Source organism: Vibrio ordalii ATCC 33509 (genome assembly GCA_000257205.1).
Taxonomy (GTDB): Bacteria; Pseudomonadota; Gammaproteobacteria; order Enterobacterales; family Vibrionaceae; genus Vibrio; species Vibrio ordalii.
On sequence record AEZC01000213.1, the window covers coordinates 1 to 42,788 of the forward strand.

A 42,788-nucleotide genomic window follows, 5' to 3' on the forward strand; every position below is an offset into this window, starting at 1 on the left:
GGTCGCTTAAGTGACCTGAAATATCAGGCATCCAAGCATAAGTACGCTATAAATAAGGGCTTACAGCGTCAAAAACAAGCGGATATTCTTTGTCAATCAGTAACAAATTGTGAGTTATTGCTCATATTGTGGTTAAAAGTGCGGCATAGAGACAAAAGATCAGCGACAAACCTTTGCCAGACGGGGGCTTTATGTTTTAGAGTGAGGTCAATTCGATAACACATGAGAAGGGAAACCTAATGAACAAGACCCAATTAATCGACTTTATCGCTGAAAAAGCAGACTTATCTAAAGCACAAGCAAAAGCTGCTCTTGAGGCGACTTTAGGCGCAGTTGAAGGAGCTCTCAAAGAGGGTGACCAAGTTCAACTAATTGGTTTTGGTACATTTAAAGTAAATCACCGTGCAGCGCGCACTGGCCGTAACCCTAAAACGGGTGCTGAGATTCAAATCGCAGCAGCAAACGTTCCAGCATTCGTCGCCGGTAAAGCGCTGAAAGATTCAGTGAAATAATTTATACTACGCCGAGATACTCTCTCGGCGTAGATTTTTCCCATGAAAAAAATTCTGTTATCCATTCTATTTTCTACATTCCTGATGGGATGCTCCTCTAGCCATACACCTAGCCTTGAACAATATTCCAATTATACCAGCGGACAAACCATGGGCGATGCCACTAGTTTTTATTGGTATACTGAGCGTTCAGCCTCTCCAAACAGCGCCGCCGATTATGTCGCATCCGGTGATTATGGTTGGTATAAAAGCAATTATCGTTGGGATGAGGGGACATTAAGAGAGCTCAAGCGCGAAGGTGAGCAGCTACAAAAAAAATCGCTCGTACCTTATTCGGTTCACTTACGTTTTAATGACGCTGGTGAGGCCATTTATCAACAATACCGTGTCGATGGAAAAATACTGCCACTCGATGAAGAGCAGCTTTCCCATTATCTGCAACAAGCACAATACCTGATCTCAGAAACCAAAAATAAAGACAACCAAGGGTTAGAGCTGATTCAAGGAGTGTGGGATGGCGAAGTGTTTGAAACCTGCACGGGTCATGAATACACGCAGATGGAATTTAACCAAACGCTGCCCAGTTTTGTGGTCAGTCGTTTAGCATCATTGGATAACTACATTGCCTTTTTAGGTAAAATCCGCAATAACCGTGTCTATATCGAAGAGCTATTAATGCTTGCTGATGAGAATCATGGCTGTGTCGAAAAACCGCAATTGTTGAAGTGATAATTCAATCCATCTCTTGGTGGGTTTAGCACGAAGCCAATACAGAAGTATGGACATGAAGTATAAAATAAGGCGCTCAAGAAGCGCCTTATTGGATCATGACCTAGCTTTGTCGTTGTTATTTTGTCTGTTGTTCACGAGCAATGGCGCGATAGCCAATGTCATTGCGGTAGAACATACCATTCCAACTGACTTGTTTGGCTAATTGGTAAGCGCGCTGCTGCGCTTGTGAAACTGTGTTACCAAGTGCGGTTGCGCATAACACGCGACCACCGTTGGTGACGACTTCTCCAGCTTGGTTGCTTGTGCCTGCGTGGAAGATTTTCTCATCCGCGACTTCTTGCGTTGGTAAGCCAGAAATGACATCCCCTTTCGCGTAGTCGGCAGGGTAACCGCCAGCGGCCAAAACAATACCGATAGAAGCGCGTGGGTCCCATTTTGACTCCACTTGATCAAGTTTGCCTTCTAGAGCGGCAAAGCAGAGTTCGACCAAATCCGATTGCATCCGCATCATGATCGGCTGAGTTTCAGGGTCACCAAAGCGGCAGTTGTACTCAATCACTTTTGGTGTGCCTTGCGCGTCAATCATTAGCCCAGCGTACAGAAAACCTGTGTAAGGGTTGCCTTCTGCTGCCATACCGCGAACGGTTGGATAAATGACCTCTTGCATCACGCGTTCATGGATCTCAGGCGTGACCACCGGAGCTGGCGAGTAAGCACCCATGCCGCCAGTATTGGGGCCGGTGTCTTTATCGCCGACGCGTTTATGATCTTGGCTGGTGGCCATAGGGAGAACATTTACGCCATCGACCATGACAATGAAGCTCGCTTCTTCTCCATCTAAGAACTCTTCAATCACCACGCGGCTGCCTGCATGACCAAAGGCATTGCCTGCGAGCATATCTTGAATCGCGTCTTCGGCCTCTTGCAGCGTCATCGCCACAATGACTCCTTTGCCAGCGGCAAGGCCATCAGCTTTGACCACAATCGGCGCACCCTGCTGGCGGACGTATGCCAAAGCAGGTTCAATTTCTGTGAAATTAGCGTAAGCCGCCGTTGGAATATGATGACGAGCTAAGAAATCTTTGGTGAAGGCTTTTGAGCCTTCGAGCTGTGCTGCCGCTTGCGTCGGGCCAAAAATGGGTAATCCCGCGTCACGGAAAGCATCCACCACGCCAAGCACTAAGGGTGTTTCTGGGCCAACAATGGTCAGTTCAATACGTTTTTCTTGAGCAAAAGCGACCAAACCAGCAATGTCTTCCACTGCAATGTTGACGTTCTCAAGTTTAGGCTCAAGCGCTGTGCCCGCATTACCCGGAGCAACAAAGACCGTCTCCACACTTGGGTTTTGCGCTGCCTTCCAACCTAGTGCGTGTTCACGACCGCCTGAACCGATAATCAGAATGTTCATCTATGAGTATCCTTTAACGTATAGAGTTTGTTTGTTGCCATTTACCCCCTCCTAACCTCCCCCTAAAAGGGGGAGGAACTTAGATGACAATATCTCCCCTTGAAGGGAAGGAACTTGGAGAGCAATACCTCTTCCTAAAAGTTAGGTGAGGTCATTTCGTTCTATTCTCCCTCCCCTAAAAGGGAAGTAAGGTCACTTCGTTCTGTTCCCTCCCCTTTTAGGGGAGGGCTAGGGTGGGGTAAGGTTTTAGTGACGGAAGTGACGCATACCAGTAAAGATCATCGCCATACCGTGTTCATCGGCGGCGGAAATCACTTCGTCATCACGCATCGAACCGCCTGGCTGAATCACACACTTGATGCCCGCTTGCGCTGCGGCATCAATGCCGTCACGGAACGGGAAGAATGCATCAGAAGCCATTACACATCCTTCTACTTGTAAGCCTTCATCGGCCGCTTTAATGCCCGCAATTTTGGCTGAATAAACACGGCTCATTTGGCCTGCACCCACGCCAACAGTCATGTCACCTTTTGAGTAAACAATCGCGTTTGATTTGACGTATTTAGCCACTTTCCAGCAGAAAAGAGCATCTTTGATCTCTTCTTCACTCGGCTGGCGCTTGGTTACGATTTTGAGATCATCAAGGCTAACCATGCCTTGATCGCGATCTTGCACCAGCAAGCCACCATTGACGCGTTTCACATCAAAGCCCGTGGTTTTAGCTGACCACTCACCGCACTCAAGCAGGCGCACGTTTTTCTTCGCCGCAACCACTTCAATCGCTTCCGTCGAAACGCTTGGTGCGATGATCACTTCAACAAATTGGCGCTCAACAATCGCCGTTGCGGTTTGTGCGTCTAGCTCGCGGTTAAAAGCGATGATGCCACCAAAGGCAGAAGTAGGGTCGGTTTGGTAAGCACGGTTGTAGGCTTGAAGAATATCGCTGCCCAAGGCAACGCCGCATGGGTTGGCGTGTTTGACAATCACACACGCTGGCTCAGCGAACTCTTTCACACACTCAAGAGCGGCGTCGGTATCGGCGATGTTGTTGTAAGAGAGCGCTTTACCTTGGAGTTGGCGTGCCGTAGAGACTGACGCTTCCTCTGGGTTGGCTTCAACGTAGAAAGCGGCCGCTTGGTGACTGTTCTCACCGTAACGCATGTCTTGTTTTTTCAGGAATTGTTGGTTGAAGGTGCGCGGGAATTTGCTCTCTTCATCAGCCTTTTTTCCTTCTTCATCAAGTAAAGAGGCTCCGTAAGACGGAACCATAGTGCCGAAGTAGTTGGCGATCATGCCATCGTAAGCGGCGGTATGTTCAAAAGCGGCAATCGCAAGGTCAAAACGTGTTTCGATTGTTAGCGAATGGTCGTTCGCATCCATCTCGGCAATGACACGGTCGTAGTCATGTGCATTCACCACTATGGTCACATCTTTGTGGTTTTTCGCCGCAGAACGCACCATAGTTGGTCCACCAATGTCGATATTTTCTACCGCATCAGCGAGGGTACAACCTGCTTTAGCAACGGTTTCGGCAAACGGGTAAAGGTTGACGACCACCATATCAATCGGCTTAATACCGTGTTGTTGCATGATGTCGTCATCTTGACCGCGGCGGCCCAGCACGCCACCGTGTACTTTCGGGTGCAATGTTTTTACGCGACCGTCCATCATCTCAGGAAAACCTGTGTAGTCAGAAACTTCTGTAACCGCAATACCTTGGTCTGCTAATAAGCGAGCGGTGCCACCAGTAGAAAGAATATCGACACCGCGCTTCGCGAGAGCTTGAGCGAACTCAACAATGCCGGTTTTGTCTGATACGCTGATCAATGCGCGGTGAATAGGACGAGCGTTATTCATGCTTCGGTCTTCCTCAAATCATGGAGTTAATGGGAAATTTGATGGCGCACATTCTAACCAAACAATCATCAAAAAGCTCGCGCAATCGTTTGGCATCGCAAAATTTTTTATAAAAACGGCGATATTGGGTATTAAACGTAATAAAAAAGTTAAAGGAGAATGAGATGTTTCAAATTGGAGAGCTCGCCAAACGCTGTAAAGTTTCAACCGATACGCTGCGTTTTTATGAAAAAAATTCGTTGATAAAACCGGCGGGGCGCAGTGAATCGGGTTATCGTTTATATAATCAAAAAAATCAGCAGCAGGTGAGTTTTATTCTCAAAGCCAAAGAGCTAGGGCTCAGTTTGGATGAGATCAAAGAGTTACTGGAAATAAAGCTCGAAGCGACGGAACACAGCTGTGCGGAAGTGAAATCGATCACCAGCGCGAAGCTGGTGGTGATTGACCAAAAAATTGCTGAGCTAATTGAGATTCGTCAAGCGCTAAAAAAAATCAACGATGCGTGCTGCGGTCATACAGACGACAACGCCAGCCACTGCTCAATTTTAGCGGCATTGGAGTGATAACCTTAGTTTGCGTTTTTGATAAGTTTGATCATTAGGTTGTGGGTATAAAGCTTTATATAATCACACCTCATTTGCTTTGTATTAAATTATCATTTTATCAATGATCACTGATACTTCATGGTACACACATGATTGGAATACATTTTCAAATCAACGACTGGATGTTGAGTGTTGATGAAAATAAATTGTATCGCCAAGATAGGGAAGTTTCGGTCGAGCCAAGATTAATTAACCTTTTGTATTTTCTTGCAAAAAATGCAGGAGAAGTCTTTTGTCGTGAAGAGTTGATTGAACACGTTTGGGGTGGTGCGATTGTCACCGACCAAGTGGTGACTCAATCTATTTTTGAGCTGAGAAAACTGCTACGCGACGGCCGTGAAGAAAATACCCATTATTTAACGACTGTGCCTAAGCGTGGATATAAGCTGGTGGCAAACGTTACAAAAGTGTTTCCTGAACAAGTCGTTGAGCAGAATTGGCTGGTAATTAATGATGAACCCATCAGTAAATCAGCACAAAGGTCGGAAATTGAAGAGACGGCTGAACCCGAGTTATCTGGCGATATTGCCTTTCCTGCCGGGCCGTTGACGCGCGCTTTTAGTAGCCGTAACACTTCTACACCACGCGATAGCATGCAAATTCGCCGTTGGAAATAGATGGCTTTTGATGTGCTATGGATAGGAGCGTTGATCATCGCTTTTGGTTTGTTTACCTACCATCAATCTGAAACCAATATTACTCAAGCGATTGATACCCATTTGATTGAGTTTAAATTCCAAGAACATTTCGCGCAGGATCAAAGCAATATTGAGTTGTCCGATGGCTTAGTGCAAAAGCTGGCCGCTGACATCGCACAAGTCAGTCAATATCGGGTTCGTTTGAGTAAAACCCGTTTTGCTGCGGGGATTTTAGCGGGAAAAACGGTGACGGTGCAGGTCAAAGATGAGGGCGGTAAAGCTTATTTGGATGTGGAGTATCGCAATAATGGATCGGGGACTATTCTGTTTAGCCGCCAATACTCGCTTGCTTTGCCTCAAATTAAAGCCGTCATGAAGCAAGCCTCGCTGGATTTAATGCAAGTATTAGCCGTACCGGATGCGGCCAGTAAGGCTGAGCGATTAATGGCGAATATGCCCGCCAACCAGCAAGCGTTAGTCAAGTTGATTCAAGCCCATCATTATCTCAATGTATCTCAGCCATCTTCTTTTAAAGAGGGGATCAGGCTGTTAGAGGAGGTATTGAAAATTGAACCTGATAACACTTACGTGCAAGCTGAGTTATTAGTGGCTTACTATGTGCAAACGGCGCTCGATCCAAGCCAGGTGCTGAGCATTGACCGTGTGAATCAATTGACGCAGTCATTACTGCATGCCATCGAGCAAGGCCAACCATTGCAACAGCCGCGTATTTTCGAAGCATTAGCGCTGCATGAGACCATGCGTGATAATGCGCCGCAAGCCAATCATTATTTGCAAAAAGTCCTTGCTGAGCGTGAATCAGTACTGGCGTATGTACTTTTGGGTAAACTGGCCGAATTACAGGGCGATAGAGAAAGGGCCAGTGAAGCGTACAGCGAAGCTTTTTATATTGATACGTCGATGGAAACTTATATGTTGTGTGAAAACTTAGCTTTTTATAGCAACCTTAAGTCGATTGATTACGCGCTCTATCGCGCCGTTCATCCATCGGTTACGACTGTGTTATAGAAACTGCGTTGGGTTTCATCTCAACTATACTGCGTGGTTTATGGCGTGCCATAGCATGAGAGTTGAGTGTTTATTACTCATCGTTATTTATCTGGGGGCTTTAACTGTCCCCTTTAGAGGCCACTATGCAAGGTATTCTTTCTATCCAATCTCACGTGGTGTATGGCTGCGCTGGCAATAGCTCGGCTGTATTCCCTTTGCAGCGTTTAGGGCATGTGGTTTGGCCGATTCACACCGTTCAATTTTCCAACCACACCCAATATGCGCAGGGCTGGACGGGCAAAGTGCTGCAACCGGGTGATATCAGTGATCTCGCGCAGGGCTTAGTTAACATTGAGGTCGTTAGCGGGATCAAAGCAGTGATTTCAGGCTATATCGGGAGCGATGCGCAGGCTGATGAAATTTTAGATACGGTTGAGCGAGTGAAAGCTGCGAATCCTAACTCCCTATATATTTGCGATCCTGTGATGGGGGATCCGGTTAAAGGTTGTGTGGTGAGTCCGGAAGTAACCAAAGCTTTGTGTGAACGGATCATGCAGAAAGCCGATATTATTGTGCCTAATCAGTTCGAGTTAGCCCGATTTACGGGGATCGAGATTGATGATTTGGAGTCGGCGATTAAGGCGTGTCAACGCGCATTAACCATGGGGCCAAAAATTGTCTTAGTGAAGCATCTGCACAGTGCTTCTGAGCATCAATTTACTATGTTGCTGGGTAGCGCTCAGGGCTTGTTTCTTGTCACTCGGCCTTTGCTGGATTTTGTTCGCCAACCTGTAGGGGTAGGGGATCTCATTACGTCACTCTTTACTGGCTATTACTTGAATAATCACGATGCACTGAAATCATTCGAGCTGTGTAATCATGCGGTTTATCGAGTCTTAAAGCAAACGGCAGAGCAGGGCGAGTGGGAATTGCAAATTATTGCCGCTCAAGAGGAATTGGTCAGCACCATCGCTGATTTTACCGCCGTGCTGATAGCAACTGCAGGCTAAAACATCATCCAACGATACCAAACCCTAGACCGAACGATCGCTCCTATCCTAAACCTTCAACCTCAGGCTTTTCTTTGTCGAGCGACTCTGTTCGCTCTATCGCGTGTTCTCTCAACGGATTAGAGCGATCAAGTCTATTGGCATTGGGCGAACATTGCTTTGCCAGCGCCCAATTGTGTAGTGAAACCCTTCCTGATAACTGCGTTTGTGGCTTTATCACATCAAACGGTTTGTTTATCTCACCTATCTGCTCCGATTGTTCTCTCCTGATATTTTTAGCTTTTGTGATGTTTTGTTGTTTTATTTTTTATCTATCAGAAAAGTAAGGATATTTATTTTTTTCGTTATCAGGTTTTTCTCAATAAATAGGGATTCACTCATTATTTTATTGATAAGCGCATCTTTATTTTTTTCGTCAATTTTGAGCGTAATCTGCAGCCAAATTCAGTGAGATGTCGTGGCGACTTATTAGCTAAAGCCTCTCACTTATTATGGTTTGAGCCTATGGCTCGTAGAAAATATCGGGAGACGTTATGTCATCGAATACCAAAAAAATTGGCGTCATTGCCTGTACTGGGGTGGTCGCGGGCAACATGATGGGTAGCGGCATTGCCTTGTTACCCTCAAGCCTTGCAACGGTTGGCTCTATTTCTCTATTTAGTTGGATTATCTGCATCATCGGCGCGCTGAGCTTGGCGTTTGTGTTTGCACGCTTAGCCACTAAAAACCCACAAGAAGGTGGCCCAATTGCTTATGCAGGTGAAGTTTCACCAGTATTTGGTTTCCAAGCAGGTGTGCTTTATTACCACGCAAACTGGATTGGGAACTTAGCTATTGCCATTACGGGTGTCTCCTACCTTTCGGTGTTCTTCCCTATTTTGAACAACCCTGTTCCTGCTGGGATAGCCACTATTGCTGCGGTATGGGTGTTTACTTTGGTCAACTTGCTAGGGGGCAGTTGGGTTAGCCGTTTGTGTACGTTTGGTTTGGTATTAATTTTGGTTCCAGTGCTGGGCACTGCTCTTTTGGGCTGGACTCATTTTGATATGGCAACCTATCAACAAAACTGGAACGTTTCTGCTGGCAGTGATAATCACGCCATTATCAGTGCCGTATTGATCTGCTTGTGGTCATTTGTTGGTGTTGAGTCAGCCGCGGTATCGTCGGGTATGGTACACAACCCCAAACGCACCGTGCCGCTAGCGACAATGCTTGGCACGGCGATCGCGGGGATTATTTATATCCTTTCGACACAAATGATCAGTGGGATGTTCCCTGCCGCAGAAGTTGCCGCTTCCGGTGCTCCTTTTGCGCTCGCGACAACGGAACTCTTTGGTAGTTGGTCTGCACCGTTTGTTTCAGCCTTCACAGCCTTGGCTTGTTTTACGTCGTTAGGCTCTTGGATGATGTTGGTCGGTGAAGCGGGTAAACGTGCTGCGAGCGATGGCAACTTTCCTAAAATCTACGGCGATACGGACAAAAACGGTGTGCCTAAAAAAGGATTGATCTTAGCGTCAATCAAGATGACAGCGCTGATGTGTGTCTTGATGGCTTTTAGCTCTCAAACCGCGCACGCGTCAGATATCTTTAACCAACTTACAACAGATGCAGTGTTGTTAACCATGCTGCCTTACTTTTACTCCAGCATTAACTTGATCCGTTTCGAAGGGATGACGACGCGTAATGGTTTTGTGATGTTGTTCTCTGGTGTCGCGTGTGCGTTTTGTATGGTGGCACTGGCTGGCGCGGAAGGGACGACCTTGACCGCCACCTTCATCATGTCACTGGTCATTTTGATGTTCTACAGCAAAAAAACGGGCCTTGCTCAATACATAGAGTCACACAAAAACGATTTACCTGCGTCAGCGGCTTAATTTCCTAGGCTAGCGCGCCAGCTACGCAGTGCGTTAGTCCTTCATTTTCCTTGGTGCTTCTTCTCCTCACTATCACAACGGATAGGGAGCGCCTTTTCTCGTCTTGGAGATGTTCAAATGAATATTTTTGCTATCTTGAACCACATGGGTGTGTTCTTTAAAGAAGAGCCTGTTCGCCAGCTTCACGCGGCATTAGAAAAAGCAGGTTATGACGTGGTTTATCCCGTTGATGATAAAGATTTGATCAAATTAATTGAGATGAATCCGCGTGTTTGTGGGGTGTTATTTGACTGGGATAAATACTCTCTTGAGCTTTGTGAGCGCATCAGTAATGTCAACGAAAAACTGCCAGTACACGCATTTGCCAATGAGCAGTCAACGTTAGATATTTCATTGACAGATTTGCGTTTGAACGTGAGCTTTTTTGAGTATTCGTTAGGCATGGCCGATGATATTGCAGTGAAGATCAATCAAGCAACGCAAGAGTATAAAGATGCGATCATGCCTCCGTTTACCAAAGCGCTGTTTAAATATGTGGAAGAGGGCAAGTACACTTTCTGTACTCCTGGTCATATGGGAGGTACGGCATTCCAAAAAAGCCCCGCAGGAAGTATCTTTTATGATTTCTACGGCCCGAATACATTCAAAGCAGACGTCTCAATTTCGATGCCAGAAGTGGGTTCACTGCTTGATCACTCTGGCCCACATAAAGAAGCGGAAGAGTATATTGCACGAACATTTAATGCCGACAGTTCTTACATCGTAACCAACGGTACTTCGACATCAAATAAAATTGTCGGCATGTATTCTGCGCCGGCGGGTAGCACTGTGCTGGTGGATCGTAACTGCCATAAATCATTAACTCATTTAATGATGATGACAGACGTAACGCCTATTTACTTCCGTCCAACTCGTAATGCTTACGGTATTTTAGGCGGAATTCCACAAAGCGAATTTAGCCGTGATGTGATTGCTGAAAAAGTGGCCAATACCCCGGGTGCCAGCGCGCCAAGCTATGCTGTGATCACCAACTCGACTTACGATGGTTTGTTGTACAACACCCAATTCATCAAAGAGTCTTTAGATTGTAAACACATTAACTTTGACAGTGCTTGGGTGCCTTACACTAACTTCAACCCAATTTACCAAGGTAAATGTGGTATGAGCGGTGAAGCGATGCCAGGTAAAGTGTTTTATGAAACACAATCTACTCATAAGCTGCTCGCCGCTTTCTCGCAAGCTTCGATGATTCATATAAAAGGTGAGTTTGATAAAGAGTCGTTTAACGAAGCCTTCATGATGCATACCTCGACCTCGCCTCAATACGGTATTGTGGCTTCAACTGAAACAGCAGCAGCGATGATGCGTGGCAATACGGGTCGCAAGTTGATGCAAGATTCTATTGATCGCGCCGTACGTTTCCGTAAAGAGATCAAACGATTAAAAGGTGAGAGTGATAGCTGGTTCTTTGATGTATGGCAGCCGGAGAATATTGATACAACGGAATGTTGGAAGCTAGACCCTAATGATAACTGGCATGGTTTTAAAGGTATTGATGATAACCACATGTACCTTGACCCAATTAAAATTACTTTATTAACTCCGGGAATGAATCAACAAGGTGAGCTTGAAGCGTCGGGGATCCCTGCCTCATTAGTGGCTAAATTCTTAGACGAGCGCGGCATTGTGGTTGAAAAAACAGGCCCATACAACCTGCTGTTCTTGTTCTCAATTGGTATTGATAAATCGAAAGCGATGCAACTGCTGCGCGGTTTGACTGAGTTCAAACTGGGTTACGATTTGAACTTGATCATTCGTTCGATTCTTCCTTCTTTATACAAAGAAGACCCAAGCTTCTACGAAGGCATGCGTATCCAAGAGCTAGCGCAAGGTATTCACGACTTAACTAAGAAATATGCATTGCCAGAATTGATGTACAAAGCATTTGATGTGTTGCCTGAGATGAAAGTGACGCCACACGCGGCGTGGCAGAAAGAACTACGCGGTAAAACTGAAGAGGTTCTGTTGAATGAAATGGTTAACCGCGTGAGCGCGAATATGATCTTACCTTATCCTCCTGGTGTACCTTTGGTGTTGCCAGGTGAAATGGTGACAGAGAGCTCACGTCCTGTCCTTGAATTCTTGGAAATGTTGTGTGAAATCGGCGCGCATTATCCGGGGTTTGATACTGATATTCACGGCTTGTATCGTCAAGCTAACGGGAGCTACACAGTGAAAGTGTTGAAAGACTAAAGGTCGATTTTGTTGGCGGTTTATCGGGAACCTTTATTGCGCGCGCAGCGATAAAGATAAACCCGCCAACACCCTAAATTCGATTGCGATACCTCAAACCAACGTAAATCGATTCAAGAGAGCCATTCGGCTCTCTTTTTTATCGAAGTATTTAGCGGCTCTCTAGCGGCTTATAGTGCTTATAGTGCTTAGAAAGCGTAAGAGGCGTTAATATAGAACTGACGAGGTGCGCCTGGCATAATTTGTGTCGCACCAGTGGCACTGACGTAATAGTCCTTATCTAACACGTTTTCTACGCTCAATTGAGTGCTCCAATCTTGCCATTGGTAACCCAGACGAGCATCAAAACGCGCGTAACCGGGCAGTTTGGTCGTATTTTGTGAGTCAGCATAGCGATCGCCTACCGCTGTCATACCCGTTTCAGCGAACCAGCCTTGTTCCGCTTGGTAGTGAATAAATAGTTGACCATTCAGTTTTGATACTGCACTTGGGCGATTGCCTTGGGTATTATTCTCGGCTTTGATGATTTCAGCATCTTGCCAGCCGATAGCCCCACGCAGTGACCATGTTTCGCTGAGGTATGCTTTCACATCCAATTCCACACCATCGGTTCTTTGTAAACCAGTGAGTAATATGATTTTTGGGTCGAGAGGATCTTTCATCCGGCGGTTATACATCTCTAAACGATACAGAGATAAAGTGCTGGCAATGCGTCCATCGAACCAATCGCTTTTTGCACCAATTTCATATAAACGGCTGTGCTCAGGATCAAGCTGATTGGCTTTGTTACCTGGTGAAAGACCAATCACCCCGCCTCCGACAGGAGAAAAGGTTTTGCTGTAAGAAGCGTATAAGGCGTGATCCGCCACTGGGTTCCAAACCAAGCCTAAGCGAGGACTTAGGTTATAAGAGGTTTGAGTTTCTTCTTTATTAAGATCCAAGCGGTGAGTGGTAACTTTAAATTCGTCGTAGCGTAGGCCAAGTAACAGATGCCAGTTGTTTAGACTGATTTGATCTTGTAAGTAAAGACCAGAGCTGCGTACTTTATGATTAGCATCGCTAGACAGCGACATTTCACCATTGTGGCTTGGGAGTTGGTCCGGTTGGTAAAGGTTGCCCGCAGGGATCGCCTCCTTATTTTTATACAGTTTTGGATTACGTTCCTGCCAACTCAGTTCTAGGCCAGCCAATAAACGGTGGTTAATTGAGCCGGTATTGAATTGGCCTTCCACTTCGCTTTGGCTGGTTAAGTTGCTGGCATTGAGCTGTTGCTGCCAGCGCTTACGAACCACGTTATCCCCTTTCACTTGAGTGACGTAAGTATTATCAAATTCGCTGTCGAGCTTAATGTAGCTGAGCTGTTGGCGCAGTTGCCAAAGATCGTTCAATTGCCAAGTGAGTCGTGAGCGAGTTGTTTCGCTCACATCATCAATAAAATCACGTTTAGTATCGCTGTAGACAGCGCTGTTAGGCACATCAGCCGGGTAGCCATTGACCGCAGGAATGCCGCGGTCCGGTGTGCGGTGGTGCTCATTACGTTCATACTGGATAAGAAAATCGAGGTTGTCCTTAATTGCCCAACGCAGTGAAGGTGCCAGCAGTGTGCGTTTGCCTTCCACACCATCGCGGAAACTGTTGCTGTCTTCTTGTGCCATATTCAAGCGCACCTGCACATCGTCATGTAATTCACCGCTAAGATCGGCAGCGAGACGTTGGTAATCATGGCTACCAATTCGTGCATTGATACTTGAGGTTTGGCCTTTTTGTGGCGTTTTACTGACTCGGTTGATGATTCCACCAGTACTACCACGTCCATACAGTACCGCCGCAGGTCCTTTCAGGATCTCGACACTTTCGATGTTGCCGAGATCGCGCGTGTACTGCATGTCATCACGGAAACCATCGAGGTAGAAATCGTTACTGGCCGCAAAACCACGAATCTTCACGCTATCAAAGCGGGTATCATTGACCGCATCAATACCGGGCGTACCGACTAGCGCTGCGCTTAAGGAGGATGGATTAAAGGCGCTGAGCTGCTCTGCAGGTAGGCTATTAATGGTTTGCGGCACTAATTTCGCAGGCGTTGCAGTCCGTGTTGCGGTGGCAACAACCGGGTGCTGAGTTTGTTGGCTTGTTACAACCAACGTCTCTTCTTGGGCTAGTGCTGAGTGATGAGCGGCGAGAATAGCTAAGCAAAGTAATGTGGGGCGACTTTTAAAATAGGACATAATAAACTCTTACAATAATTCGTTACGCGAATTGTAATTGATATCATTAATATTTAAAAGAATAATTCACCTTTATTTATTGCCGCTAAGCCTATTTGTTTAATGAATGAGCAATGTGAGATCAATAGCAATAGCAATGTTGTCAGCAGAGATAGCTTTTACTGGTGTTTTGAGTAATAAAAATGGAAAAACCGAGCGCAGAGGCTCGGTTTTAAAAGCGATGGTATCTAGTTGCTCGATTCGTGCAGTAGCTAGATTAGTTCATGCCGTATTTTTTTAGCTTCTTACGAAGAGTACCGCGGTTGATACCCATCATGGTTGCTGCGCGAGTTTGGTTACCGCGAGTGTACTGCATGATGGTGTCGAGTAGTGGCTGTTCAACTTCAGCAAGAACTAACTCGTATAGTTCTGTCACTTCTTGGCCGTTTAACTGCGCAAGGTAGTTTTTAAGAGATGCTTTAACTGAATCACGTAGTGGTTTTTGCGTGATTTGATCTTGTGAAGTTACGGTTGTTACTGTGAAAGCTTCTGAAGTCAGGTTTTGTTCGAACATATGCGGTCTAGCTCTTCTCTTAATTATGATGCAACGTTATCAAAATAACCTTCGAGCGCGTCAATTTGCAGCGGTGCTGCGTCAATAGCGTTGAAGGTACGGCGAAACTCACTCGCTTGCTCATGTTCTTTCAGATACCAACCCACATGCTTACGAGCGATGCGAGGGCCTAAATACTCACCATAGAAACTGTGGAGAGCTTGTACATGACCAAGCATAATATCTTTCACTTCCGCAGCCGGAAGTTCAGACATCGTGGTGCCGTTTTCCAAATAGTGTTGGATTTCTTGGAAAATCCACGGGCGACCTTGGGCAGGGCGTCCAATCATTAAAGCGTCAGCACCGGTATAATCCAGCACGTATTTCGCCTTCTCTGGGCTATCGATATCACCGTTAGCAATAACCGGAATAGAGATGGCGTTTTTCACCGCTTTAATGCTGTCGTATTCGGCCTCGCCTTTGTACATACACGCTTTGGTTCTGCCATGCAGGGCTAAAGCTTGTATGCCGCAGTCTTCGGCTAATTTAGCGATGTAGACACAGTTTTTGTTGTCCGTGTCCCAGCCAGTACGGGTCTTTAATGTCACGGGGACATCAACGGCGTTCACCACCGCTTTCAAGATCTGTTCAATCGTCTCCGGAAATTGGAGTAAGGCTGAACCCGCCAGCTTTTTATTCACCTTTTTTGCTGGGCAACCCATGTTGATGTCGATGATCTGAGCACCGTTCTCAACACTAAATTGGGCTGCATCGGCCATAAGCTGTGGGTCGGCTCCCGCAATTTGTACCGAGCGAATGCCCGATTCGCCCTCATGTACCATACGTTGCATCGACTTTGACGTATTCCATAGAGCAGGATTAGAGGACATCATTTCACTGACGGCCATGCCTGCTCCATAGCGAAGACACAACTCTCGAAATGGTCTGTCAGTTACTCCTGCCATAGGGGCAACGATAAGATTGTTCTTAAGTTGATAGTTTCCGATTTTCAAAACGTCATCACAGTTCTGTACCAGCAAGGGCGGGCATTTTACGCATTTTTTTACTGCGTGAAAAGACTAATATTTGAGCATTTACAATTTGTTTTAGTAAATCGTATAAAATACAGTCTATTAGCGCACAAAGTCTTATCTAGCCTTGCTTGCGACCCGAGATGCGGCACCACTCATTGAGCTCAATGATCGGGTCAATGTGAAGCTCGTCACGATAATGATTGGCAACCTCTTCGGCTTGAGTGTCCAAAACGCCGGACATCGCAAGTTGGCCATTGGGTTTAAGTAGCCCTTTGATCACGCCATTCAGGTCGCGCAGTGGGCCGGCCAAAATGTTGGCCACAACTACGTCAGCGACTAAGCCTTCAGGTTGGTCTTGTGGCAAATACACTTCAAGTTGGTCAGCTACGCCATTGCGTCCTGCGTTGTCGTTAGAAGCAAGCAGTGCTTGTGGGTCGATATCAATACCGACGACTTTGGCTGCGCCCAATTTGATCGCCGCAATGGCTAAGATGCCTGAACCACAACCAAAATCGATGACGGTTTTGCCTGTTAGGTCGAGCCCTTCGAGCCACTCTAAACATAATGCAGTCGTTGGGTGAGTGCCTGTGCCGAATGCAAGGCCCGGGTCGAGCATCACGTTGACAGCGTCAGGTTCTGGGATTTCACGCCAGCTTGGGCAAATCCACAAACGTTGACCAAATTTCATTGGGTGGAAGTTGTCCATCCATTCACGTTCCCAGTCTTTATCTTCGAGCTGTTCAACTTTGTAGGCAAAGTCATCACTCAGCAGTTTGCTTGAGCGAATTTGGTCAATGATCCATGCGCTATCCGCTTCGGCATCATACAGCGCCAGCACGTCGGTATCGCCCCAAAGGCGAGTTTCGCCCGGAAGCGGTTCAAAAACAGGGGTGTCGTGAGCATCAAGAAAAGTGACGGATACTGCGCCCGTCTCTTCCATCAGCATGTCGCCAATTGGCTCGGCATTGGCGTTAGTTGCGTTCAGTTTAATTTGAATCCAAGGCATGTCAGTTGCTCTGTTATGTCGTCAGTTGGCGCAGAGTTTAGCAGAAACTGACTCGGCTGCCGAAAACAAAAATGCTCACCGAAGTGAGCATTTGGTCTCTCGCGACGCGAAAATTAGTGCTGTAAACCCAATTTCTTCTCAAGGTAGTGGATGTTCGCTCCACCGTGTTGGAAGTTCTCATCTTGCATGATCGATTGCTGCAAGGTGATGTTGGTTTTAATGCCATCGACGATCATTTCGTTTAACGCATTTTTCATGCGCGCAATTGCCACGTCACGGTTTTCACCGTAAGTGATGAGCTTGCCGATCATTGAATCGTAATGCGGTGGCACTGTGTAGCCTGCATAAATGTGTGATTCCCAACGAACGCCCATACCGCCCGGCGCGTGGAAGTGTTCGATTTTGCCCGGAGAAGGGAGGAAACGAACCGGATCTTCCGCGTTGATACGGCATTCAATCGCATGGCCACGGATCTTAATGTCATCTTGGGTAAACGACAGTGGTTGACCTGCGGCGACGCGAAGCTGTTCTTTGATGAGATCAACGCCAGTGACCATTTCGGTGACTGGGTGCTCAACTTGAATACGCGTGTTCATCTCAATGAAGTAGAACTCGCCGTTTTCGTATAGGAACTCAAACGTACCGGCACCACGATAGCCAATTTCGAGACAAGCGCGTGTACAACGTTCGCCGATGTATTTACGCATCTCTTCGGTAATGCCTGGTGCAGGCGCTTCTTCAACCACTTTTTGGTGACGACGCTGCATTGAGCAGTCACGTTCACCAAGGTGAATTGCGCCACCTTGGCCATCCGCAATAATTTGTACTTCAACGTGACGTGGGTTTTCTAGGAATTTTTCCATGTAAACCATGTCATTGTTGAACGCCGCTTTGGCTTCGGCACGTGTCATTGCGATCGCTTGGGTCAGTTCACTTTCGCTACGAACCACACGCATACCACGGCCGCCGCCGCCGCCAGAAGCTTTGATGATCACAGGGAAACCAATACGTTTCGCGTGGGCTTTATTTTTGGCTTCATCGCCATCCAGTGGGCCGTCAGAACCTGGCACACAAGGAACGCCCGCTTTTTTCATTGCGCTGATGGCTGACACTTTGTCACCCATCATGCGAATGGTATCGGCTTTCGGGCCAACAAAAATGAAGCCTGAACGCTCGACTTGTTCAGCAAAGTCGGCGTTTTCAGAAAGAAAACCGTAACCGGGGTGAATGGCTACTGCGCCAGTCACTTCCGCTGCAGAAATAATGCGTGGAATGTTTAAGTAGCTGTCAATACCACGTGCTGGGCCAATACAGATGGTTTCGTCGGCCAGCAGTACGTGTTTTAAATCACGATCGGCAGTGGAGTGCACGGCAACAGTTTTGATGCCAAGCTCTTTACATGCGCGCAGAATACGAAGTGCAATTTCACCTCGATTCGCGATGACTAATTTATCTAACATAAAGCAAACCTCGATTATTCGATAACAACAAGCGGTTGGTCGAATTCAACGGTCTGGCCGTCTTCAAGTAGGATTGCCGTAACGGTACCTGCTTTATCGGCTTCGATTTGGTTCATCATTTTCATCGCTTCAACGATGCATAGTGTGTCACCGACTGAAACACTTTGACCGACTTCGATGAAGGATTTTGAATCTGGACTTGGTGAGCGGTAGAAAGTACCGACCATTGGTGAAAGCACTTGGTGACCTTTTGGCGCTACAGGCGCGGCGGCTTCAGCCGTTGGCGCAGGGGCAGCGACTGGCGCGGCTTGTTGTGCTGGCGCTGGTGCAGCGTAATGCATCTGAGCCATCTGTACTGGCGCAGTGTTACGACTGATGCGTACCGATTCTTCACCTTCAGAGATTTCTAGTTCAGAAATGCCAGATTCTTCTACCAGTTCGATAAGCTTTTTGATTTTACGAATATCCATCTTTTCTTTCTCTTTATCTTGTGAATACGTCAGCCCTTAAGGTTGGGCCGTAGAGTGTTTGTTTATCGTTGATCGTATGTGGGTTATTTTGTCTGTAGCGCTTTTATGGCGGCTGCAAGAGCAAATTCATAACCTTGTGCACCTAAGCCGCAAATCACCCCTTGCGCCTTATCCGACAGATAGGAGTGGTGGCGAAAAGGTTCACGTGCGTGAACGTTGGATAGATGCACTTCAATAAATGGGATGGCGACACCCAATAACGCATCGCGCAGTGCCACACTGGTGTGCGTCAATGCAGCGGGATTAATGATGATGAAGTCGACCTTGCCGTAAGCGGCATGGATGGCTTCGATCAGCTCATATTCGCGGTTCGATTGAAGATGTTCTAACTCAATATCTGCTTTTTGCGCTTGTTCGCGTAATGTCTCGACAATGTGCGCTAAGGTGTCAGAACCATAATGTGCAGGTTCACGTAGCCCTAACAGGTTAAGATTTGGTCCATTTAAGACCAGAATGCGAGATTTAGCAGTCATTGTGTCGACATCTCCCTATATCGTGAAACGAATATTAATATTCCCATATTATTCTTAGGTCAGAGTGAATTTTTCGTCAAAAATTCCCTGAATTTAAGAAATTGCCCAAGATTATAGCTAATTCAGCGCAAATGGCAGCAATTTACTGGTCTTATCAGATAGTTTACTCATTTAATTTTGCAACCGAGTTAACAGAATGAGAAGAAGTGAGAGGGAAAGAAAAAGCCGCCACAAGTGTGACGGCTTAATCATCTCAATGCCTCGCGGCAGGTAGGATCGTTAGCGTTAAGACAATTCTGCTTTTTCGGCGATCAATTTATCCACTACGCTAGGATCGGCCAGTGTCGAGGTATCGCCCAAATTACTGGTGTCGCCGGTGGCGATTTTACGCAAAATACGGCGCATGATTTTGCCAGAACGGGTTTTGGGCAGTGAATCGGTCCAGTGCAGCACATCGGGCGTTGCAATCGGCCCAATCTCTTTTCGTACCCAATCTTTGACCTCTTTGTGCAGCTCGACACTGGGGTAGACGCCATCATTTAAGGTGATGTAAGCATAAATGGCTTGGCCTTTAATATCGTGTGGCACGCCGACAATTGCCGCTTCTGCAATTTTATCAAAAGCAACCAAAGCCGATTCAATTTCCGCAGTGCCCATACGGTGGCCAGAAACGTTTAACACGTCATCCACGCGGCCTGTTATCCAGTAGTAGCCATCCTCATCACGGCGTGCGCCATCGCTGGTGAAATACATGCCTTTGAAAGTTGAGAAATAGGTTTGTTCAAAACGGTCATGATCGCCATAAACGGTGCGCATTTGGCCCGGCCATGAATCTAAAATAACTAAGTTACCTTCGGCAGCCCCTTCAATGATGTTGCCCATGTTATCGACCAAGGCTGGTTGCACGCCAAAAAATGGCCGTGTGGCCGAACCCGGTTTAAGTGCCGTCGCGCCCGGCAGTGGCGTAATTAAAATGCCACCCGTTTCGGTTTGCCACCATGTATCGACAATCGGTGATTTCTCGTTGCCTATGGTTTTGTAGTACCACTCCCACGCTTCTGGGTTAATTGGTTCTCCCACCGAACCCATAATGCGCAAACTGGTGCGTGACGTCTCTTTGACGGCTTCATTGCCTTTCGCCATCAAGGCGCGAATAGCGGTCGGCGCAGTGTAAAGAATGTTGACTTGGTGTTTATCCACCACTTGACTCATGCGGTTGGTGTCTGGGTAGTTGGGAACCCCTTCAAACAGAACGGTTTTTGCACCATTGGCCAAAGGACCGTAAACCAAGTAGGTGTGGCCAGTGATCCAGCCCACATCGGCGGTACACCAAAACACTTCGCCCGGCTGATAGTCAAACACATATTTGAAGGTCATCGCCGCGTAAACAAGGTAGCCACCGGTTGTGTGCAGCACTCCTTTGGGTTTACCGGTTGAGCCTGAGGTGTAGAGGATGAAGAGGGGATCTTCCGCTTTCATGGCTTCGGCTGGGCAATGGTCGGAAGCTTTTGCGGTCGCTTCATGCCACCACACATCACGATGTTCGTGCCAGTCAATTTGGCCACCAGTGCGTTTAAACACGATCACTTTGCTGATGTTTTTCACTTCAGGATGAGTCAAGGCTTCATCGACGTTTTTCTTCAAGGGCACAGCGCGACCGCCACGTACACCTTCGTCGGCAGTGATGACTATTTTGGAATCGGAATCGATAATGCGACCGGAAAGGGCTTCCGGTGAAAAGCCTCCAAACACCACAGTGTGCACTGCGCCAATTCGAGTACAAGCGAGCATCGCAACGGCTGCTTCTGGCACCATAGGCATGTAAAGACAGACCACATCTCCTTTGCGCACTCCTTGCTCTTTCAACACATTAGAAAAGCGACACACTTGTTGATGGAGTTCTTTAAAGGTGAGGGTTTTATCATCAGCCGGATCGTCACCTTCCCAAATAATCGCCACTTCATCACCACGTGTGGCAAGGTGGCGATCAATGCAGTTAGCGGAGACATTTAATGTGCCGTCTTCAAACCAGCGAATGTCTACATGGCCAGTATCAAACGAGGTTTGTTTCACTTGAGTGAAAGGCTTAATCCAATCCACAATCTTGCCGTGTTCACTCCAGAAACTTTCTGGGTCGGTCACTGATTGTCGGTACATCGCTAGGTAAGTGTCATTATCCGCATGTGTTTTGGCTTTGATATTCTCTTTTACCGAATAAACGTGGGCTTCACTCATTACTCTTCTCCTTGTGAATTCAAACAATTTCCCTGTTGATTGGCGATTAGGTTGCGCTGAAAGGAAAATCTGTATGTGGGTAACTGTCAGTCAGAGTACGATTTTCTACAATTAGACTTTAGGATGAGTGTGGGGTAAGTGCTAGCGCGAGTAAGGCGCAACAAAGGGAGGTAGATCACCTTTGGTCAAGCGCACAAACACTAATGCCGCGGCGATGGCATCTTGCAGCGCGTCGTGTTTATCCTGTATCGGTAAGTCGAGATGGCGACAAATCGCCTCTAAGCTGAGGTCGATGTACGCGTTCGGCAACATTCTCTCTAACTGATCATGATAGATCTGACTTACTTCGATGAGAGCATTGGGCAGTGGAAAGCCTAAATGTCGCCGACAAGCGAGGTCGAGGATTTTCTTGTCATAACGAATGTGATAGCCCACTAAAGGTCGGTTGCCGATAAAGTCTAATAGGCGAGTGATGGCCTCTTGCTCGTCGATGCCATCGACCAGATCTTGATGGCGAATTTTGTGGATTTTGACTGAACCTGAGTCGAGCGATTGTGGCGCGCTCAAACGCACTTCAAATGGCTGGCTGGTTAAAATGCGGTTGTCGATAATTTTGGTGGCGGCAATCGTCACTAACTCGGCGCGATTCGGGTCAAGGCTGGTGGTTTAGCAATCGAGCGATACATATTCCCCTTGCATCGGCGTTGCAAACAGTGGCTGATAAGGCGAGTCTTTTAGTTTGTGAAACCAATAATGGCGTGTAAACCAATTCAATTTTCAGACTCCACTATTCGCGAATTTGATAGTGATAGCCAAGCCACTGCTTGAATTTTTTCACCACGTGTAAACTGTGCCTGAGCAGGTCACGCTCGGTTCGGTCGAGCTGTTTTAAATCGAGTTTATTGGTGTTGTGTTGATTGCTCAGTTGCTGAGCTAAGCGCAATTTAAAGAACTGTTTGAGCGCTTCACTGAGGTTATCGGCGGTTTCTCTTTCCAAGACCTTTTGCTGCACTAAGGCCTCGATACGTTCAAAGGTGTTGTTTTGTTGAACTTGATGTTCAAGGCTTAAGGCGCGAATGCCATGCACAATCGGGAAAATGCCCCCTTGTTTAATATCTAAGCCAGATTTGGAGTGTTTCACCGTGCCAAACAGTGTAAGTGGCACAGAAAAACTCAGCGCGGGGCGAGTAAACTCCATCAAAATCAATTCTTGGTCGGCCATTAAATGGCTCAAGTGCTGTTTAATAGGGGCCAATAAGTGTTTGTTGCCCGCAACGGCGTGTGCGTCGGCCATGATCGCAATGTCCATCACTTGCTCGGGTTTGGCCGCTTTCACCCATTGACTAAGCGTGGTTTTCCACTCAGTTTGGCTTTTAACCCATTTGGGATTATTGACCATCACATTGCCCGGACAAAGCGGATAGCCGAGCTGCTGTAAGGTGTGGGTGAGCGTGTCCATGACCACACCCATTTGATGCCACTGCAAGCCATCTTTGATGATCAGCGCGTTATCTTGGTCGGTTTTTAGGATCTGCTCTCCACGGCCTTCGGAGCCGAGTACGATCAAGCAGCAGTGATCATGCAGCGCGGGTGGCACAACCAAATGAAAGGCTTTTTCGATGATCTGTTCATTAACCGCTGAAATCAGCTCCATAATAAAACGAGTGCGAATGCCATTGTTGATTAGGCTTTCAACCAGTTACCGCTGTTTGCTTGAGGCAAGGGCTAACTCTTCCACACAGCTGGCGCGAGCAATACTTAACGTCAGCACGTGAGAATGAGTGGAGAAAGCACTAAGAATTTGTGTCATGTCCAGCATGCCAACCGCTTGATGGCCATCACACACCATCACTCGTTTTATGCGGTTGCGCGTCATGGCGATCATTGCATTAAACAGAAAATCGCCATCGTTGATGTGCAGCACAGGAAAGGTAGCAATTTCCCCAACAGGGGTATCGAGCGGCTGGTTATCGAGCATAACGGAATGCAGCATATTGGTGCGCGTGACGATAGCATAGGGGTGCGCACTGGGGTTTTCGATTAAGCGTTGATCATGCTCGGCAAGACTAACTAAGGCCGCATCAACTCCGTTATCGCGTAATTGCTGGGTCACTTGGTTGAGCGGTTGATCTGGGTTTAAAATCATCGGTGGATGGTAAATTGAGTCATCCACCTTAGTTAAAATAAATTCGGCTAAATTCTTCTGCTGATGTGCTACATCAAGCAGAGCTTGGCGTTTGGCAAGGTTATTGTCGAAGTAGGCGGCGAACTGACCGTTGTCATTATACAGTTCGAGAAAGACGGCTTTCGGCAGCAGATAGCTTAAGGTATCTTCCAGCGCCACGTACTGATGCTTGGCTTTTTCTTCAAACAGTGCGCGTACATCAAACATATCATCGTTGGCGTAGTGAGCAAAAATCTCTTTGCCATCTGGCGAGCGTTCTTCGACCGCGCCTTTGATCAGTACGTGCAGATATACGCTGGGCCTGTCGCTGGCCTGCAGCAGATCGTTGCTACGAAAATAGGCTACATCCAAGGATGAGCGAAGTCGCTGTTGCTGCGGCGGTGTTAAGCGGTCAAAGGGCGGTGACTGCATGTTGAATTTGTCAGGCATAACGATCGTCACTCAGAAGAAATTCCTACCTAAGTGTGACAAAAATCGCCACTACCTCCAGACGACTTTGGTCTAATGAGTGACATGACCCGCAAGGCTGTGAATAAGGAAACAGATTTATCAGTAAACTTCCCTTTTTAGAATCTTAAACTGCCTGCATAATACCGCCGTTTTCTCTCCCTCATTTTGTTCAGGATGAATCATGCTTAACCCCTCTCCATATGGTTGGATATCGCAGTACTTTATTGGTTTCTTCTTTGCGTATGGCGTTTATTTGCCATTTTGGGCGCTATGGTTTGAAAACCAAGGTGTGTCTGCAACCGATATTGGCGTATTAATCGGTATGGGTTTTGCCACGCGTTGCGTTGCTAACTTTGTGATTACGCCGCGTGTTCATAAGGCTGAGCACCTTTTGCCAGCACTGCGTTGGTTAAGTTTAGCGGCGCTGCTATTTATTGGTTTTCACTTTTTTACGGGCGGCAGTTTCTGGCTGATGGCGTTAGCCACTGTGCTGTTTAATATCTGCTGTGGCCCCGTGGTGCCGCTATCTGATGCGATGGCTAACTACTATGCGCGCTTAAAAATGCTCGATTATGGCCGCACTCGCTTATGGGGGTCGGTAGCTTTTATCGCTGGTTCTACCGTGGTTGGCGTACTTGTGGCACGTTATGGTTCAGACATGATCCTCTATACCGCCTTAGCAGGGATATTTGTTTCGCTACTGATCAGCTTGCGCAATCCCAACCCAATGCCCGTGACGGTTGGTGATGCACATGCTGTCCGGCCGAAACTGACGCAGTTATTGCGTGAATGGCCAGTCGTCAAATTCTTGATTTTAGCGGCGCTAATACAGGGCAGTCACGCGGCGTATTACAGTTTTAGCTCGATTCACTGGAAAGCGGCGGGGCATTCTGAAGAGCTAATCGGTTATTTATGGAGCCTTGGGGTTGCCGCTGAAGTGGCGGTATTTGCGCTCAGCAAACGCCTTTTTTCAGGGTGGTCACTACGCACACTATTTGTTGCCGCGTCGATCGGGGTTGTGGTGCGCTGGGGGCTTATGGCATCGACCACCGCGCTGCTTGCGCTAGGGACGATTCAACTGCTGCATGGGGTGACATTTGCGATGGCGCATATAGCGGCGATTCAATACATTCAGCACGCGCCGCAAAGCAAAATGGTGGCACTGCAAGCGCTGTATAACGCCATTCCACTTGGGGCATTTATTGCTTTGATGACCACCTTGAGTGGTTGGGGTTATGAGCGCTGGGGCGCGAATGTATTTTGGGCGATGGCGGTAATGGGTATCTTAGCGCTATTGATCAAAGTCGAACCGACCTCATCTAACGTGTCAGGTATTGAGGTAATGAAAGCTACGCCTGAAGCACAGAATTAACCTTAACTGATTGAGATTAAAAATTATCCTTAGTTAAATGAAGCCTCTTCTTGGAAGAGGCTTTTTTGAACCGATAAGGATATCAAATGCAAGGATGGATCGTCGTTCCCGTTTCGCTCGCTTATTTAGGCGTGCTGTTTCTCATCGCTTGGTATGGTGATAGGCAAAACCAATGGCTGGCAAAATGGCGACCGTGGATCTACAGCTTATCGATCGCAGTCTATTGCACCTCTTGGACTTTTTACGGCACTGTCGGTCAAGCGGCTAGCAACCCTTGGTCATTTTTGCCTATCTACATTGCGCCTATTTTAGTGTTTACCCTTGGCTGGCGTATGTTGGCGCGGCTGATTTTGATTGCGAAACGCGAACATATTACCTCCATTGCCGATTTTATTGCCGCCCGCTACGGAAAATCGCAAGGGTTAGCGGTAACCGTAACTTTGATTGCCGTGGTGGGCATTTTACCTTACATCGCCTTGCAACTGCGCGGCATCACTATGGGGCTTGAGATTATCGCCCCCAATCTCGCTACGCAATTTGGTTATCAGAATTATCACGTCTCGTGGTTTGTGGTTGCGGCTTTAGCGCTATTTACCATGCTGTTTGGTACACGGCATATTGATAACACCGAGCACCACCGCGGCATGATGATGGCGATTGCGTTTGAATCGATTGTTAAATTGGTCGCTTTTTTAGCTGTGGGCGGTTTCATCATTTATCTGGCTTCAAGCCGTGAAACGGTTGATCTAAGTGCGATTGCCGAGCAGACGTATCAAGCGCCCAACTGGCCAACGCTGTTGATCCACACCGTATTAACTATGATGGCGATCATCTGCTTACCGCGTCAGTTCCATACCATGGTGGTAGAAAATGAACGCGCGCAAGATCTACACACGGCGCGCTGGTTATTTCCTCTTTATCTGGCTTTAATGGGGTTATTTGTTCTACCTATTGCATGGGTTGGGCAAAGCTTGTTAAGCGGCAGCCCCGCCGATACTTATGTGCTCAGCGTGCCTATGTCGGTGGGCGCAGAGCATATAGCGCTACTGGCGTTTTTAGGCGGCACATCTGCGGCCAGCGGTATGGTGATTGTCTCGACCATCGCATTGGCTATCATGGTTTCTAATGATTTGGTGATGCCGCTTCTGTTGCGCCGCATGCGTTTAACTCAGCGCAACTACCGTCATTTATCTGGGTTGTTGCTCAACATCCGTCGCGGGTTGATTCTATTGCTGCTGCTTGGCGCGTTGGGGTTTTTATCAGGCATTGGATGCGATTGGTTCTTTATCGGCGATCGGTTTTCTCTCATTTGCGGCGATTACCCAATTTGCCCCTTCATTGATTGGTGGCATGTACTGGCGTGAAGGCAACCGCAAAGGCGTTTATGTTGGATTGGCGGTCGGTTTTACTGTGTGGCTAGTAACCTTAATGAGCCAAACCGACATGCTGGCGGGCGATGCACAAACTAACGTTCTGTTATGGATGATCACCCCGCCGGATTGGTTGGTGCAGATGGGGCTGAAAAACTCAGATTGGGGCATGATGCTCAGTGTTGTGCTCAACACATTCTGCTACGTTGTTGTCTCTATGGTGACTCGTCCGAGTTTGAGTGAGCGTTTGCAATCGGCTTCTTTTGTCGGTACGCCGCTGCCTGAGAGTGAGAATCTCAGCTTGTATCAAAGCCGCGTGACAGTGGCTGAGCTTGAAATGTTGGCCGCCCGTTTTGTAGGGCGCACTCGTGTTCGCACTGCCTTTCGCCAATATTGGAGCCAGCAGCGAGAGACGTTACTGCCTAACCAACAAGCGCCATCTACCTTAATCCGTCATACAGAAAGAGTGCTGGCGGGGGTGTTTGGTGCTTCTTCGGCCAAATTAGTGCTCACTTCCGCACTGCAAGGGCGCAACATGCAACTTGAGGAAGTGGCGACCATTGTTGATGAAGCATCTGAGCTGTACGACTTTAGTCGCGGCTTATTGCAAGGGGCCATTGAGCATATTGGTCAAGGAATTACCGTGGTCGATAAAAAGCTGCGGCTGGTGGCGTGGAACCAACGCTATCTCGAACTGTTTGAGTTTCCCGCTGGGCTGATTCAAGTGGGGCGACCGATTGCGGATGTGATACGGCACAATGCGCAACACGGATTGTGTGGCCCTGGTGACCCTGAGGATCACGTGCGGCGGCGGGTGTATCACCTTGAGCAAGGAACCAGACATACTTCGGCGCGTATTCGCCCTGATGGACGAGTTATTGAAGTGCAAGGCAACCCGATGCCGGGCGGCGGGTTTGTGATGAGCTTTAGCGACATCACCGTTTTTCGCGAGGCTGAGCAAGCATTAAAAGAGGCCAATGAAACCTTAGAAGATCGCGTGCACCAACGCACCCTAGAGCTTGAAACCCTTAATAAACGTTTGGTGGCGGCAACTCAAAAATCAGACCAAGAATCGCAATCAAAATCGCGCTTTTTGGCCGCTGTCAGCCACGATTTAATGCAGCCGTTGAACGCTTCGCGCCTGTTTGCCTCTTCGCTCTCGGAAGTGGCCAAAGAGACGGAAGTGAAAACGTTGGCGGGTTATATAGAGAGTGCTCTGGGCGCGGCTGAAGATCTGATTGGTGATTTGCTGGATATTTCACGTCTGGAGTCCGGCAAGCTTGAGGTGCATTGCCACAGCTTTGCTATTAATGATGTGTTTTCGAATCTTAACGCTGAATTTAGCGCCTTAGCCAAGCAGCAAAGCATCGATTTTAAAGTGATTCCGTCCTCGCTCTATGTGATGTCTGACCCTAAATTATTGCGCCGCGTGGTGCAAAACTTTCTCACTAACGCGTTTCGCTACAACCCTAAAGGAAAAGTGGTGCTGGGTATACGCCGAGTGCGAGATCAGGTCAGGATTGATGTTTGGGATAATGGCATTGGTATCGAGCAAGATAAGCAGCAAGAAATCTTTGAAGAGTTTAACCGTGGTAGCCAAGTCCGTTCTGACCAAGGTTTGGGGCTCGGTTTAGCGATTTCAAAAGGCATTGCACATGTGATGGGTCATCAAATATCGATGCGCTCTTGGTATGGAAAAGGCAGCGTGTTTTCGCTCTCTTTGGCGCGAGCTGAACCTGTTAAACAGGCTCCGACACTGGCGATAGAGCAAGGTATGCCATCTGATCTCAATCATCTGCGCGTACTGTGTGTGGACAACGAAGCTGATATTTTAGTCGGTATGAACGATCTGCTGGCAAGGTGGGGGTGTGATGTCAAAGTAGCAGCCGACTTACTGCAAAGCTTGAAAGCATTAGAAAACAATTGGTTGCCCGATGTCATTTTGTCGGATTACCGCTTAGATAATGGTCGCACTGGTTTGGAGGTGCTGCAGCAGTGCCGCCTACGGCTTGGAGATAGTTTTGAGGGGGTTATCATCAGCGCTGATCGCACTGAAGAGATGATGGATGCGATTAAATCCAATGGCTTTAGCTTTCTTCCCAAACCGATAAAACCACTCAAACTGCGCGCGCTGTTGAATCGAGTCAATTGAGCATACAGCATAAAGCCGATGCGTTGACATCGGCTTTATGGTTATCACGCTTCACTGCGGAGCGAACATCGAGCATGACGCTCGTAGGTGAAGATTAATGGTCGTGAGCTTGACCCGCGCCTTTCGGGAAGCGGATAGATTCCACCATTTCTTGCACTTCGGTTGGAACTTCTGCGGTAAATTTATTCACCACAATCGATACCACGAAGTTCAAACACATACCTAGCGTACCAATACCTTCAGGACTGATACCAAACAACCAGTTATCTGGCGTGCTGGCTGCCGGGTTAATGAACTTGAAGTAGATGATGTAGGTTGCGGTAAAGATAATCCCTGCGACCATGCCCGCGATCGCGCCTTCTTTATTCATCTTCTTGTAGAAGATGCCCAAAATAATGGCCGGGAAGAAGGAGGCGGCTGCCAAGCCGAAGGCAAACGCTACCACCTGAGCCACAAAACCCGGAGGGTTAATGCCGAGGTAACCCGCACCAACAATCGCAATCACAGAGGCTAAGCGCGCGGCTAACAGCTCTTGTTTATCGGTCATGTTTGGTTTGAAGCCTTTCTTCAATAGGTCATGTGAGATTGATGTTGAGATAACCAACAAAAGACCTGCGGCTGTAGAAAGCGCGGCAGCTAAACCCCCAGCTGCGAGTAAGCCAACCACCCAGTTTGGCAATTTCGCTAATTCAGGAGATGCCAATACGACGATGTCAGGGCTAATTTTCATCTCATTACGCTCATCGCCGGAGTAGAACATGCGACCATCACCGTTCTTATCTTCCCAACTCACAAGACCAGTATTTTCCCAGTTTTTAAACCAAGTCGGTGCTTCTGCTGCGGGTACACCTTGCATGTCTGACCCATTGATAGTGTCAATTAAATTAACTCGTGCAAAGGCAGCAACGCCCGGTGCGGTGGTGTATAGCAAAGAGATAAACAGCAATGCCCAACCTGCCGAAATACGTGCATCACGTACTTTAGGCACAGTGAAGAAGCGAATGATCACGTGAGGAAGACCAGCAGTACCTACCATCAAGGCTGCGCAGATAAAGAACACGTCAACCATGCTTTTATTACCATCAGTATAGGTAGTAAAGCCGAGCTCTTGAGTTAAGCCATCAAGTTTATCGAGTAGGTAGACATCGCTTCCAGTAATGGTTGAACCCATGCCAATTTGTGGCAGTGGGTTACCTGTCATCATGATCGAGGTGAAAATAGCCGGAACAAGGAAGGCGAAAATGAGCACGCAGAATTGTGCAACTTGTGTATAAGTGATGCCTTTCATGCCACCAAGTACTGCGTAGAAGAACACGATCCCCATACCGATGACGATACCGACGTTAATATCCACTTCGAGGAAACGAGAGAAGACCACGCCGACGCCGCGCATTTGCCCCGCCACATAAGTAAACGAGATAAAGATGGCGCAAAATACCGCCACCATGCGCGCGGTTTTTGAGTAGTACCGCTCACCGATAAAATCCGGCACGGTGAACTGGCCGAATTTACGCAAGTAAGGTGCAAGGCAGAGTGCTAGTAACACATAGCCGCCAGTCCAGCCCATTAGATAGACAGCGCCGTCGTATCCGATGAACGAGATAATACCTGCCATCGAGATAAACGAAGCGGCTGACATCCAGTCCGCTGCGGTTGCCATGCCGTTGGCAACAGGGTGAACGCCACCGCCAGCGACATAGAATTCACTGGTCGATCCTGCACGAGCCCAAATGGCAATGCCGATATAGAGTGCAAACGTAATACCGACCAGAATAAACGTCCAAGTTTGAATATCCATTTCGTAAACCTCTTAGTCTTCCTGCACGTTGTATTTCTTGTCGAGCGCATTCATGCGCACAACGTAAATAAAGATCAAGGCGACAAAGGTATAGATGGACCCTTGTTGTGCAAACCAGAACCCTAGTTTGAAGCCGCCTAAATGAATCGTATTCAGTGCGTCGACGAAAAGAACGCCTGCACCATATGATACCAAGAACCACACTGCCAGCAGTGAGCCCATAATTGCCAAGTTTTCCTTCCAGTAGGCTTGAGCATGTTCGGTTGATTGGAACGCCATGACCTTCTCCTTCGGTTTGCATATCGTAGTGTTAATTTAATGTTACGAAGTCAAGATAGAAGTGAAAGGGTGGTGGGTCTGTGCAACTTTAGTCGGGAGGTTGTTTTTTCCAATTCATTGTAACTAAATGAAATGCCTCAATTTAGAAGGTCTTTATTATGTTGAATAAATGTTAAATTAGCCAAAAGTATAAGATCATAAGCTCTTGATTGGAAAATCGCTCATGGCGAGTTAAGGATTTTTTATGTAGTTGGTTATTCTCGCCACGATAAAAACGATCAATGTTTACATAAAGTTGTCTTAAAAACGGATTAAACTAAGGCACAATGGAACGCGAGTTTATATTGGTTGTTCAATCAATAATAATTAAATCAATAAGGAAGGAATATGGATGCAATCGCTATCAATGGTTTTTTTCTCGTAGGTGCTTTGCTGATTGCATTAAGTGTGTTGTTAAGTCCGGTCTCTTCTAAGTTAGGGATCCCTATTCTGCTCATTTTTTTAGTGGTGGGTATGTTGGCTGGCGAGGATGGACCTGGGGGGATTTTATTTGATAACTATCCTCTTGCTTATTTAGTCAGTAACTTAGCGCTCGCCATCATCTTATTGGATGGTGGTATGCGTACCCGTGTTGCCAGCTTTCGGATTGCCTTTTGGCCGTCAGTCTCATTAGCGACGATTGGGGTAGCAATTACTACTACGCTGACGGGGTTAATGGCTGCATGGCTGTTTAATTTGGAGTTGCTACAAGGCTTATTGGTCGGTGCGATTGTCGGCTCAACCGATGCGGCGGCGGTTTTTTCTCTGCTTAAAGGGAGAAGCTTGAATGAGCGCGTCGGTTCAACGTTGGAGATTGAATCGGGCACTAACGATCCGATGGCGGTGTTTTTAACCGTGACATTAATTGCGGTGCTGGGTAGCCAAGGCGATGATCTCAGTGCTGGGTTTTTGTTACTGAGTTTTATCCAGCAATTTGGTCTCGGCGCTTTATTTGGATTAGCCGGAGGTTGGCTACTCTGGAAGCTGATTAATCGTAATCAGTTGCCTGAAGGGCTCTATTCTATTTTGGCCATTAGTGGTGGTTTGATTATTTTTGCGCTGTCCAATTCACTCGGCGGCAGTGGTATTTTATCTATCTATTTGACGGGGTTACTGCTGGGCAATAAACCGACCCGTTGCCGTTACTCGATCTTGAACGTACTGGATGGGATGACGTGGCTTAGTCAAATCGGTATGTTCCTTGTGCTTGGGTTATTGGTCACACCTTCTGAATTGCTGACCATTGCGGTGCCGGGCCTTGCGCTCGCCTTTGGTATGATTTTGTTTGCGCGCCCCATTTCGGTATGGATCGGTTTATTACCATTCAAAGCATTTACCGCGCGTGAAAAGTGGTTTATCTCTTGGGTTGGACTACGCGGCGCTGTACCCATTATTTTAGCGGTTTTCCCAATGATGGCCGGTTTACCGAATGCGCAGCTCTATTTTAACTTAGCCTTCTTCGTTGTGATGGTATCGTTAGTGGTGCAAGGTGGGACCTTGATGAAAGCCGCTGCTTTGGCTCGCGTTGAACTGCCGCCCAAACCTGAGCCAGTTTCACGTACCGGTGTTGAGATATACCCATGCAGCGAATGGGAAACGTTGGTCTATAAACTTAAACAAGATAAATGGTGTATTGGTGAGCCATTACGCAACCTCTCTATGCCTGAAGGAACACGTATTACCGCCGTGTTTCGTGACGAGCAACTGCTTCACCCATCGGGCAGTACTAAGTTGCAAGAGGGCGATGTATTGTGCGTGTTAGCACAGGAGAAAGATCTCGAATCACTGAGCAACCTATTTAGTGAAGCGCCAGAAAAAGCCTCGTTAGAGCGCTTCTTTGGTGACTTCTTTTTGGATGTGGATGCAAAACTCGTTGATGTCGCAGCCTATTATGGTTTGACGATTGAGCACCTCAATCAAGAGATGACGCTCAACGATTTGCTGATCCAAGAGCTCGGAGCCACACAAGTACTGGGTGACCATTTTGAATGGCAAGGTCTGTATCTGGTCGTAGCGGACGTGGCCGATTGGCAAGCAACCAAAGTCGGTTTGCGATTACCTTTAGAAGAGGCGTTAGATGAAGCGAGCGAGTAGCTGACTACTCGCCCAACTCATTGAGTAAAATTACTGCTTGAGTGCGGTTTTTAACCCCAAGTTTACGGAAAATAGCCGTCATGTGCGCTTTGATGGTCGCCTCAGAAACATTAAGCTCATAGGCGATTTGTTTGTTGAGTAGCCCATCAGAGAGCATGCCTAATACCTTGTATTGTTGCGGGGTTAAGGCGGCAATTTTCTTGGTTAAATCATTGCACGCGGCGTGATTGGCAATTAGCCCTTCAGGGAAAAATGGGTCACCGGCTAGGACTTGATTGAGTGCTGCGATCAGCGCGCGCATGTCACTCGATTTAGGAATAAAGCCAAACGCGCCATGGCTTTTTACTTGCGCTACTACCGAAGGCTCTTCACTGGCTGAAATCACCACAATCGGTAAATCAGGGTATTCGGCTCGCAAGTGAATGAGCCCTGACATCCCATTTGCGCCTGGCATTTTGAGATCCAACAGCAGCAAATCCGCATCGCTCTGTTTGGTTAATAAGGCTAACAGGGCATCTAGCGAATCCGCTTCCAATAAATTGGCACCGCTTATCGCCATATGCACTGATTGAAATAGCGCATTGCGAAACAGAGGGTGGTCGTCAGCAATGATGATGGTGTAGGTCGAATCCATGACGTTTTACACTTTTAGCAATGTCATTAAATCGATTATTGACCGCGATCTCTCGCTGAACAATCTTTATACGCTAAAAGTCTGAACTGTATCCACTTTTTGTCTGAGACTTAGTAGTGACTGAGCCTGATCTGAGAGTGGTGCATGCCAAGCGGTTCGAGAAGAAGTGATGGCGTTCACGCGCCATTATTGCCGACGGTTGCAATGGCTTGCTCAAACAGGCGGCAATAACGGGTAAACCTTAAAGCTGGTGGGCGATGAGGTGCGCTAAAAAGCGATCGGCTGGCATAAAACCGCTGATACGCGCGTTTGAAACGCGTTCACCTTGCGCATTCCAAAAATCAATCGTCGGTAACCCTAGCACGTTCATCGCCTTGAGCAGCTCAATATCTTGTGGCTGATTTTTGGTGACGTCCGCTTGCAATAGCACAAAGTTTTGCAGTTTCTGCGCGACCTCTTGCTGATGGAAAGTGTATTTTTCAAACTCTTTACATGCCACGCACCAGTCGGCGTAGAAATCGAGCATGACGGGTTTGCCTGCTAATTTGGCTTGGCTCAACTGCAAGTTGAGCTCGGCAATATTATTCACCCGAATAAACTCGACATGGCTACGGCTTGCTAGGTTGGCTTGTTCTGGCTTAAACCATGCATCCAGTGCAGGTTGCGCTGAAGCAAACAGACCCAATAGCGCAATAATGCCAACCATGCTCTGTTTCCAGCCACCAAACGGCAAGCTGTTTTTACAATGATAGAGCCAACCAAACGCGGCGATCCCAAGCGCGGACCAGAGCGCCGTTGACCACACTGGTGGCAATAAGCGTTCAAGTAAGAAGATCGGCGCAGCCAGTAAAATAAAGCCAAACAGTGTTTTGACTCTCTCCATCCAGCCACCCGCTTTAGGTAGCAGTTTATTACCAAATACGGCGACCAAGATCAGTGGAATCCCCATGCCCATTGCTAAGGCATACAGTGCAATCGCACCAGTGAACAGATCGCCACTTTGCGCGACATACAGCAGCGCGCCAGAAAGAGGCGCGGTGGTGCACGGTGAGCAAACCAAACCGGAAATCGCGCCCATGGCAAACACGCCAACACTGCTCCCGCCTTGCTGCTTATTACTCAGGCTGCTTAGCCACGTCTGTACTTTGCTTGGCAGTTGTAAGGTATAAACGCCAAACATCGACAGGGCGAGTAGCACAAATAGGGTACTGAGGCCAATCAGTACATAAGGGTGCTGCATCGCGGCTTGAAATTGTAACCCAGCCGAAGCGACGACTAGGCCAAGCACGGTATAAGTGAGCGCCATACCTTGCACGTAAATAAACGATAAAATCAACGCGCGCTGTTGTGAAAGTTGGCCACGGCCAAGCACGATACTGGTGAGGATCGGGTACATCGGGAGTACGCAAGGGGTAAAGGCGAGGCCAACGCCAAGTGCTAAAAAGAGAAGCGGTGTCCACCAAGAATCGGCGAGGCGGCTTGCTAGCCCGTCTTGTTCAGCCACGGGCGCTTTTGGTGACGCTGTTTCGCTTTTCGCTACATTGGCCGCCGTGTTGCTGTCAGAGCGAGTATCGCTTGCCACAGCTTGAAGGTCGATAATTCGCGTTTCTGGTGGATAGCAAAAGCCCGCTTTTGCACACCCTTGGTACTGGATAATTAATTTGGCGTTTGCTGCTGCACTGAGGAGCGGTACGTCGACAAACAGTGGCTCAGTATAAATCTTCACATCACCAAAAAATTCATCGTGATATGGCTGACCATCGAGCATCTCGATTTCACCAAGCTGCGCATTTTCGGCGCTGATACTGATCCGATCTTGGTAGAGGTAATAGCCCTGCTTGACCTGCCAATCTAAGAAGACCTGCTTACCTTGCTGCTCGGCATGAAAAGGAAACGCTTGGTCAACAGGGACAAATTGATTGTCGGCTGAGGCCAAACCGAGGTTGTTACCACTATTGAATGGATTGTCATTGCCGAAGACCGCCAACGCAGGTTGGGAAAGTGTCAGCAGAGCTAGCAGTACAAAGGAAAAGAGTAGGCGCATACAAAAATCGAGTCTTCATTAGGTGAGTGTCATCTTAACCCAATCAGACCGCTTTTCGGCGCAATAAGTTTCACAGTGATGGAAAAATCGTCGCTGATGAGGCAGTGAAGCGAGAAAAGCCAAGTGAGGTTGTCGCCCTCACTTGGCTGGGCGATAGGGCTTAAGCGACACCTAGGCGAGTTTTCACCACCGCTTCACACGCTTCAATATTATTGATGTCTTTGGGAATAATAAGCACAGTGTCATTACCACCGACCGTTCCTAAAATCTCAGTGTGGGGATCAATATCAACCAATCGTGCGACCAATTGAGCACTTCCAGGATGAGTTTTTACCACCACAGTGGCTTGATTGTGAGTGATAAACTCAATTTGTGAAGCGATAGATGACTCAACACGCACTGGCGCGGTTTCGACCGTAATGCAGTACACTTTTTTGCCGCACGCATTTTGCACTTTCACCACACCAAGTTGGGAAAGCAAGCGTGATACAGTGGATTGGCTAATGCCTTCATAGCCGAGCTCTATTAGCCTGAGTCGTAGCTCATTTTGGTTAGCAAAACTTTGTTGTTGTAGGATTTTCTTACAAGCGGAAGCTAACGTTTTGTCATCGGCTTGCATTGCGCCGTGGGGGATTTTTCTGTTCACGGGCGGTTCCTTTTATACACGCTACTGCGTCTGGGGTATCGGTGATCCTTACCATGCCAGCACACTCCCAAAGCCCTAGAGTGTGAGTTGACGTTATGTGTGACGCCAATGGCGCAACGGTTGAGCATTGCTCTTTTCCCCTCTATAGGTGGTGGGGGATTATGATTGATGCCTGTAGCTTAGCATTAATCAATGTGTCGCTTTTTGCGGGGGATCACCAAATAATAAACTAGATTGCCGATTGATTTTTGGCGTTTTATGCTGATTTGATGGAATAATATGCACGGAAATATGCAAGATTCGGAAGTTGTCCAGCGCCGAGTTAGGACGCTGGAGGCTGGCAGGGCTGTAAACGCGATGGAGACGCGCTTAGTGCTGTTTTAGCAACGTTCAGTCATGATTTCGCGCGAGAATACTTTCTCACAATAGTGGCATTTGAGATGCACATTCTCTTGTTTGAGCTGCACTTTAAAGCGGCTCTCGACAGGCTCGCCATGAGAGATGCAGTTGCTGTTTGGGCAACGAAATACGCTGTCAATTCGCTCTGGCAAAGTGAGGGTCAGTTTGTTGACCACTTTATACTCTTCAATTTGATTGACGGTGGCTTTCGGGGCATACAGTGCTAATTGGTTCGCTTGCTCTTTGGTGAGATAAAGGTTTTCTATTTTAATCAGATCTTTATTACCTAACGCAGAAGAGGGCAGATTTAGGCCAATCGTCACACGTCGATTGGTTTCATTTAACTTAAATAAAGAGAGAATTTTGATCCCAAGGTTGGCAGGGATATGGTCAATCACGCTACCGTTACGAATCGCTTCAACTTGCAATTGGGTCTCTTTTACCATGAGGTTATCTCCTGCTTATAAGGTTGGGTTAAGAACAATGGCTAATAAAGCTTCACGCGCATAAACGCCGTTTTCGGCTTGTTGGAAATAGTAGGCGTAAGGTGTTTTATCGACATCGGTGGTGATTTCATCGACCCGAGGCAGTGGGTGCAGCACTTTTAAATTGTGGCGAGCTTCTTTTAATGTTTCTGCGGTTAAGATGTAAGCCGATTTCATGTGCGCGTATTCGGATGCATCAAAGCGCTCTTTTTGTACGCGCGTCATGTACAGCACATCCAGTTCAGGCACGACCTCTTCAATGCTGGCGTGCAAACTAAACGCAATGCCAGCCTCTGAGAGTTCTTCGCAAATGTAATCTGGCATCGCCAGCACTTCTGGGGCGATAAAAAAGAAACGTACATTGTTGAATTTCGATAAGGCTTGGGTGAGCGAATGGACGGTGCGGCCATATTTTAAGTCGCCGACGAACGCGACGTTAAGGTTATCGAGCCTGCCTTGCGTTTCATAAATGGAAAACAGATCGAGCAAGGTTTGGGTTGGATGCTGGTTAGCTCCATCACCACCGTTGACTACGGGAACGCCGTTGGAAAACTCAGAGGCTAAACGTGCAGCGCCTTCTTGTGGGTGGCGCATGACAAATGCATCGACATAAGAGGAAATCACTTGCACCGAGTCAGCTAAGGTTTCCCCTTTTTTGGCTAGTGACGTATTGCCGCCATTATCAAAACCAATCACTGTGCCGCCTAGGCGCTGCACTGCCGTTTCAAACGACAAACGGGTACGTGTAGAGGGCTCAAAGAAGCAGCTTGCTACTACTTTATTTTTGAGAAGTTGAGGGTTTGGTTCCGCTTTAAGCCTTGTTGCAGTTTCAACAATCAGCTCCAGTTCCGCGCGGCTCAGTTCTGGAATGGAAATGATGTGCTTGTTAAATAACGAATGCGCCATAACGTGTCTTCCCTCTGTATGGTTCGCTTTTGCTACTAGCCTTTGCGAAATTTTGCTTAAAAAAAAGCCCCCTAAAATAGGAGGCTTCAATAACGTTCAGAACAGAAAAACAAAACGACTAACTCGACCGGCGCCGGGTGTAATGGATGGCGTTGATGGGGAGTGCTGCGGTTCATTTTCTGCTCTGTTTAGACAAATTGTGAAGGATTATACGGACAAAAAACACGCTGGCAATACTCTTTGGAAAATATCCAGAAAATGGATTTTTATGCGAAATTAGCTTGATTTCGATGTTATTTACTACGCGTTTGCAGCTAAAGCATAAGCGCGATTTGTGAGTGTTATTGAATGAAAAAAAATGCGAGCTTTATTATCTACTATTCGTTAACTAAGTTAACTACCCTAATTTAGTTACCTAAGGTGGCCACCATCACGGCTTTGATGGTGTGCATGCGGTTTTCAGCTTCATCGAACACGATGGAATGCTCAGATTCAATCACTTCATCGGTCACTTCAACGCCTTTGGCAAGCACTGGGTAGTTTTTCGCAAGCTCTTTGCCAACGGTGGTATCTTCGCCGTGGAAAGCAGGAAAGCAGGAAAGCAGGCAAGCAGTGCATGAATTTCACATGTGGGTTACCAGTGGCTTTTAGCATTGCCATGTTCACTTGGTAAGGCAGCATCAATTCAATGCGCTCTGCCCATGCTTCTTTCGCTTCGCCCATCGATACCCAAACATCGGTGTAAAGGAAATCACAGCCTTGAACGCCTTATTGAACATCATCTGTAAGCGTAATTTTCGCGCCTGTTTGCTGCGCAATAGTGCGACATTCCGCGACTAATTCTTCGGTTGGACAGAACGCTTTTGGCGCAACAAGGCGAATGTCCATGCCCATTTTCGCAGCGCCCACCATCAAGGAGTTCCCCATGTTGTTGCGTGCATCACCGAGGTAGGCAAATTTCATTTCATGGAGGCGTTTGCCACGGCCATGTTCGATCATGGTAAGGAAATCAGCCAAAATTTGTGTTGGGTGGAATTCGTCAGTTAAGCCGTTCCATACTGGTACGCCAGCGTAGGCACCAAGCTCTTCAACGATCTCTTGACCAAAGCCGCGATATTCGATGCCGTCATACATGCGGCCTAAGACGCGCGCGGTATCTTTCATCGACTCTTTGTGGCCAATTTGTGAACCTGATGGGCCTAAGTAGGAGACTTGAGCACCTTGGTCAAACGCTGCTACTTCGAATGCACAGCGAGTGCGCGTTGAGGTTTTTTCAAAGATAAGTGCAATGTTTTTGCCTTTGAGACGAGGCTGTTCATAACCGTTGTATTTGGCTTTTTTCAGCTCAAGTGATAGATCCAATAGGTGTTGGATTTCGCGTGGAGTGAAATCAAGAAGTTTTAGAAAGTTACGATTGCGTAAGTTAAAAGCCATGATCTTTTCCTCATTTGCAACGCTTGCTTCTGATGAAAGGGTGGAAGAAAGCGTTACTATTTTTTTAAAGTTAAAAACAGTTGTTTAAAGTTAAAAACAGATTCGGTTTATAAAATAGATGTTAAAAACAATGTGTTAATCACGCGTAATGTTGGTGCCTGCTGTGCCTTCTAAGATGCTTAGGCCATCTTCTAACGCGCCGATCCCAACGACTTTCCCGCCTTGTTGAATGAATTCGCACGAGGCTTCAATTTTTGGCCCCATAGAACCAGCATCAAATTGATAGTTGGCAAGCTCGCTTGGCGTTGTGCTGCGCAGCGCATGTTGGGTTGGTTTACCCCAATCAAGGTAAACGGCGTCAGCATCGGTCAAAATGAGCAGCGCGTCGGCGTTCAATTGTTTGGCAAGAAAGGCAGCCGACATGTCTTTGTCGATCACTGCTTCTACACCGACTAATTTGCCGTTTTCACGTTTGACTGGAATACCGCCACCACCGGTGCAAATCACCAAATGACCGGCACTGATAAGCTGGGAAATCGCATCATGTTCGACGATGCCTATCGGTTGAGGGCTCGGAACCACACGGCGGAAGTATTGGCCGTCGGGTTTGACTGTCCAGTGGTATTTCTCAGCCAATTCACGTGCTTCTGCTTCTTGATAAACTGGGCCAATCGGTTTGGTTGGGTTGGCAAATGCAGGGTCTTTCGGGTCGACCATCATTTGGGTCAACATGCACGAAATATTGCGTTCAGGCAGCATGTTTTTGAACTCTTGCATCAACATGTAGCCAATCATCCCTTGAGTTTCACTGCCCAATACGTCGAGTGGGTACGGCGCTACTTTTTTGTATTCGAGACCTTGTAGTGCCAGCAGGCCAACTTGAGGGCCATTGCCATGCACCAGCACCACGTTATAGTGTTTGGCTATTTCGGAAATGGTTTTGACTGCAATTTCAATGTTGCGACGTTGAACATCTGCTTCTAATGGCTGACCACGACGAAGTAGCGCGTTTCCACCTAATGCAACAACAACAGTTTGTTTGCTCATAATTCTATCTCTTCTAAGGTGGGTTGAGGCGTGCAGAGGAGATTTGCCTCAACCCATTTGATTAACCTAAGGGCTAGATACCGTCACGCTCAATTGGGCAGCTCATGCAGCGTGCACCGCCACGGCCACGGCCCAATTCGTCACCAGGAATAGACAGAACAGTGATGCCTGCTTTGTCGTATTTTTCATTGGTATAGGTGTTGCCTTCATAGCCAATCACGACCCCAGGTTTGACGGTTAGGACATTGTTTGCATCGTTCCACTGTTCACGTTCTGCGTTGAAGTTGTCACCGCCCGTTGTGATCAGGTTGAGCTTGTCAACGCCAAGTGCTTTTTCGATGGCGGTCACGAAATAACCTTCTTCTTTGACGTTCACGGCACCAGACTCATCGCCTGTGAGGCTCCAGCATTTCACATCTTTGCGTACCACTTCTGGGTAAACAGAGAAGGTGTCTTCACGCATGTGTGTCATGACGGTATCTAAGTGCATGCAAGAGCGGTGTTTTGGTAGTTCCATCGCAATGATTTGCTTCGCTTGGCCATGTTTAAATAGGCTAGCAGCTAAGTGTTCAACACCTTGCGCTGTGGTGCGCTCAGACATACCAATCAGTACTGCACCTTTGCCAATCACAAGAACGTCACCACCTTCAATGGTTGAATTATCGTAATTAATGCTCTCGTCATCACCGAAGTATTTAATGAAGTCCTGGCCCGCAAAGCTTGGATGCCAGCGGTAAATTGCACGCACATGGTTGGTTTCACGTTGACGTGCAGGTTTTGCCATTGGGTTGATTGATACGCCACCGTATACCCAGCAAGACGTATCGCGAGTAAAGAGATGGTTTGGTAGTGGTTCAATGATGAAATCGGTTGGTGCATGCAAGCCTTGCATCATTGAAGAGGATTTCATTGGCATTTCAGCGTAAGACAAACCACCTGTCAGGATTTTTGCCAATTCAAGGTTTGGCAGATCGCTGAGGTAGCAGCGCACGTCATTCGCAAATGTTTTGCCAAGGCGGTAATCCGATACTTGTTGAGTAAGCAGCCACTCTTTTGCGACGGGAACCGCTAGCGTGTCGGCTAATAGGTCGGTCAGCAGTAAAACTTCAACACCTTGGTCACGTAGCGTTTGTGTGAACGCATCATGCTCTTTCCCCGCACGCTCTACGGCCAATACATCATCAAACAAAAGGTCGTGACAGTTTGATGGTGTTAAGTGAGTGAGCGTCTTGGGCGGTGAACAAGAACTCGACGTAATTGACCAATTTCAGAACCAACATATAACTTACTCATAATAGTATCTCTCTTAATTTATACCCTTCCTACTTGAAGCCGCAGCGGTGTTGGCTACGTTCGTTCACCCCAATCACATAGTTTGCCTATGCTCATGGGGACTCACTCACTTGCCGCCTACCTGCAACTCCAAGTTGTTTGGGTATATATGCATTTATGCCGTTATATTTTTGACATTAAATTCAACTTTTTCTGGATAAATACATAATTATTTCTGTAGGGAATTTAGTATGAATTTATTTATTCACTTCTTTGTTCTGCAATTAATATTACCCTTGGTCTGTATATGTTCTTAGAGGTCCATCACAGAATGATTTATATTGAAATTCGGCGAAAATAAGAGTTTTTTAACAATGTTTATGCAGTGTTTATATTGTGAGTGTCATATTTATTACTGCTTTTTTTATGGATGTTAATTCAATTTAAATCTCACGCAGCACTACTCCATATAGGACAGGTATTTTGGTCGGGAATTTTATGCACCAAAAACACGTCGATAATTCTTAGAATTGGTTAAGAATATGCACTTGAAAAGGGTATATAGTTGAATATGAGTCGAAGAAATGGGCTGTGTTAACATAACTTTCTTAATAAAACTTGATCTCACGCAGGCTTTCTAATGTAGATGTTTTGTCTGAATTGGCGTAATAGAGGACGGAAAATGAGAGATGAAATAGCAGGCGATCTGAATTTGGTGATAAAGGAATATAGGCCGCGTTTTATTTAGTCACCAAAAGTGGTTATTTATCCCAGCCGATTGCTA

The 42,788-nt window shown here is 47.2% G+C and carries 26 protein-coding genes and 6 pseudogenes; 10 read left to right on the forward strand and 22 right to left on the reverse strand.

Annotated elements, in window-relative coordinates:
• Positions 1–239 precede the first annotated feature (239 nt).
• Positions 240–512: a nucleoid-associated protein HU-alpha gene (gene hupA, locus VOR_RS0114030; RefSeq protein WP_010320328.1), complete on the forward strand. Its 273-nt coding sequence runs from the start codon at positions 240–242 to the stop codon at positions 510–512.
• 42 nt (positions 513–554) lie between these two features.
• Positions 555–1,241 carry a DUF1481 domain-containing protein gene (locus VOR_RS0114035; RefSeq protein WP_029627224.1) on the forward strand — a complete coding sequence of 229 codons (687 nt, stop codon included), beginning with the start codon at positions 555–557 and terminating at the stop codon, positions 1,239–1,241.
• Between the two features lie 118 nt (positions 1,242–1,359).
• On the opposite strand, the gene purD is transcribed toward VOR_RS0114035, so the two are convergent.
• Entirely contained in the window at positions 1,360–2,652 is a 1,293-nt protein-coding gene (gene purD, locus VOR_RS0114040) for a phosphoribosylamine--glycine ligase (protein ID WP_010320330.1), read from the reverse strand.
• Between the two features lie 246 nt (positions 2,653–2,898).
• Entirely contained in the window at positions 2,899–4,509 is a 1,611-nt protein-coding gene (gene purH, locus VOR_RS0114045) for a bifunctional phosphoribosylaminoimidazolecarboxamide formyltransferase/IMP cyclohydrolase (RefSeq protein ID WP_010320331.1), read from the reverse strand.
• 164 nt (positions 4,510–4,673) lie between these two features.
• On the opposite strand from purH, the gene zntR reads away from it, so the two are divergent.
• The 5 genes and pseudogenes from zntR to VOR_RS0114075 all read left to right on the forward strand — a co-directional run bounded on the left by zntR (position 4,674) and on the right by VOR_RS0114075 (position 11,900).
• Positions 4,674–5,072, forward strand: a complete 399-nt coding sequence (zntR, locus tag VOR_RS0114055) for a Zn(2+)-responsive transcriptional regulator (protein ID WP_010320333.1) — start codon at positions 4,674–4,676, stop codon at positions 5,070–5,072.
• A gap of 131 nt (positions 5,073–5,203) precedes the next feature.
• A pseudogene (gene cadC / locus VOR_RS17975) lies at positions 5,204–6,781 on the forward strand (lysine decarboxylation/transport transcriptional activator CadC).
• Between the two features lie 125 nt (positions 6,782–6,906).
• Entirely contained in the window at positions 6,907–7,773 is an 867-nt protein-coding gene (pdxY, locus tag VOR_RS0114065; protein WP_010320334.1) for a pyridoxal kinase PdxY, read from the forward strand.
• 533 nt (positions 7,774–8,306) lie between these two features.
• A complete protein-coding gene (cadB, locus tag VOR_RS0114070) occupies positions 8,307–9,647 on the forward strand; it encodes a cadaverine/lysine antiporter (protein WP_010320335.1) in 1,341 nt (446 codons plus the stop codon).
• Between the two features lie 117 nt (positions 9,648–9,764).
• Complete coding sequence (locus VOR_RS0114075; protein WP_010320336.1) at positions 9,765–11,900, forward strand: lysine decarboxylase CadA; 2,136 nt, start codon at positions 9,765–9,767, stop codon at positions 11,898–11,900.
• A gap of 188 nt (positions 11,901–12,088) precedes the next feature.
• Here the strand turns inward: VOR_RS0114075 and VOR_RS0114080 are convergent, their stop codons facing one another.
• The 10 genes and pseudogenes from VOR_RS0114080 to VOR_RS17980 form a co-directional block, all read right to left on the reverse strand.
• Entirely contained in the window at positions 12,089–14,128 is a 2,040-nt protein-coding gene (locus VOR_RS0114080) for a TonB-dependent receptor (protein WP_010320337.1), read from the reverse strand.
• A gap of 256 nt (positions 14,129–14,384) precedes the next feature.
• Complete coding sequence (fis, locus tag VOR_RS0114085) at positions 14,385–14,681, reverse strand: DNA-binding transcriptional regulator Fis (protein ID WP_010320338.1); 297 nt, start codon at positions 14,679–14,681, stop codon at positions 14,385–14,387.
• Positions 14,682–14,704: 23 nt separating this feature from the next.
• Positions 14,705–15,673 (reverse strand): tRNA dihydrouridine synthase DusB, encoded by a 969-nt coding sequence (gene dusB, locus VOR_RS0114090; protein WP_010320339.1) that lies wholly within the window; start codon positions 15,671–15,673, stop codon positions 14,705–14,707.
• A 139-nt stretch (positions 15,674–15,812) separates the two neighbouring features.
• Positions 15,813–16,700, reverse strand: a complete 888-nt coding sequence (gene prmA / locus VOR_RS0114095) for a 50S ribosomal protein L11 methyltransferase (protein WP_010320340.1) — start codon at positions 16,698–16,700, stop codon at positions 15,813–15,815.
• A gap of 113 nt (positions 16,701–16,813) precedes the next feature.
• Positions 16,814–18,160, reverse strand: coding sequence for an acetyl-CoA carboxylase biotin carboxylase subunit (accC, locus tag VOR_RS0114100; RefSeq protein ID WP_010320341.1), 1,347 nt, complete (start codon positions 18,158–18,160; stop codon positions 16,814–16,816).
• 14 nt (positions 18,161–18,174) lie between these two features.
• The gene (gene accB, locus VOR_RS0114105; protein ID WP_010320342.1) at positions 18,175–18,630 is read right to left on the reverse strand and encodes an acetyl-CoA carboxylase biotin carboxyl carrier protein; all 456 of its coding nucleotides are present in this window, start codon (positions 18,628–18,630) and stop codon (positions 18,175–18,177) included.
• Between the two features lie 83 nt (positions 18,631–18,713).
• Positions 18,714–19,163 (reverse strand): type II 3-dehydroquinate dehydratase, encoded by a 450-nt coding sequence (aroQ, locus tag VOR_RS0114110; protein ID WP_010320343.1) that lies wholly within the window; start codon positions 19,161–19,163, stop codon positions 18,714–18,716.
• Positions 19,164–19,448: 285 nt separating this feature from the next.
• Positions 19,449–21,398, reverse strand: coding sequence for an acetate--CoA ligase (acs, locus tag VOR_RS0114115; protein WP_010320344.1), 1,950 nt, complete (start codon positions 21,396–21,398; stop codon positions 19,449–19,451).
• Between the two features lie 141 nt (positions 21,399–21,539).
• Positions 21,540–22,172 (reverse strand): annotated as a pseudogene (locus VOR_RS0114120) (3'-5' exonuclease).
• Positions 22,173–22,185: 13 nt separating this feature from the next.
• Positions 22,186–24,012, reverse strand: a pseudogene (locus VOR_RS17980) (DUF294 nucleotidyltransferase-like domain-containing protein).
• A 202-nt stretch (positions 24,013–24,214) separates the two neighbouring features.
• Here VOR_RS17980 and VOR_RS0114135 point away from each other — a divergent pair.
• The gene (locus tag VOR_RS0114135) at positions 24,215–25,405 is read left to right on the forward strand and encodes a 3-phenylpropionate MFS transporter (protein ID WP_010320347.1); all 1,191 of its coding nucleotides are present in this window, start codon (positions 24,215–24,217) and stop codon (positions 25,403–25,405) included.
• Positions 25,406–25,491: 86 nt separating this feature from the next.
• Positions 25,492–28,927: pseudogene (locus tag VOR_RS17985) on the forward strand (hybrid sensor histidine kinase/response regulator).
• 94 nt (positions 28,928–29,021) lie between these two features.
• On the opposite strand, the gene VOR_RS0114145 reads toward VOR_RS17985, so the two are convergent.
• Positions 29,022–30,725, reverse strand: coding sequence for a sodium:solute symporter family protein (locus VOR_RS0114145; protein ID WP_010320348.1), 1,704 nt, complete (start codon positions 30,723–30,725; stop codon positions 29,022–29,024).
• Between the two features lie 12 nt (positions 30,726–30,737).
• Positions 30,738–31,004: a DUF4212 domain-containing protein gene (locus VOR_RS0114150; protein WP_010320349.1), complete on the reverse strand. Its 267-nt coding sequence runs from the start codon at positions 31,002–31,004 to the stop codon at positions 30,738–30,740.
• Between the two features lie 387 nt (positions 31,005–31,391).
• On the opposite strand from VOR_RS0114150, the gene VOR_RS0114155 reads away from it, so the two are divergent.
• Complete coding sequence (locus VOR_RS0114155) at positions 31,392–33,137, forward strand: potassium/proton antiporter (RefSeq protein ID WP_010320350.1); 1,746 nt, start codon at positions 31,392–31,394, stop codon at positions 33,135–33,137.
• Between the two features lie 4 nt (positions 33,138–33,141).
• On the opposite strand, the gene VOR_RS0114160 is transcribed toward VOR_RS0114155, so the two are convergent.
• From VOR_RS0114160 to arcA, 8 genes and pseudogenes are all read right to left on the reverse strand, one after another.
• Positions 33,142–33,771, reverse strand: a complete 630-nt coding sequence (locus VOR_RS0114160; protein WP_010320351.1) for a response regulator transcription factor — start codon at positions 33,769–33,771, stop codon at positions 33,142–33,144.
• 241 nt (positions 33,772–34,012) lie between these two features.
• The gene (locus VOR_RS0114165) at positions 34,013–35,815 is read right to left on the reverse strand and encodes a protein-disulfide reductase DsbD (RefSeq protein WP_010320352.1); all 1,803 of its coding nucleotides are present in this window, start codon (positions 35,813–35,815) and stop codon (positions 34,013–34,015) included.
• 160 nt (positions 35,816–35,975) lie between these two features.
• Positions 35,976–36,434 carry an arginine repressor gene (locus VOR_RS0114170; protein ID WP_193386226.1) on the reverse strand — a complete coding sequence of 153 codons (459 nt, stop codon included), beginning with the start codon at positions 36,432–36,434 and terminating at the stop codon, positions 35,976–35,978.
• Positions 36,435–36,841: 407 nt separating this feature from the next.
• Entirely contained in the window at positions 36,842–37,306 is a 465-nt protein-coding gene (gene pyrI / locus VOR_RS0114180; protein ID WP_010320354.1) for an aspartate carbamoyltransferase regulatory subunit, read from the reverse strand.
• 15 nt (positions 37,307–37,321) lie between these two features.
• Positions 37,322–38,251 (reverse strand): aspartate carbamoyltransferase, encoded by a 930-nt coding sequence (gene pyrB, locus VOR_RS0114185; protein ID WP_010320355.1) that lies wholly within the window; start codon positions 38,249–38,251, stop codon positions 37,322–37,324.
• Positions 38,252–38,658: 407 nt separating this feature from the next.
• Positions 38,659–39,685 (reverse strand): annotated as a pseudogene (locus tag VOR_RS17990) (ornithine carbamoyltransferase).
• 135 nt (positions 39,686–39,820) lie between these two features.
• Complete coding sequence (gene arcC, locus VOR_RS0114195; protein ID WP_010320356.1) at positions 39,821–40,732, reverse strand: carbamate kinase; 912 nt, start codon at positions 40,730–40,732, stop codon at positions 39,821–39,823.
• A 73-nt stretch (positions 40,733–40,805) separates the two neighbouring features.
• Positions 40,806–42,025: pseudogene (arcA, locus tag VOR_RS17995) on the reverse strand (arginine deiminase).
• Between the last annotated feature and the right edge of the window lie 763 nt (positions 42,026–42,788).

Bases quoted from the DNA above. Each gene is read 5' to 3' on its own strand.
- hupA (WP_010320328.1), top strand. From the start codon at position 240: ATGAACAAGACCCAATTAATCGACTTTATCGCTGAAAAAGCAGACTTA.
- VOR_RS0114035 (WP_029627224.1), top strand. From the start codon at position 555: ATGAAAAAAATTCTGTTATCCATTCTATTTTCTACATTCCTGATGGGA.
- purD (WP_010320330.1), bottom strand. From the start codon at position 2,652: ATGAACATTCTGATTATCGGTTCAGGCGGTCGTGAACACGCACTAGGT.
- purH (WP_010320331.1), bottom strand. From the start codon at position 4,509: ATGAATAACGCTCGTCCTATTCACCGCGCATTGATCAGCGTATCAGAC.
- zntR (WP_010320333.1), top strand. From the start codon at position 4,674: ATGTTTCAAATTGGAGAGCTCGCCAAACGCTGTAAAGTTTCAACCGAT.
- pdxY (WP_010320334.1), top strand. From the start codon at position 6,907: ATGCAAGGTATTCTTTCTATCCAATCTCACGTGGTGTATGGCTGCGCT.
- cadB (WP_010320335.1), top strand. From the start codon at position 8,307: ATGTCATCGAATACCAAAAAAATTGGCGTCATTGCCTGTACTGGGGTG.
- VOR_RS0114075 (WP_010320336.1), top strand. From the start codon at position 9,765: ATGAATATTTTTGCTATCTTGAACCACATGGGTGTGTTCTTTAAAGAA.
- VOR_RS0114080 (WP_010320337.1), bottom strand. From the start codon at position 14,128: ATGTCCTATTTTAAAAGTCGCCCCACATTACTTTGCTTAGCTATTCTC.
- fis (WP_010320338.1), bottom strand. From the start codon at position 14,681: ATGTTCGAACAAAACCTGACTTCAGAAGCTTTCACAGTAACAACCGTA.
- prmA (WP_010320340.1), bottom strand. From the start codon at position 16,700: ATGCCTTGGATTCAAATTAAACTGAACGCAACTAACGCCAATGCCGAG.
- accC (WP_010320341.1), bottom strand. From the start codon at position 18,160: ATGTTAGATAAATTAGTCATCGCGAATCGAGGTGAAATTGCACTTCGT.
- accB (WP_010320342.1), bottom strand. From the start codon at position 18,630: ATGGATATTCGTAAAATCAAAAAGCTTATCGAACTGGTAGAAGAATCT.
- aroQ (WP_010320343.1), bottom strand. From the start codon at position 19,163: ATGACTGCTAAATCTCGCATTCTGGTCTTAAATGGACCAAATCTTAAC.
- acs (WP_010320344.1), bottom strand. From the start codon at position 21,398: ATGAGTGAAGCCCACGTTTATTCGGTAAAAGAGAATATCAAAGCCAAA.
- VOR_RS0114135 (WP_010320347.1), top strand. From the start codon at position 24,215: ATGCTTAACCCCTCTCCATATGGTTGGATATCGCAGTACTTTATTGGT.
- VOR_RS0114145 (WP_010320348.1), bottom strand. From the start codon at position 30,725: ATGGATATTCAAACTTGGACGTTTATTCTGGTCGGTATTACGTTTGCA.
- VOR_RS0114150 (WP_010320349.1), bottom strand. From the start codon at position 31,004: ATGGCGTTCCAATCAACCGAACATGCTCAAGCCTACTGGAAGGAAAAC.
- VOR_RS0114155 (WP_010320350.1), top strand. From the start codon at position 31,392: ATGGATGCAATCGCTATCAATGGTTTTTTTCTCGTAGGTGCTTTGCTG.
- VOR_RS0114160 (WP_010320351.1), bottom strand. From the start codon at position 33,771: ATGGATTCGACCTACACCATCATCATTGCTGACGACCACCCTCTGTTT.
- VOR_RS0114165 (WP_010320352.1), bottom strand. From the start codon at position 35,815: ATGCGCCTACTCTTTTCCTTTGTACTGCTAGCTCTGCTGACACTTTCC.
- VOR_RS0114170 (WP_193386226.1), bottom strand. From the start codon at position 36,434: ATGCAAGCCGATGACAAAACGTTAGCTTCCGCTTGTAAGAAAATCCTA.
- pyrI (WP_010320354.1), bottom strand. From the start codon at position 37,306: ATGGTAAAAGAGACCCAATTGCAAGTTGAAGCGATTCGTAACGGTAGC.
- pyrB (WP_010320355.1), bottom strand. From the start codon at position 38,251: ATGGCGCATTCGTTATTTAACAAGCACATCATTTCCATTCCAGAACTG.
- arcC (WP_010320356.1), bottom strand. From the start codon at position 40,732: ATGAGCAAACAAACTGTTGTTGTTGCATTAGGTGGAAACGCGCTACTT.